Consider the following 55,389-nt stretch of genomic DNA (forward strand, 5'->3'; position numbering starts at 1 on the left):
CCCGCGCCGCCCTCGTCCTCAACGGAATCTGGAAGTGATCACCATTGAGAAAACCTCAGTGATTTGTCATAGTAGTAATGTTCCTCGGTTCCGGGTATTTGGCCATTTCGAGTGTCGTCAAACGGTCTTACGTGGATATGTGCTGGCTGCGGGCCGGGCGGCTGCCCATGGTCCACGAGGACCCCTTCGACCGGCTGCTCATCGCCCAGGCGCAGGCCCACCACCTCGTGGTCGTCACCCGGAGCGACTGGATCCCGCAGTACGACGTGGCAGTTATGCGGGTCTGATCCCAGGGGTCAGACCGCCGGCTCGCCCTCCGCCTTCCGGAGCATGCCCTCCGGTGCCCGCCGCAGCGCCCGGATCGCCGGGACGCTCAGCATCACCGCCAGCAGGGCGCACGACATCACCGACGAGAAGATCAGCACCTCGTTCGCGCCGAACGCGTCCGCCGCCGGGCCCGCCAGGGCGCGGCCCAGGGGGATGACCATGATGGAGCCCGCGACGTCGTACGCCGAGACGCGGCTCAGGACCGTCAGCGGGATGTGCGACTGCACGCTCGTCGCCCACATCACGCCCCAGAACGCGAAGCCGTAACCCGCGATCACGTGCGCGACCGCCGTGGCCGCGAAGGACCATTCCAGGGCCGGGGCCAACGGGTTGAGCGCGAAGCAGAGCATCGCCAGGGCACCCGCCACCAGCGGGCGGCGCGGGCGGACCCGCATGCCGATCAGGCCGCCGATGATCGTGCCCGCGCCGTCCGCCGAGGCGATCCAGCCGTACCCGCTCGCCCCGTGCTGCTCGATCATCAGCGCCGCGCCCAGCGGCAGCGCCGGGCCGAACACGAACAGGCCGTACACGGACCAGACCGCGATCACGCCCCACAGCCACTGTCGGGACCGGAACTCCTGCCAGCCCGTCGCCAGCCTGCGCCACATCGGGGCGTCGCCCTCGTCGCGTTCCGTGTGCAGCTTGCGCAGAGGGAGGAGGACGAGGGCGCTCAGCGCGTACGCCGCCGCGATGACGATGTACGAGCCCGACACCTGCCAGTACGCGACGAGGATGCCCGCCAGGCCCGGGCCCAGCAGGGTGCTCAGCGCCTCCGAGATGCGCAGCAGCGCGTTGGCCTTCTGGATGTCCTCCGCGACCCGGGGGACCATGCTCGCCATCCCTGGCTGGAACATCGCCGTCGCGGCCCCGCTCAGCGCCATCAGCCCCATGATCTGCCACAGGGGGACGCTGTCGGAGGAGAAGAGGAGAGTGGCCAGCGTCAGCATGGCCAGCATGCGGGCCACGTCCGCGCAGATCATCATCAGCTGGGGCGTGAAGCGGTCGGCCAGCACCCCGCCGAACAGCACCAGCAGCACGATCGGGGTCATCCACGCCGCCAGCGCGTACCCGACGCCGCTCGCCCCGTGGCCCGCCCCCAGCACCGCCGTGGTCAGCGAGACCATCAGCATGCCGTCGGCCAGCAGCGACGCGCTGCGGGCCGTGAAGAACAGCCGGAACCGGGTCGACCGCCAGGGGCTCGGCAGCGCGGCCGACGGCTGCGGGAGGGTCGTGTCGTCAACGCTCATGTCACACCTGCCGGCTTCTGCCGGTCCCTTCCTCGATGATCTCCAGCCGACGCCATGCGTCGCTCCGGTCCGGCTCGGTGGGCGGGTTCTCCACGAGTACGTAGCGGTGGGGCGCCAGGACCCCCGAACCGGCGGCCGGGATGAGGGCGGTCAGCGCCCGGTGGGCCCCGGTGGGTGTCAACGGGGTTGCGCCGCAGGCGATGTACGCCGTCAGGTGCGGCTCCGCGCCGGACGCCTCGGTCACCTCCACCCGCACCGGCAGTCCGCCCACCGCCCGGCCGAGGGCCTCGCGCACGGCGTCCGGCGAGACCCAGCAGCCGTCCACCCGCAGCCAGTCGGGCCCCCGTTCGGCGGGACGCACTCCCGTCACCTCGGCCAGCGCCTCCATCCGCACGTCCCCGGCGGCGGCCGCCTCCAGGAGCAGGACCAGGCCGGAGAGGAACCCCTCCGCCTCCCGGGGGGTGAAGAGCGAGGGGGCGGCCCACAGGGAGATGTGCAGCTGGGGCGCCGTCCGGTACGTGAAGGCGAGCAGCCGGGTCGGCAGGGCCTGGGGCGGCCCCCAGGTCAGCTCGTGCTCGGCGTCGTCGCGCTCCTGGGCGTCCGTGCCCAGGAGCGGGGCGGGCAGGGCGCTCACGTCGTTGAACACCACGTCCCGGCCGAAGTGGCTGCCGCGCTCGGCGGTGACCCGGCCGATCATCTCCCACAGCCGTACGGAGTCGAACTGGCTGTGCCGGTAGGCGTTGAGCACCGCGCCCCAGGTCCTGGCGACCAGGGCGTCGAAGGCGGGCGCCCGGACGTCCAGGTGGAGCAGCGCGTCCTGGGACGTGGTGGTCACCGAACGGGCCACGCGGGCGTGGAACCGGTTGGCGCTCGGGACGGCGGTGACACAGCTGTCCTGGCCCGCCCGGTGGGCCACCAGGGCGCACCAGGCGGCCTTCAGCACGGTCGCCTCGGGGTGCCCGGTCCGGCGGGCCGCCCCGGCGAGCGCCCGGCCGCCCCGGCGGGAGCGGAGCGTCAGCTGCCGGGCCTCCTCGTCGGTCCCCGGCCTCCTGCCGCGCGGCTCCGCGAACATCTCCTGCGGTCCGGTGCGGAGGATCCGCTCCCAGTACCGCAGGGACGCCTCCGACTTCCGCAGCCCGGCCGGGGACGCCTCCACGGCGGCCAGGTCGACCGGGGGCAGGGAGGTGAGCTCCGGCAGTTCCTTGCCCGCCAGCAGTTCGGCGAACTCCTCGCGCAGGATGGCCATCGCGCTGCCGTCGGCCACCGCGTGGCTGAACGCCAGTGCCACGTGGACCGGTTGTCCGGCCACGGTGAGCAGGGTGATCCGCAGCGGGAACTCCCGATCCAGCGCGAAGCGCCCGGCCCGGGCCGCCCGTGCCACCGACTCCGCGTACCCCGCAGGGTCGTCGGGGAGTCCGGTGTGGTCGAGGACGGTCACCGTGAACGTGCCCTCGGCCGCCACGACCTGGTCGACCGGTGCGGCCCCCGGCTGGTGCGGGAAGGTGGTGCGCAGCCCCTCGTGCCGTACGGCCAGGGCGTGCAGGGCGTCGGTGACGGCCTCGGAGGTGGTGCCTTCGGGGACCGGCCACACATCGTGGATGTTGATGTGGGTGGGGTCGTCCCGCAGGATGCAGCGGATCATGTTGGCCTGGCCCATGGTGATCGGGCCACGCCGCTCCTCACCGCCCGCGTAGGCGACGGTGACCGTGGTCGTGGTGGTGTGCGGGGGGTTCGGGTGCATGGAGTCCTCGCCGACGGCTGGGGTCATCGGGTCACGGCCAGGCCCGCGTCGGCACTCGCACCGGTCAGGGCCTCCCAGTGGTCCATCAGGTGCGCGAAGTCGGCCATGTCGTCGCGGGCCTCGTCCAGGAGCCGGGAGCGGCGGCCGGCGAGCGTGTCCGCGACCGCCGTGTAGCGGCCGCCGAGCCGGCGGTAGGCGCGGTCGATGAGGTCCAGGCGGCGGGCGTTCTCCGCTCGGTGCGGATCTGCGCTGTCCCGGACAAAACCGGCCACCACGGATGCCTTGATGTGGCCCTCCGCGTCGAGCAGCGCGTCGCCGGCCGCCGCCGTCCTCGCGTACACCGCGTTCAGGTACGTCTTCGACAGCAGGAACTTCGCGAACCGGACCTGGTACGCCAGGAACCCGTCGTCCGTACGCCGCTCCTCCGTGTGGAAGTTCACGATGTGCCGGTTGTGCTGGAGGCCGGGCAACCCGGCGTCGTGGGTGAGGTGGAGCAGGAAGTAGTCCGTGCCGATGGTGTCCGTGGCGGGCGGCAGCGGCACCCGCCGGTAGACCTCGTGGTCCAGTGCCACGTTGCACATGTCCACGCGCATCGGGCTGATCGGGGCGAGCGTGGTGTGGTCGCCGTCGAACGTCCCGTTCCCCGCGCCCCGGAAGGACGCGTCGATCAGGTGGTTGCGCCAGATCTCCGGGGAGCCCTCGGGCAGCGACAGGCCGACCAGTTCGCGGTACGTGTCCGGGTCGAGGTCGCGGATCTCCGCGACGTCCACCGACATCTCGCCCACGAACGAGCCGCCCGCGACCGCCACACGCCGGTCGCCCGAGCCCGGTGGCAGCTTGCTCCTCGCCGCCGACTTCCTTATCCCGTCCGCCCGTTGGCCCAGGTAGGTGAGTTCCTGGTGGAGGGGGAAGACCGGTTCGCCGTCGACGGCCTGGTAGCGGCTGTCGGAGTCGCGGCGGTGGACGGAGGTGCAGCCCAGGGCCTCGGCGATGAGGAACGCCCGGTTGGTGCACGCCCCGTAGGAGACGCGGGAGGGCAGCATCAGGTCCAGCAGCCGGTCCGCCGAAGCCGAACCCGAAGGTATGCCGGTGCGGGCGATCGCCTCGCGGAGGAAAGCCCGCTGCTCGTTCTCGTCGAGGTGGTGGACGGTCACCCCCGGCGACGCGGGCAGCGCGGCCACCGTCTTCCGGTGTTCGGCGAGCACCGGCGCGGGTGAGGAGTCCAGGACCAGGAGGTGTATCTCCGCCCCGAACTCCCTTGCCCCGTACGCCGCTTCCTCGGCGATCGACTCGATCGTCCCGGTGCACGCCCGGTGCGTGGGCAGGGTCAGGCAGACGCGGCGCACGAAGGCTCCCCGCTCCGCGCGGCGGGTGCCGTGGTGTCGGCGTTCCCGGCGTCCCCGACCGGGTCCTGCCAGGAGGCCAGCCCCAGCAGCCGGCTGCCCAGCGGGTTCAGCTCGGCCGTCGGGTAGCGCTTGGACTCGGGCAGCACCGGGTCGCCGACCAGGGTGCGGTTCCAGCGCGGGGTGCGCAGATGGCGCCAGGACTCCACCCGGGACTTCCGCAGCCGCTCGTGCTCCTCCAGTGCGGGCATCATCGACAGGTACTGCACGGCCCGCACCCCGTTCTCGGAGAGGTTCCGCGCCACCCCGTGGGCCAGCAGGCCGTTCCAGATGAGCAGGTCACCGGGGCGCAGATCCGGCCGTACGACGGGGAGTTCGTCCCGGTCGATCGCCGGGCGCAACGGGTCCCGGTCCGCGGGCTGGGCGACCTTCCAGGCGTCGAACTGCCGGAACAGCTCCGGGCAGCACTGGAAACCGCCCGTCTCCGGCCGGGTGTCGTTGAGCGCGATGATGCCCTGCACCCGCTGCGGCGGCACGGCGAGCGTGGTGTCGATGTCCCAGTGCAACTCGATGTCGAAGCCCCGGTCCGTCGGCTCGATCAGCGCGCGGTCGCGGTTGCCCCGGTTGGGCGGGTTGAGGTTGAGCCGGTCCAGGGTGACCCACAGCTCCTCGCAGTCCCACACGTCGACGAAGGCGTCGTACACCCGCTGCGACTGCCGGTTGTCCCACAGGAGTTGGTGGTGGTAGGCCTCCACGAAGCCGTAGATGTGCAGTTGCTGGTCCAGCTCCGAGCGCAGTGGCCGGTCCTCGTACCAGCTTTCCGGGCGATCCGGGTCCAGGCCCTGGAACTTCCAGGTGAAGTCGAGCAGCCGGCGGGCCGTCGCCGCCGGTATCGCCTCGCGGACGATGACGTAGCCGTACGTCTGCCAGTGCGCGAAGTCCTCCTCGGACAGCACGCGCAGCGGACGTGATTTGTCCAGCTCCCGCAGGGCCGTCTGCGCGAGGTAGGCCTCACCGTCCGCGCTGAAGTACGGGATGTCCGACGCCGCCCGGTGCAGGCGGGGCCGGCGGCGGGGGGCGGGGGTCGTCATGAGGTTCATGGCAGGTTCTTCTCCTCGGCCGGCCGCGCGGCGACCCCGGGGGAGCGGGGTCGCCGCGGTCGGCGGGACGGATGGCAGTGCCGTGGTGCGAGGAGCCGTGACCACGTCGATCAGCAGGATTGGTCCAGACCGCCCGGACTGTCAAGTGCCGGTTACATATGGGCATATGGCATGCCGACCTGTGCCCGTTGGCCACGGAACCGATACCTTCCGTTCGGTATCTTTGGTCTAGACAACAGGTGAGCGGTGGGCCTAGTGTCCAAGGGTGTGGTCGGGTTCGTGACGACCCGTCAGTCCGCTTTTCCAGAAAGACGCGGTTCCATGAACACACCCAGCATCACCGCCCTGCCGGACATCGAGCTGAAGAGTCCCGGCGCCGGGCTGATCACGCTGGACCCGGTCCGCACCGCCCTGCTGCGGGGCCTGGACGGCCTGCTGACCGGTCTGGCCGCGCGGCTCTCCGCCCCCGAGGTGGTCGGGCCGCCCCTGCTCTCCGCCGACGGGCTGGCGCGGCTGGACTTCTTCCGCAACTTCCCCCATCTCGGCGTGTCCACGGGCCGGTTCGGCCCGGACGTGCTCGACGGGCTGGCCTCCGGCGGTTCGCCCCGGGATCTCCCGCTCCATCCGACCGGCCATGTGCTGCCGTCCGCGACCTGCTACGGCCTGCTGCTCTCCCTGGAGGGCGCGGACGTCGGCGAGGACGGGCTGCGGCTCTCGGCGGCCGGTCGCTGCTTCCGCAACGAGACCCACTACGACGGCCTGCGCCGGCTGTGGGGGTTCCACATGCGTGAGGTGCTCTACCTCGGGACCAAGGACGGGGCCGCCGAACACCAGGAGCGCGGCGGGGAGTTCATCCAGGAGGTGGCCGGGCGGCTCGGGCTTGCCCTGACCCGGGCGGCGGCCGACGACCCGTTCTACGACAACGGGGGGTCCCGAGCCCGGCTGATGGCGCTGGACCCGGTCAAGTACGAGTACAGCGCCCCCGACGGCACGGCCATCGCCTCCGTCAACCGGCACCGCAACTTCTTCGGTGAGCGGCTCGGCATCCGCGCCGGCTCCCACGGGTCCGCGTACAGCTCCTGCGTCGCCTTCGGTGTCGAGCGCTGGGTGCACGCGATGATCCTCGCCCACGGCACGGCCGAACAGGCCCTGGAGCGGCTCCGGGCCACCGCCGGGGCCTGACCTCCGCCCTGCCCTTCGGCCACCGCAACGGCTCAGTCGCCAGAACAGCAAGAGGAGCGATTTCCCCCATGGACCAGGTCTCCGCGTGGCTCCACGAGAAGAACCCCGGCCTCGACGGCCCGATCGGCGTGGACGAGGACCTCATCGAAGCCCGCCTCATCGACTCGATGGACTTCCTGGAGTTCATCGACCTCCTGGAAGAGATCTCGGGCAGCAGCATCGATCTTCAGGAGGTCACCATCGACGACTTCCGCACCCTCGCCCGCGTCAAGGAGCGCTTCCTCGACCCGGCCGGCCACGCGGAGGTCCCGGCCGGGTGAGCGCAGGCCCCGGCCGGGTGGGCGCCGGCGCCGTCGCGCTCACCGCCACCACCGCCGAGGTGCTGGACCACCCGGAGCTGGACGAGGGCCTGCTCGCCCCGTGGGAGCGGCGCCGGCTCGCGGGCATCCGGGTGCCCTCCCGGCGCGACGACGTGCTGGCGGCCCGGCTGCTGCTCCGGCTGTGCGCATCCCGGGCCACCGGACTGCCGCCCCGGGACGTCGCGCCCGCCCAGCGCTGCCCCGGGTGCGGGCGGGACGGGCACGGCCGGCCGTATCTTCCGGGCCACCCCGGTCTGGGGGCGAGTTTCAGCCACGCCGACGGTCTGACCGCGGCGGTGGTCGGGCCGGGCCCGGTCGGTATCGACGTGGAGCCCCTGACGCGTCGGCCGGGGCCCGTCTCCGTACTGCGGAGGCTGCTGCCGCCCGATGAGGTGGACGCCGCCTGCGCCGAGCCCGATCCCGGTCCGGCGCTGCTGCGGTTGTGGGTCCGGCGGGAGGCGTTGTTCAAGGCGGGGAGGGACGACGTCGGGCTGACCGAGTGGACGGACCGGCGCCGCGCGGCCGTCGTCGCCCTCGCCGGAGCGGACGGAGCGGCCAGGGCACCCGGACCGCCTCTCAGCCCGGCCCCGCTCCTCAGCCCCGCCCCGCCCCTCAGCCCCGCCCCGGCTCCGGCTCCGCCGTCAGGTCGATGAGGCGGCAGACCGTCTCGATGTCGATCTTCACCTGGGCGATCGACGCCCGCCCCGACAGCCAGGTGATCAGCGCCGAGTGCCAGGTGTGCTCGATGACCCGGACCGCCGAGAGCTGCTCCGGCGTCGGGTGCTCCAGGCCCATCGCGTCCAGAATGATCGCCGTGGTGAGCCGGGAGACCGTGTCCACCTCGGGGCTCACGCTGCGGTCCGCGAAGGTGAGGGCGCGGACCATGGCGTCCGCGAGGTGCGGTTCGCGTTGCAGGGCGCGGAAGGCGCGCATCAGGGTCTCCGCCACCCGCTGGGCCGCTTCCTCGCCGGCCGGCGGGCGCTTGCGGAGCGTGGTGTGCAGGTGCTGGAGCTGGTCCTGCATGGTCGCGACCAGCAGATGGATCTTGGACGGGAAGTAGCGGTAGAGCGTGCCCAGCGCGACCCCGGCGGCCTCGGCCACCTCCCGCATCTGCACCGCCTCGAACCCGCCCCGGCTGGCCAGCTGGGCGCTGGCGTGCAGGATGCGGCGGCGACGGGCCTCCTGGCGCTCGGTCAGCGCAGGCGCTGCCGGTCTGGCGTCCGCGGTCATGCTGTCCCCGTTCCACGATCCACGATCCATGGCTTGATCCACCCGGACAGGCGAAGCGGGCCGTCCGGGCGCGCACAGCATGCCAGGGCGTCCGTCGTGGCGCGAATCACCTGATCCGGCCGTTCCGCAGACGCTACCTGCCGGTAGATTCGACGCACGTCGAGCGATCAAGTATGAAACTTGTTCAGCTGAGTCTGAAACTTGTTCTAGATTAGCGCGACCGGTTACGCTCCGGCGAACACGCAGTCAGAAGGGGGCCGAGTGTGACCGCTGAGGCCATAGAGACAGGCCCCCGCACGGGCGACGGCAGCACCACCGGGACCGGCGACCGGCCGTTGCGCATCGCACTCCTCACGTACAAGGGCAATCCTTTCTGCGGCGGCCAGGGTGTGTACGTACGCCACCTCGGGCGGGAGCTCGCGCGGCTCGGGCACAGCGTCGAGGTCATCGGCGCCCAGCCCTACCCGGTGCTCGACGAGGGCGTCCCGCTGACCGAGCTGCCCAGCCTGGACCTCTACCGGCAGCCCGACCCGTTCCGTACGCCGAGGCGCGGCGAGTACCGCGACTGGATCGACCTCGCCGAGGTCGCCACCATGTGGACCGGCGGCTTCCCCGAACCGCTCACCTTCAGTCTGCGCGCCCGCCGCCACCTGCTCTCCCGGCGCGGCGAGTTCGACGTCGTCCACGACAACCAGACCCTCGGGTACGGGCTCCTCGGCGACCTCGGGGCCCCGCTGGTGACGACGATCCACCACCCGATCACCGTGGACCGCAGGCTCGACCTGGCCGCCGCGGCGAGCCGCCGCCGACGCGCCTCCGTACGCCGCTGGTACGCCTTCACCCGGATGCAGAAGCGGGTCGCCCGCAAGCTGGACACCGTCCTCACCGTCTCCGGCTCCTCCCGCGACGAGATCGTCGAGGACCTCGGCGTGCGCAAGGACCGGATCAGCGTCGTCCACATCGGGGCCGACACCGACCTGTGGTCGCCCGACCCCTCCGTCCCCGAGGTCCCGGGCCGCATCGTCACGACCTCCAGCGCCGACGTCCCCCTCAAGGGCCTCGTCCACCTCGTCGACGCGCTCGCCAAACTCCGCACCGAGAACCCGGCCGCCCACCTCGTGGTCGTCGGCAAGCGCGCCGAGGACGGGCCGGTCGCCCGCGCGATCGAGCGGCACGGGCTCGCGGACGCCGTCGAGTTCGTCAAGGGCATCAGCGACGCCGAGCTGGTCGACCTGGTGCGCGGCGCCCAGGTCTCCTGCGTGCCCTCGCTGTACGAGGGTTTCTCGCTGCCCGCCGCCGAGGCCATGGCCACCGGCACCCCGCTCGTCGCCACCACCGGCGGCGCGATCCCCGAGGTCTCCGGCCGCGACGGGGAGACCTGTCTCGCCGTCCCGCCCGGCGACGCGGACGCGCTGGCCGGGGCGCTGGCCCGGCTGCTGGGCGACCCGGAGCTGCGCGCCCGGCTCGGCGCTGCGGGCCGGGCACGGGTGCTGGCCAACTTCACCTGGGCCCGCGCCGCCGCCGGAACGGCCGAGCTGTACCGTCAGGCGATCGCCGCCCGCGGAGTCCGCAGGTGACCGCCGACCTCCGGGCGGCCGCGCGCCCCCGGGCGACCGCGGACCCGCTCGTCACCACCCGTACCTCCGACCTCGAAGGCAGGCCCTCGTGCTGACCGTCGACTTCACCCGCTTCCCGCTCGCCGCCGGCGACCGAGTGCTCGACCTGGGCTGCGGTGCCGGCCGGCATGCCTTCGAGTGTTATCGGCGCGGGGCGCAGGTCGTCGCCCTCGACCGGAACGGCGAGGAGATCCGCGAGGTCGCCAAGTGGTTCGCCGCGATGAAGGAGGCCGGCGAGGCCCCCGAGGGCGCCACCGCCACCGCGATGGAGGGCGACGCCCTCAACCTGCCTTTCCCCGACGACTCCTTCGACGTCGTGATCATCTCCGAGGTCATGGAGCACATCCCGGACGACAAGGGCGTCCTCGCCGAGATGGTCCGGGTGCTCAAGCCGGGCGGCCGGATAGCCATCACCGTGCCCCGTTACGGCCCCGAGAAGGTCTGCTGGACGCTCTCCGACGCGTACCACGAGGTCGAGGGCGGTCACATCCGCATCTACAAGGCCGACCAGCTCCTCGCCCGGATCCGCGAGGCCGGACTCAAGCCGTACGGCACGCACCACGCGCACGCCCTGCACTCGCCGTACTGGTGGCTCAAGTGCGCCTTCGGCGTCGACAACGACAAGGCCCTGCCGGTGCGGGCGTACCACAAGCTGCTGGTCTGGGACATCATGAAGAAGCCGCTCGCGACCCGGGTCGTCGAGCAGCTCCTCAACCCGGTCGTCGGCAAGAGTTTCGTCGCGTACGCCACCAAGCCGCACCTTCCGAAGGCCGAGGCGTGAGCACCCCCGAACGGACCGAGCACCTCGTTCTTCCCGGTGTCCTGACGGCATCCCAGGCCGCCGAGACGGTCGCCGCGATCGCCGCCGTACAGCGGGAGGACGGGGCGCTGCCCTGGTTCCGGGGGCACCACCTCGACCCGTGGGACCACACCGAGGCCGCGATGGCCCTGGACGCGTCCGGCGAACACGAGGCCGCGGCCCGCGCCTACGAGTGGCTCGCCCGCAACCAGAACGCCGACGGCTCCTGGTACGCCGCCTACCACGACGGCGATCCGCAGCAGCCGACGGACCGGAGCCTGGAGAGCAACTTCTGCGCCTACGTGGCCGTCGGCGTCTGGCACCACTACCTCGCCACCGGCGACGACGCGTTCGTCGACCGGATGTGGCCCACGGTCTACGCGGCGGTCGAGTTCGTGCTCCGGCTCCAGCAGCCCGGCGGCCAGATCGGCTGGAAGCGGGAGCCCGACGGCACCCCGGTGAACGACGCCCTGCTGACCGGATCCTCCTCGATCCACCAGGCGCTGCGCTGTGCGCTCGCCATCGCCGAGCGCCGCGAGGAGGCGCAGCCCGACTGGGAGTTGGCGACCGGGGCGCTGGCGCACGCGATCCGCAGCCACCCCGAGCGCTTCCTCGACAAGAACCGCTACTCGATGGACTGGTACTACCCGGTCCTCGGCGGCGCGCTCACCGGCGCCGAGGCCACCGCCCGTATCCAGGAGGGCTGGGACCGCTTCGTCGTTCCCGGACTCGGGGTGCGCTGCGTGCTGCCCAACCCCTGGGTGACCGGCGGCGAGAGCTGTGAACTCGCCCTGGCCCTCTGGGCGACGGGCGAGTCGGACCGGGCCCTGGAGATCCTCCAGTCCATCCAGCACCTGCGCGCCGAGGGCGGGCTGTACTGGACGGGGTACGTCTTCGAGGGCAGCAAGGCCGTCTGGCCCCAGGAGCTGACCACCTGGACGGCGGGCTCCCTGCTGCTCGCGGTGGCCGCGCTCGGAGGGGACGAGGCGACCACCGCGGTCTTCGGGGGCGAGCGGCTGCCGGTCGGCCTGGAGCCGGGCTGCTGCTGAACACCGCCCGGGGCGGGGCCGGTTCAGCGACGGAGCCGGCCCGCCACGGCGTGCCCGATGAAGAGGTAGACCGCGGCCGCGAGACCGTAACCGGCGACGACGTTCGCCCACGTCCGGTCGAACGTGAACAGGTCGTACGACCAGCCGGCCAGCCAGCGGGCCGAGTCGTGCACCCACTGCACGAAGTCGTTGCCCCGGTTGGCGTCCAGCAGGTACATCAGGATCCAGAGGATGATGATGAAGGCCAGGACGTCGGCCACGACGGCGATGACGCGGGCCGCTGAGCTGCTTCCTGAACGGGTTCTGGGAGACATGGAACTCTGGTTGCCGCTTTACGCAGGGTGAAACCCGGGCGGACCGCACCGAGTGGCGACCCTTGGGGCAGCGGGCGAGCGCGAGCGGGAGTGCCGAGGTTCGTCACTCTCGGTCAGGAGGCTCCGTCGTGCACCGTTCCGTACCGCTCCGCCGCACCCTGGCCGCGCTGCTGCTGTCCTGCAACCGGCTCGGGGCCGCGGCGGAGAACGCCAAGGGCGACCCGCTGCTGTCGAAGGCCGTCGCGCCGCTCACCGCCGGGGCCGGACGGCACCCGCCGGATATCGAAATGATCACCCCGGGTTCCGCCGGTTAGGGTGCCGCATGACGTCTCTGACCCACGACCGCTACTGCGACGAGATCCTGGCCCAGACCGACGCCCTGCGCGCGGTGCTGACCGGTGCCGATCTCGGCGTGACCGTACCCACCTGCCCCGACTGGACGCTCCGCGAGCTCGCGGTGCATGTCGGCGGCGCCCACCGCTGGGTCGGCGAAATAGTCCGCACCCGGGCCACCGAGGAGGTCCCGGAGGACAAGGTGCCCGGCCTGGAGGGGCCGGACGGCACGGACCCGGCCGCGCTGGACGCCTGGCTCGCCGAAGGCGCGGCCGCCACCGTCGCCGCGCTGCGGGAGGCCGGGCCGGACGCCGAGGTGTGGACCTGGGTGACGGAGCGGCGCACGGCCTTCTGGGCGCGCCGCATGACGCACGAGACGGCCGTGCACCGGGCCGACGCGGCGCTTGCCGCCCGCGCCCCGTACGAGGTCGACGCGGAGGTGGCCGCCGACACCATCGAGGAATGGCTCGGCATCGTCGCCCTGGCCCAGGAGGGAGGCGACCCGGAGGCGGCCGAACTCCGGGGCGGTGGACGCTCGTTGCACCTGCACGCCACCGACGTGCCCGGTGCGGAGTGGCTGATCGAGTTCGGCGAGGACCGCTTCACCTGGCGGCACGCGCACGAGAAGGCCACGGTCGCGCTGCGCGGCACGCTCACCGATCTGATGCTCGTCTTCAACCGCCGCCTGAAGCCCACCGACCCACGCGTGGAGGTACTGGGCGACGCGGCGCTGCTGGACTTCTGGCTGGACCGGTCCTCGTTCGGCTGAGCACCCTGACGACAGCGCCTAGGAGTTGAGCTCCGCCAGGACCCGTAGCGTGTGCGGGTCCGGGGCGGTGACCAGCAGATCCGTCACCGGGCCCGCGCGCCACAGCTCCAGCCGCTCCGCGATCCGGGCGCGCGGCCCGATCAGCGCGATCTCATCGGCGAACGCGTCCGGCACCGCCCGCACCGCCTCCTCCTTGCGGCCCCGGAGGAACAGTTCCTGGATCCGCCGGGCCTCTTCCTCGAACCCCATGCGGGCCATCAGATCGGCGTGGAAGTTGCGGGCCGCGTGCCCCATCCCGCCGATGTAGAAGCCCAGCATCGCCTTCACCGGCCACAGCCCCTCGGCCACGTCGTCGCAGACGTGCGCGCGGGCCATCGGCGCGACCATGAAACCGTCCCGGAGCCCGGCCAGGGAGGCTCCGTAGACGTCGGCGCGCAGCGGCGACCAGTACAGCGGCAGCCAGCCGTCCGCGATCTCCACCGTCTGCGCGATGTTCTTCGGGCCCTCCGCCCCCAGCAGCACCGGGAGCGAGGCGCGCAGCGGATGCGTGATCGGCTTCAGCGGCTTGCCGAGCCCGGTGGCGTCCGGGCCGTCGTAGGGATGGGGGTGGAAGCGGCCCGCCAGCTCGACCGGCCCCTGCCGCGCCAGCACCTGCCGGATCACCGCGACGTACTCCCGGGTCGCCGTCAGCGGGCTCCTCGGGAACGGCCGTCCGTACCACCCCTCCACCACCTGCGGCCCCGACAGGCCGAGCCCCAGCAGCATCCGGCCGCCGGAGAGATGGTCCAGGGTCAGCGCGTGCATGGCCGTCGCGGTGGGGGTGCGGGCGGCCATCTGGACGATGCCGGTCCCCAGCCGGATCCGCGCGGTGTGGGCGGCGATCCAGGTCAGCGGTGTGAAGGCGTCCGAGCCCCAGGCCTCCGCCGTCCACACCGAGTCGTAGCCGAGCCGCTCCGCCTCCTGGACCAGGGCGAGCTGGCCGGGATCCGGGCCGCGACCCCAGTACCCGAGCGCGAGTCCGAGCCGCATACCGTTCCCTCCAGCGATTGCTGACGAAGTGTCACATCGGGTCGGTGCGGGTTGGACTGTACGACAACGGCCCCCCGCCCGGAAGGGCGAGGGGCCGCGGTGTGTGCGTCGGGATCAGCCGCGCTGGATGCCCGTGGTGTCCTGGAGGACACCACGACGGCCGTCCTGCGTCTGGGCGATCAGGCTCTGGCCGCGCTGCTCCACCGCGAGGTACCAGGTGCCCGGCGCCAGCTCGGCGATCGGGTTCGGCGAACCGTCCTCGCCGTACAGCGGGCGCGCCACCGGAACGGCGAACCAGAACGGGGCGAAGTCACCCGCCGGGGCCGCGCCGCCCGGCGCGGGCTGCTGGGCCTGGGCCTGCGGCGCCTGGTCGGCCGGGGCGGGCTGGCCCTGCTGGGGCGCGCCCGGGTAGCCGTATCCCTGGCTCGGCTGGGCACCGTACGGCGCCTGCTGCTGGCCGCCCGGGTAGCCGTAGCCCTGGCTCGGCTGGGCACCGTACGGCGGCTGGCCGCCCTGCACGCCCTGCGCCGGGCCGGCCGGGCTGAGGAGCGGGGCCTTGAGGAAGGGCACCAGCGGTCCGGCGATCGCGGCGCCGGCGAGCACGATGGTGGCGAGCAGGCCGAGAATCAGGCCCGCCCCGGCGCTGCTGATGTCGAGGATCGTCCAGAAGGCGGTCCACAGCGCGAAGACGGCGAGCGCCGCACCGAACTGGCCGAGATCCAGTCCGGCGACCTTGCGGCCCGGCATCGCGCGGCTCACGATCACCAGCGCCGCCGCGATGACGCCGGCGAGGAAGATGCTCATCAGGATGCCGAGCGCGTCCCACGCGTTCGGGTTGTCGATCCGGGAGCAGTCGATGCCCGTCGGGCAGTAGCTGGAGTAGTCGAGGAAAGAGGCGATGAACAGCACGACCGCTGCTCCGATCACCACGCCGTCGCCTCGTGTGAGGGATCGGATATTCACGTGAAGGTCCTTAGTCGGTCGTCTCGTCGGGGCGGTCGTCGCTGCCGCCGGTGCGGCTCGAAGCTCGGGAGCGGCTCCCCATCGTACGGATGAATCTATCGTCTGCCCGGGCGGGTTGCTCCCGAGCCCGGGTCATGAGCGGGTATCCCCCCAATATCACCGCAGAACTACCCCTTCAGGTAGCTGGTAATGCCGTCGGCCAATCCCTGGGCCGCCTTCTGCCGCCAGCTCGCACGGGTGAGCAGTGCGGCATCCTTCGGATCACGCATATTGCCGCATTCGACGAACACTTTGGGCACGGTCGACAGATTCAGTCCGCCGAGATCATCCCGGGTGTCCAGGCCGGTATTTCCGCCGACGTAATTGGAAGGCGCGCTTCCGGTCGTGCGGGCGAAGTGTCCCGCGATCCTCGCGCCGAGATCGGCGGAACTCTTCACGATCTTCGAGGTGTCCGATCCGCCGCCCCTGACCGCGGCGGGCAGGATCACATGGAAGCCCCGGTTGCCCACCGCGGATCCGTCGGCGTGCACCGAGACCACCGCGTCGGCCTGCGCCTCGTTGCCGATCCGGGCCCGCTCGTCGATGCACGGCCCGAACGGCCGGTCCGCGTCGTGCGTCAGCCGGACCCGGGCTCCCTCGGCCTCCAGCAGCGCCCGCAGCCGGTGGGAGACGTCGAGGGTGAACCGGGCCTCCGCGTAACCGTCGTTCGTGGCCGTACCGGTCGTATCGCACTCCTTGCGACCGGTGCCGATGTCGACCTGCTGGTTGATCTCCCGGGTGTGGTCGCGGTTTCCCGGATTGTGCCCCGGGTCGATCACCACGGTCCGGCCGGTCAGCGCACCCTTCGGCAGCGGCTTCGCGGAAGCGGAGGCGGAGGCGGACGGCTCGGCAGGAGTGGGGGAGGCGGCGTCCGCGCCGGGCCGGGGCGAGGCCGCGCCGGTCCCGCCGGGTTCCGGACTGCCGCCGCACCCGGCGGCGGTCAGGCATACGGCGGCCAGCGCGGCGGCCACGGGCAGAGGCCGGGCACGGCGGGTGGGGGGAGGGCTGTCGTCGTACGGCACGCGGCGATGCTACCCATCCGGCCGTCCCGGGCGGCTCAGATCCCGGTGCCCGTGCGGCGCAGCACGCGCAGCGAGTCCGTCACCGAAACCTCCGTGAACGCGCCCGAGGCCAGCGCCCGCCCATGGATCCGGTACGGGGCCTGCCCGCCGTCGGCCGGGTCGGGGAACACGTCGTGGATCACCAGCAGCCCGCCCTCGACGACATGCGGGGCCCAGCCCTCGTAGTCGGCGTTCGCGTGCTCGTCGGTGTGCCCGCCGTCGATGAAGACGAGCCCGAGCGGTCCGCTCCACACGGCGGCGACCTGCGGGGAGCGCCCGACCAGCGCCACCACGTGGTCCTCCAGGCCGGCCCGGCGCAGGGTGCGGCGGAAGGTCGGGAGCGTGTCCATCAGCCCGACCTCCGGGTCCACCACGCTCGGGTCGTGGTACTCCCAGCCCGGCTGCTGCTCCTCGCTGCCCCGGTGGTGGTCGACGGTGAGCGCGGTCACCCCGGCACCTCGCGCCGCGTCCGCGAGAAGGATGGCGGAGCGCCCGCAGTACGTGCCCACCTCCAGCAGCGGCAGTCCGAGCGCGCCGGCCTCGGTGGCGGCGGCGTACAGCGCGAGGCCCTCGTGGACCGGCATGAAGCCCTTGGCGGCCTCGAACGCGGCGAGCGTGTCCGGGGACGGGGAGGGGGTGGCGGTCACGGGGTTCCTCCAGGTGGGGGCGGTTCTGCTGACGACGGCGCCCCATCGTGCCGTACGGTCCGGCCGGCCGTCGCAGCGGGGGCCCGCCGGACCGGGGCGACTGGAGCGGGCCCGGTGTCCGCGCTGCTCGCCAGGAGCACCGGGTGGGCGGAGGGCCGCTGCGCGGGCAGGAACGCCGCCAGCACCAGGCCGATCAGGACCGCGCCCGCGGCGATCAGGAACGAGATCCGGAACCCCTCCATGGACGGCACCTCGACCGAGCCCGTCGTCACGGAGGTGTTGGCCAGCACCATGCCGATGACGGCGCTCGACACCGAGGTGCCGATGGACCGCATCAGGGTGTTGAGGCCGTTGGCCGCGCCGGTCTCCGACGGGTCGACGGCGCCGATGATCAGGGCGGGCAGCGAGGAGTAGGCCAGGCCGATGCCCGCGCCGAGCACCACCGCGATCAGCACGGTCTGCCAGGCGGCGGAGAGCAGGCCGAGCCCGGCCCCGTAACCGACCGCGATGACCAGCATGCCGAGCATCAGCGTGGTCTTGGGGCCCCGGCGGGCCGAGATCCGGGCGTACAGCGGGGCGACGAACATCATCGTCACGCCCAGCGGGGCAACGCAGAGCCCGGCGACCACCATGGACTGCCCGAGGCCGTAACCGGTCGACGTGGGCAGTTGGAGCAGTTGCGGCAGGACCAGGGAGACCGCGTAGAAGGCGACCCCGACCATGATCGAGGCGAGGTTGGTGAGCAGCACCTCGCGGCGGGCGGTGGTGCGCAGATCGACCAGCGGCGCCGGGGTGCGCAGTTCGAACAGGCCCCACAGCACCAGGGTGACCACGGACGCGGCGAGCAGCCCCAGGGTCGGCGCCGAGGTCCAGCCCCAGTCGCTCCCCTTGGTGACCGGCAGGAGAAGGAGGACCAGGCCGAGCGAGAGTCCGAGGGCGCCGACGAGGTCGAAGGAGCCGGGCGCGCGCAGCGGAGGTTCGGGGACGAACCTGTACGTCAGCACCATCGCGAGCAGACCGAGCCCGGCCGACCCGAGGAACAGGGCGTGCCAGTCGGCGTGCTGGGCGACCAGTGCGGCGACGGGCAGCGCGAGCCCGCCGCCCACGCCGATGGAGGAGCTCATCAGGGCCATCGCCGAGCCGAGCCGCTCGCGCGGCAGCTCGTCGCGCATGATGCCGATGCCGAGCGGGATGGCGCCCATGGCGAAGCCCTGGAGCGCGCGGCCGGTGATCATCACGATCAGGTCGTCGGTGGAGGCGCAGATCAGCGAGCCGATCACCATCACGGCCAGCGAGGCGAGCAGCATCCGGCGCTTGCCGTGGAGATCGCCGAGGCGGCCCATGATCGGGGTCGAGACGGCGCCCGCGAGCAGGGTCGCGGTCATCACCCAGGTGGCATCGGCCGGAGCGGCGTCCAGCAGGACCGGCAGGTCCTTGATGACCGGGACGAGCAGGGTCTGCATGACCGCGACGGTGATGCCCGCGAACGCGAGGACGGGCACGATGCCGCCGGAGCGCCGCGCTTTCGGCGGCTCGGGAAGCTCCTGTGCGTGCCGTATCCGTCGCGTCCGTCGCATGCGTGGGGCCTCCCGGGCAGCCTTCGGTCACCCGGGCTCCCCCCAAGTGCGTGCAGGGTGAACGCTTCTGGGTGGCGCTGCTATTCCGGCTGTTCCCGCACGGATCCCGCAGTCTTCTGACCTTCCGTCAGATTGAAACGTGTTCTACTCTTGCGCCGTTCCCGTGGCTGCGACCGGTGGAGGCTCGCAAGGGCAAGGGCAAGGGCAAGGGCAAGGGCAGGGGCAGGGGCAGGGGCAGGGGCAGGGGCAGGGGCAGGGGCAGGGGCACGGCGATCGGTACCGGCACGGGGCTGAACGCCCCTTCCACCACGACGAGCAGGAGTCGGAAAGATGAAGGCCTACATCGTCGGCGTCGGCATGACGAAGTTCGAGAAGCCCGAATCCCGCGACTGGCAGTACTGGGACATGGTCCGCGAGGCGGGCGCCGCCGCCCTGACGGATGCCGGGATCCGCTACGACCAGGTCGAGCAGATCCCCGTCGGCTACTGCTTCCAGGCTTCCACGGCCGGGCAGCGAGCCGTCTACGAGCTGGGGCTGACCGGCGTCCCCGTCTACAACGTCAACAACAACTGCGCCACCGGGGCCACCGCCCTGATGCTGGCCCGGCAGTTCGTCGAGGGCGGCGGCAGCGACTGCGTCCTCGCCGTCGGCTTCGAGAAGATGGCCCGGGGCGCGCTCGGCGGGGGCTCCGGTGGGGGCTCCGGTGGGGGTTCCGGCGGGGGTCCCGGCGGGGGCGACTTCGCGACGTCGCCCGTCGCCCGGCACTACGGCGTCATGGCGGCCGGCCACGGCTTCGCGACGTCCCCGCCCACCGCCCAGATCTTCGGCAACGCGGCCCGCGAGCACATGGCGCGGTACGGGACGACGCCCGCGCAGCTCGCGGCCGTCGGGGTCAAGAACCACCGGCACTCGGTCGACAATCCGTACGCCCAGTTCCAGGACCCGTACACGGTCGAGGAGGTCCTCGCCGCCCGTACCGTCCACCGCCCCCTCACCAAGCTCCAGTGCTCGCCCACCTCCGACGGTGCGGCGGCGGCCGTCGTGGTCTCGGAACGGTTCGTCGAGCGGCACGGTCTGGGGGAGCGGGCCGTGGAGATCGCCGCCCAGGCCATGACCACCGACACCGAGGCGTCGTTCGCCTCCGGCAGCTGTATCGACGCGGTCGGCGTCCCGATGTCGAAGGCCGCCGCCGAGCAGGTGTACTCCGCTTCGGGGCTGGGCCCCGACGACCTCGACGTCATCGAGCTGCACGACTGCTTCTCCGTCAACGAACTCCTCACCTACGAGGCGCTGGGTCTTTGCGGCGAGGGGGAGTCCGGTGAGCTCGTCGAGTCCGGGGCCACGACCTACGGCGGCCGGTGGGTGGTGAACCCGTCCGGCGGGCTGATCTCCAAGGGGCACCCACTGGGCGCCACCGGCATCGCCCAGGCCGCCGAGCTGACCTGGCATCTGCGCGGCGAGGCCGGAGCCCGCCAGGTCCCCGGCGCCCGGACCGCCCTTGCCCACAACATCGGCCTGGGAGGGGCGGCGGTGGTCACGCTCCTGCGACGCGGGGCCTAGGACCTCAGGACCTAGGGGGTGCTGCCTCTCCGGTCATCGGATCGTTGGTCCGATGACCGGAAAGGCGCCCCCTGGGTGTTCGGTCCTGCTGCCTGCTGCCTGCTGCCTGCTGCCTGCTGCCCGCTGCCTGCTGCCCGCTATTCGCGGCCGGGCCCCGCCCGTGCGGGACGTTCCGGGGGCCGGGCCGGAGTAGGACCTCCGTCCCGGTGGCCGGGGCCCGGGACCTGGATCCGATACCCGATGTACGGGCCACGCGACGCCTGCGACCATGGCCGACATGCCCGATGTCTCCGCGCCCGCCGCCTCCCCCGCCTCCTCCCGCATACGCCCCAGCACCTGGGCCGTCGTGCTCGCCGCCTGCACCGGCCAGTTCCTGGTCGTCCTCGACGTCTCCGTCGTCAACGTGGCGCTGCCCTCCATGCGGGCCGACCTGGGGCTGAGCACGGTGGGCCTCCAGTGGGTCGTGAACGCCTACTCGATCGCGTTCGCCGGGTTCATGCTGCTGGGCGGGCGGGCCGCCGACATATACGGGCGCAAGCTGATGTTCCTCGTCGGGCTCGGCCTCTTCACCGCCGCCTCCCTCGCGGGCGGCCTCGCCCAGGAGGGCTGGCAGCTCCTCGCCGCCCGCGCCGCACAGGGGCTCGGGGCCGCCGTCCTCGCGCCCGCCACCCTCACGATCCTCACCGCCGCTGTGCCCGAGGGGCCGGCCAGGACGAAGGCGATCGGGACCTGGATGGCGGTCGGGGCGGGCGGCGGCGCGGCCGGCGGGCTCATCGGCGGGGTCCTCACCGACGCCCTCTCCTGGCGCTGGGTCCTCCTGATCAACGTGCCCATCGGCGCGCTCGTCCTGATCGGCGCCGCCCTGCGTGTCACCGAGGGCCGCGCGGGCGACCGCCGCCGCATCGACCTGCTGGGCGCGGTGCTGGTCACCGCGGGCCTCGCCGCCGTCGCGTACGGCATCGTCCAGACCGAGGCCGAAGGCTGGACGGCCCCCGCCACGCTCGTGCCACTGCTCTTCGGACTCGCGCTGCTGGCCGCCTTCGTGCTGGTGGAGGCGCGGACCGCCGTTCCGCTGATCCCGCTGCGCGTCTTCTCCGTACGGGCCGTCTCCTCGGCCAACGTATCGATGCTGCTCATGGGGTCGGCGACCTTCTCCATGTGGTACTTCATGACCGTGTACGCCCAGAACGTCCTGGGGTACACACCGTTGCAGGCCGGCCTCGCGCTGATCCCGACCTCGGCCGCCGTCGTCATCGGCTCCAAGCTGGCCCCGCGCCTCATGATCCGCACCGGGGCGAAGCGCCTCGCCGTCGCCGGCGTCCTGATCACCGCCGCGGGCTTCGGCTGGCAGTCCACGATGGGCGTGGACGGCTCCTACCTCACCGCGATCTGCCTGCCCGGCGTCCTGATGATGGCCGGTGCCGGTCTCGCCTCCACCCCGCTCGCCACCCTCGCCACCTCCGGCGCGGAGCCGGGCGACGCCGGACTGGTCTCGGGCCTGGTCAACACCTCCCGCACCATGGGCGGCGCGCTGGGCCTCGCGGTGCTCTCCACCGTCGCCGCCGCGCGCACCGCGGGCTCCGGCGACACGGCCGAGATCACCGCCGGATACGCCATGGCGTTCCGCACCGCGAGCGGCGTGCTGCTGGCCGGGGTGATCGTGATGCTGCTCTGGCTGCCGAACCACCGCACGCCCCGGCCCACGGCGTAAGCCCCCGCGATCTGACGCAGCGTCAGCACTCTTCCCAACTTCCGGGACCTGCGTTATACATGGGCCATCGGCATCGGCTAGAACGCGTTCTAGAAGGAGTGTGCCTGCTCCCGAAGGGGCGTGCCCTGCCGGTCTCCGCGCGACCTCGGCGCGGCCGACGGTGCGGACGTCCGCGCCGAGGTCTCTCCACCGCCACGGACCACCCAGGACACCCAGGACACTCAGGACCATCAAGGAGCTGCTTCGTCATGCCCATTGATGCCTCAGCGGCCCTCGCCGCCGAACCCCGCCGGGCCGAGATCGGCTGGGACCACAAGGACGTCCAGCTCTACCACCTCGGTCTGGGCGCGGGCACCCCCGCCACCGACCCGGACGAACTGCGCTACACCCTGGAGTCCCGGCTCCAGGTGCTGCCCAGCTTCGCCACCGTCGCGGGCGCGGGCACCGCCGCCTTCGGCGGGATGGGGGTGCGGGGGATCGACGTGGACCTCACCGCGGTCCTGCACGGCGGCCAGACCGTACGCGTCCACCGCCCGATCCCGGTGACCGCACGGGCCGTCCAGACCTCGAAGGTCGCGGCGGTGTACGACAAGGGCAAGGCCGCCGTCATCGTGCTGCGTACCGAGGCGAGCGACGACGACGGACCGCTGTGGACCAACGACGCCCAGATCTTCGTACGCGGAGAGGGCGGCTTCGGCGGGGAGCGCGGGCCGTCCGACCGGCTCACCGTGCCCGAGCGGGCCGCCGACCGTACGGTGGAGCGCCCGATCCGCGACGACCAGGCGCTGCTCTACCGGCTCTCCGGTGACTGGAACCCGCTCCACGCCGACCCCGCCTTCGCCAAGCTCGCCGGGTTCGACCGGCCGATCCTGCACGGGCTGTGCACGTACGGCATGACCCTGAAGGCGGTCACCGACACCCTCCTGGACGGTGACGTCTCCCGGATCACCGCCTACCGCACCCGGTTCGCCGGAGTGGTCTTCCCCGGCGAGACCCTCCGTATCCGGATGTGGGCGGAGGACGGCCGCGTCCAGGTCACGGTCACCGCCGCCGAGCGCGACGACGCCCCGGTGCTCGCCGACACACGCGTCGAGCACTCCTGAATCCCGTCGAACCCCTCCGAATCCCGTCGAACCCTTCTGAATCCCGCGACCACTCTTTCTTGGCAGCCGATCCGAGGGAGCCCCACCCATGCGCGCAGCCGTACTGCACGAGACAGGCCAGGAGAAGCTCGAAGTCCTCGACGACGTCGAGGCGGTGGGCTTCGGCCCGGGAAAGGTCAGGCTCCGCATCCGGGCCACCGGGCTCTGCCACTCCGACGTCTCCGCGATGAGCGGCGTCCTGCCGCAGCCCGCCCCCTTCATCCCCGGTCACGAGGGCGCGGGCGAGGTCGTGGACGTCGGCGACGGGGTGAGTGGGCTGAGCGCCGGCGACCGGGTCCTCGTCTGCTGGCTGCCCGCCTGCGGGGACTGCCCGTCCTGCAAGCGCGGCCAGACCCACCTGTGTCTGGCGGGCTTCATGAACGCGGGCACCCCCAACTTCAGGCGCCCCGGCGGGGACGTCTTCGGCTTCGCCGGCACCGGCACCTTCACCGAGGAGGTCGTCGTCGGCGCGGGCTGCGCGGTGCCGATCCCCGACGACGTACCGTTCGAGATCGCCGCCCTGATCGGCTGCGGGGTCACCACCGGACTCGGCGCGGCCATCAACACGGCCCAGGTGGAGGCCGGTTCGTCGGTCGCGGTGATCGGCTGCGGCGGTGTCGGCATCTCCACGATCCAGGGTGCCCGGGTGCGGGGCGCGGCCCAGATCGTCGCCGTCGACCCGGTCGCCTCCCGGCGTGAGGCCGCCCTCCGCTTCGGCGCCACCGAGGCCGTGGCCCCCGACGAGCTGGCCGACGCCAAGCAGCGCGTCACCGGCGGCGAGGGCTTCGACTACGTCTTCGAGGTCGTCGGCAGGTCCGCGACCGCCCGCACCGCCTACGAGACCACCCGCCGCGGCGGCACCCTGTGCGTCGTCGGGGCCGGGGCCATGGACGACACCTTCCAGGTCAACATGTTCGAGCTGTTCTTCGACGAGAAGCGCATCCTGCCCTCCATGTACGGCGGCGGGGACGTCCTGCGCTCCTACGAGCGGGCCGTCGCGCTCTGGCGGGCGGGCCGCATCGACCTGGAGTCGATGATCACCCACCGGGTCCGGCTGGACGGGATCAACGACGCCCTGGACCAGATGCGCACGGGTGAGGCGCTGCGTACCTGCGTCGAGCTCTGAACCCCGCCCGCACCCGAGGAAGCCGAGGACCGTGATGTCACTTCCCCTCCCGCTGGACGGGCTGTCCGCGATCGTCACCGGCGCGGGCCGCGGCCTCGGCCGCGCCGAAGCCCTCGAACTGGCCCGGCTCGGCGCGGCCGTCGTCGTCAACGACTACGGGCAGCCCGGCCGCGACGGCTCCGGCGAGGCGTCCGCCGCGCCCGCCGAGGAGGTCGCCGCCGAGATCCGCGCGGCCGGCGGCCGGGCCGTCGCCCACCTCGGCGACGTCTCCGACCACGAACAGGCCCGCGAACTGGTCGAGTCGGCGATCTCGGCCCACGGGCGTCTCGACATCCTGGTCAACAACGCGGGGATCCTGCGCGACCGGATGGTCTTCTCGATGACCGAGGAGGAATGGGACTCGGTCATCCGCGTCCACCTGAAAGGCCACTTCAACACCACGCACTTCGCCGCCGCCCACTGGCGCGCCCGTTCCAAGGCCACCGGCGGGCCGGTCTACGGGCGGATCGTCAACACCTCGTCGGAGGCGTTCCTCGCGGGCTCCGTCGGGCAGCCCAACTACGCGGCGGCCAAGGGCGGCATCGTCGGCCTCACCACCTCCACCGCCCTCGCCCTGGCCAAGTACGGCGTCACCGCCAACGCGATCTGCCCGCGCGCCCGGACCCGGATGACCGAGGACGTCTTCGCGGGCTTCCAGGAACCGGCGGACGGCACTCTCGATCCGCTGGCGCCCGAACACGTCTCCCCGCTCGTCGGCTATCTCGCCTCACCGGCGGCGGCCGCGGTCAACGGGCAACTGCTGGTCGTCCACGGGGGAATGGTCGCCGTCGTCGAACGGCCGCGGGTGGCGGCCCGGTTCGACGCGGCGAAGGAGACGTTCACCTTCGCGGAGCTGGACGAACTGCTCACCCCGTACTACGCGGACCGGCCGCCGAACGAGACCTTCGCCGCCGCCGAAGTGCTGGGGCTGAAGCGGCGGTAGCCGTACCCCCCGTACGCACGGGAGGCCCGGATGCACGTACGGAAGGGCCCGGATGTACGCAGGGGAGGCCCGGATGTACGCACGGGAGGCCCGGACCGGCGGTCGTCCGCCGGTCCGGGCCTCCCGTACCGCGCTGCTCGGCTGCTCAGGCCGCCGCGGATTCCGCTTCCGCGGGCCGGCGGTGCCGGCCGTGCGGCCGCACCGACGTGTTCTCCGTCGACGCACCCCCGCGGTGCTTTCCGGAACCGCCAGTTCCGGTACCCTCGTCCGCCCCCGTCGGGCGCTGCTGGGTCGTGTCGGTCCGTGCTTCGGACATGTGGGAAGTCACCCCGTTGTCATCGCTTGCCTGTGTCGCACCTACGTGTGTCGCCGGCCCCGCCACCGTCGCCCGACCCGGTCACCGTCGGTACCCGCCCGGAACGGTCGCGTAGCCCAGGCCCCGAATTCAATCAGGTCGGGCGGCTCTGTGCAGAGGCGCCTGCCCCAACGGAACGGGCTTACACACAGCAGGAGCGGCGTCGGCGGCGGATGGTTCCCCTCCGCCTTTCCCGCCACTCGTACGGCCGGTCACCGAGGAGGGTTCCACGTCCTCGGGGGCGTCCAGCAGCGCCACGCCGCAGGGCGTCGCCCCGTTCGCGTACGGCAGGCGCAGCACGCCGTCCCGGCTCCAGTATCCGGCCCCCGGCACCCAGCCCAACGGGGCCGCGAACTGGTGCAGTTGCCGGCCCGCCGGACGCCAGACGCCCACCCAGCTGCCAGGTGCCCCGTCGATCCGCAGCGCCACCGCGCAGCTCTCCGGCATGAGCATCTGGCCCGGCTGCACCGCGAACGGCGTCACGGCCACGTCCGGGAGGCGCAGGCACTCGGGGAACCTGACGGGCAGGCAGCTTCCCAGCACTCCCCAGCCGAGCCGGTCGTGGCCCGGGGCGTCGGAGCGGATCAGCAGCAGCCCGCTGTCGGCGTCCGCGAGCAGCAGCCGGTCGTTGCTCTCCGGTGCGATCTGGAGCAGCGGTGTCACCTCGCCCTGCCGCCCGAGGTCCACGGCGACCGCCTTGACCGGCCCGCCGCCCGGCTCCCGTCGGTCCAGCGCCAGCATCCGGCCCGCCCGGTCCAGCCACACCCCGCCCGAGCAGTGGCCGGGAATCCGCGCGACCTCCTCGGGCCCGAACGCGCCGCCCGCCACCCGCCACAGCGAGGCGTGGTCCTCACCGGCCGCCAGGGCGTACGCGCACCGGCCGTCCGGCGACGGCGGCAGCAGCGTCATCTCCGCGCACCCGACCGCGCCCAGCAGGAGTTCGCCGGTCCCGGGCCCGGTCGGGTAGAGCAGCGAGAACATCTGCCGGTCCGCCACCCGCCGCCGGATCAGCACCCGCCCGTCGGCGAGCGGGGCCACCTCGGAGTCCGGCTCCTCGGGCTGGTCGAGGGGGAGGGGTACGGCGTACGGCTCGGGCCCGTCCAGCGTCCACCGCTCGGGATACCAGGCGCGCTCGCCCGGCGGCCCGGGGGCGGCGGTGAGCCGGGCGGCATAGGCGCCGTCCGTGGTGAGCGTGAAGCGGCCGGGGGGCGGTGCGGCGTCGGCGAACGGCCGGGCGCCGGCCCCCGTGGGTGATGCTTCCGCTTCCTCGATTTCCCCGGCTCCCGTGTACTCCTCCGCGTCTTCCCAGTCCTCCCCGTCTTCCCGGTCAGCCCCGGCAGGCGCTTCGGGCCTTCCGGGCTCCCCGGGCTCTTCCGGTTCGGGTTCCGCTTCCGGGTCCGCCGTCGCGGCGGCCCCGGCGGTTCCCCCCTCGATGGCACAGGCAGTCATGGACTCGTCACCTCCGGCTACGCAAGCTAGTTTTCGCACTTCCAGCCGAACAACACGAGCCACCGCACTTCACACATAAGGGTGGCGATGCCCGGATTCTCCTGAGGTGTCAGGGGTGAGTGTGCTGTCGGAGAGGGGCGTGTCTATGGTTAGGCAGCCCTAATCAAACGCCCGTGCCCCCCACGCACGCACGCGGACAACTGGAGTAAGTGATGTCCCTTCGCCCCCGCGGTACCGCCGCAGTCGCCCTGGCCGTGGCGGCCGCTCTCTCCCTGTCGGCCTGCGGGGGCGGTGACGGCGGCGACGCGGACGCGGCGAAGTCCGACGCGAGCGGCGGCAAGAAGGCCGCCGTCGCCACGGGCGGCAAGGACTTCGCGGACGCGGCCAGGAAGACCGCGTCGTACGGCACGGACGCGAAGGCCGGCGAGTTCCCCCGTACGGTCACCCACGCCATGGGGAAGACCGAGATCAAGGCCGCGCCCAAGCGTGTGGTGGTGCTGGACGTCGGCGAGTTCGACAACGTCGTGTCGCTGGGCGTGAAGCCGGTCGGCTACGCGCCCAGCGAGGGCGACGCGGCCATCCCCTCGTACCTGGAGAAGGACGCGGGCGAGCCGAAGAGCGTCGGCACCATCAACAGCCTCAACCTCGAAGCCATCGCGGGCCTCCAGCCGGACCTGATCCTCGGCAGCCAGCTCCGCGCCGCGGACAAGTACGACGAGCTGTCCAAGATCGCCCCCACCGTGTTCTCCATCCGCCCGGGCTTCACCTGGAAGGAGAACTACCTCCTCAACGCCCAGGCGCTGGACCGCACGAAGCAGGCCCGGTCCGCGCTCGCCGCGTACGAGAAGAAGGCCGAGAAGCTCGGCGAGGACATCGGGCCCGGCAAGCCGACCGTGTCCATGGTCCGCTACATGCCCGACCGCCTCCGGCTCTACGCCAAGGCCTCGTTCATCGGCACGATCCTCGAAGACGTCGGCCTGCCGCGTCCGAAGAACCAGCAGATCAACGACCTCGCCGCCGAGATCAGCCCGGAGAAGATCGACGAGGCGGACGCCGACTGGATCTTCACCGGCGTCTACGGCGACCCGAAGGCCACCCAGCGCGACACCGCCCGGTCCAACCCGCTGTGGAAGAACCTGAAGGCCGTGAAGGAGGGCCGGGCCAAGGACGTCTCCGACGAGACCTGGTACCTGGGCCTCGGCGTCACCTCGGCCGATCTGGTCCTCGACGACCTCCGCGCGGACCTGGTGAAGTAGCGCCTTCTGTACGGGCCCGGCGAGGGAGTCGACGTAACGATTCGTGTCCGGCCGCCGGTCCCGGCGTACAGGGTCCGGCGGCCGGGGGCGGCGGACCACCCCGGACAGGTAGCCTTTCCCCCGTGCCCCGTCTGTCTGAAGTCATCGCCGCCCTCGACGCCCTCTGGCCCCCCGAGCGGGCCGAGGGATGGGACGCTGTCGGGACGGTCTGCGGCGATCCGGACGCGGAGATCGACCGGGTGCTGTTCGCCGTCGACCCGGTCCGTGAGATCGCCGACGAGGCCCTGAAGCTCGGCGCCCAGCTGATCGTCACCCACCACCCGCTCTATCTGCGCGGGACGACGACGGTCGCCGCCGACACCTTCAAGGGCAAGGTCGTCCACACCCTCATCAAGCACGACATCGCCCTCCACGTCGCGCACACCAACGCCGACACCGCCGACCCCGGCGTCTCCGACGCCCTCGCCGGCGCCCTCGACCTGCGCGTCACCAGGCCGCTCGTACCCGACCCCACCGACCCCGCCGGGCGGCGCGGACTCGGCCGGATCTGCGAGCCGGCCCGCCCCGAGACCCTGGCCGACTTCGCCGCCCGGGCCGCCGCCCGGCTCCCCGCCACCGCGCAGGGCATCCGGTTGGCCGGCGACCCGGAGGCCATGGTGCGCACCGTCGCCGTCAGCGGCGGCTCCGGCGACAGCCTCTTCGACGCCGTGCGCGCCGCGGGCGTCGACGCCTTCCTCACCGCCGACCTGCGCCACCATCCGGCGTCCGAGGCCGTGCAGCACTCGCCGCTCGGCCTCGTCGACGCCGCGCACTGGGCCACCGAGTGGCCCTGGTGCGAGCAGGCGGCGGCCCAGCTCGACGCGCTTTCCGACCGCCACGGATGGGACCTGCGGGTCCATGTCTCGAAGCAGGTCACCGACCCCTGGACCACCCACCATTCCTCTGGAGCCCCCAACTGAACGCCGCGCCCGCCGACCAGATCCGACTTCTCGACGTCCAGGCCCTCGACACGCGTCTCGCCCAGCTCTCCCACAAGCGTTCCTCGCTCCCGGAGCACGCCGAGATCGAGCAGCTCAGCAGCGACCTCGCGCAGCTGCGCGACCTGCTGGTCGCCTCCACCACCGAGGAGAGCGACACCGCCCGCGAGCAGACCAAGGCCGAGCAGGACGTCGACCAGGTGCGTCAGCGCGCCGTCCGCGACCAGCAGCGCCTGGACTCCGGCGCGGTCTCCTCGCCCAAGGACCTGGAGAGCCTCCAGCGCGAGATCACCTCGCTCGCCAAGCGCCAGGGCGACCTGGAGGACGTCGTCCTGGAGATCATGGAGCGCCGCGAGGCCGCCCAGGAGCGGGTCGCCGAGCTGACCGAGCGGGTCTCCGCCGTCCAGGCCAAGGTCGACGACGCCACCGCCCGCCGTGACGCGGCCACCGCCGAGCTGGACGCCGAGGCCGCCACGGTGACCAAGGACCGCCAGGTCGTCGCCGAGGTCATCCCCGCCGACCTGATGAAGCTGTACGACAAGCTCCGCGCCCAGCAGGGCGGGGTCGGCGCCGCCCGGCTCTACCAGCGCCGCTGCGAGGGCTGCCGGCTCGAACTGAACATGGCCGAGGTCAACGACGTGAAGGCCGCCTCCCCGGAGACGGTCCTGCGCTGCGAGAACTGCCACCGCATCCTGGTCCGCACCGCGGAGTCGGGCCTGTAATGAGCGTCGCCCGCCAGGTGGTGGTCGAGGCCGACGGCGGCTCCCGGGGCAACCCGGGGCCCGCCGGTTACGGCGCGGTCGTCATCGACCCCGCCACCGGGGAGCCCCTCGCCGAGGCCGCCGAGTACATCGGCGTCGCGACGAACAACGTCGCCGAGTACCGGGGCCTGATCGCCGGCCTGACGGCCGCGAAGGCGCTGTTCCCGGACGCGGGGGACGCGCTGCGGGTCCACGTCCGGATGGACTCCAAGCTGGTCGTCGAGCAGATGTCGGGGCGCTGGAAGATCAAGCACCCCGACATGAAGCCGCTGGCGGCCCGGGCCGCCGCGATCCTGCCGTCGTCCTCGGTGACGTACGAGTGGATTCCGCGCGCGCAGAACAAGCACGCGGACCGGCTCGCCAACGAGGCGATGGACGCGGGCCGCGACGGCCGGCAGTGGGAGGCGTCCACCTCGACGGCCGCCCTGGACGCCCCGTCCGCCCGCACCCCGAGTGCCCCGCCGCCACCGGTGCAGGGCCCGCCCGGCGACCAGGCCGCGGGCGCCGCCAAGGCCCGCGCGGCACTGGCGGCGGCCCGCGGTACGGCTGCCCCGGCCGACGCGCTCTTCGCCCTGCCCGGGGAGACGGCGGAAGCGCCGCTGCCTGACGGGACGACGGAACCGGGCGGGGTGCCGACGGGACCGGGCGGGGAGCCGACGGACGCCCACCCCGCCCCGCGGCAGCCCGCCGGGACCCCGCAGACCGGCTGGGGTTCGGCCCCCGACCTGGGCGCGCCCGCGACCCTCGTCCTGCTCCGGCACGGCGAGACCGCCCTCACGCCCGAGAAGCGGTTCTCCGGCAGCGGTGGCACCGACCCCGAACTCTCCGCCGTCGGCCGCGGCCAGGCCGAGCGGGCCGCCGAGCACTTCGCCGCCCTCGGCACGGTCCAGGAGATCGTCAGCTCGCCGCTGCGCCGCTGCCGCGAGACCGCCGCCGCCGTCGCCGCCCGCCTCGGCCTCGACGTCCGGATCGACGAGGGCCTGCGCGAGACGGACTTCGGCGCCTGGGAGGGCCTGACCTTCGCAGAGGTGCGGGAGCGGTACGGCGACGACCTCACCGCCTGGCTGGCCTCCCCGGACATCGCCCCGACCGGCGGCGGCGAGAGCTTCGCTCAGGTGGCCGAGCGGGTCGCCGCCGCCCGGGACCGGCTCGTCGCCCGGTACGCGGGCCGCACGGTCCTGCTCGTCACGCACGTGACGCCGATCAAGACGTTCGTCCGGCTCGCCCTCGGGGCCCCGCCCGAGGCGCTGTTCCGGATGGAGCTGTCGGCGGCCTCGGTCTCCACCGTCGCGTACTACGGGGACGGCAACGCCTCCGTACGCCTGCTCAACGACACCTCGCACCTGACCTAGCGGCGGGACCGGGCGGGGGAGAGGCGCCGACGGGGGAGCGGGTTACGCGGCGAGCGCCGCCGCCTCCGCCGCCAGGCGGGCCACCCGGTCCCAGTCCTTCGCCGCCACCGCATCCCCTGGGATCATCCAACTGCCGCCCACGCAGCCGACGTTGGGCAGGGCGAGATACGAGGGCGCGGAGGCGAGCGAGATGCCACCGGTCGGGCAGAAACGGGCCTGGGGGAGCGGTGCGGACAGAGCCTTGAGATAGGCCGTGCCGCCCGCCGCCTCGGCCGGGAAGAACTTCATCTCCCGCACCCCGCGCTCCAGCAGGGCCACCACCTCCGAGGTGGTCGAGACACCGGGCAGGAACGGCAGCCCGGACGCCTTCATCGCCTCCAGCAGCGCGTCCGTCCATCCCGGGCTGACCAGGAACCGGGCCCCGGCGGCCACCGTCTCGCGGACGTGCTCCGGTGAGATCACCGTGCCCGCGCCGACCACCGCACCCGGCACCTCGGCGGCCATGGCCCGGATCGACTCCAGCGCGGCGGGCGTCCGCAGCGTCACCTCGATCGCCGGGAGCCCGCCCGCCACCAGTGCCCGCGCCAGCGGCACCGCGTCGGCGGCGTCGTGCAGGACGACGACGGGGACGACGGGCGCGAGATCGAGCACGGAGGCGTCGGGGGCGGCTGCGGCGGAGGGCACGGCGGACGGCACGGAGGAGGTCATGGGTCCATCCTGCCGCGCTGCCACCAATATCTGCAACGAACGTTGCGTCCTGCGCAACGGATGGTCATCGGGTGCACGCCGGGAGCTTGTGCCGCCCGCTCAGTGGATCTCCGTCACCACCACGTCCAGCGACCACGGCCGCCCGGCCCGCGCGGGGGCCTCGGCCTCCACCACGTATCCGAGGTCCCGCAACACCTCCACCAGCTGCGCCGGGTCCTTGGGCCGCGCACCGGCCACCAGCAGGTCGCGCACCAGCCGGCCCTTGGTGGCCTTGTTGAAGTGGCTCACCACGGAACGCTTCTCCACCCCGTCCACGATCTGCGCGTGGAGCACCCGCACGCTCGCCGTCCGCGAGGCCACCTCGCCCTTCGGCTTCCACGCCGCCGTGTACGCGGAGGACCGCAGGTCCAGGACGAGCCCGCCGCCCGCGGCCTCGGGCAGCACGGTTTCCATCGGGGTGCGCCAGTACGTGCCGAGGGCGCCGAGACCGGGCAGCTTCACCCCCATCGAGCAGCGGTACGGCGGAATCCGGTCACCGATCCGGACCGCGCCCCACAGCCCCGAGAAGACCAGCAGCGAGGCGGCCGCCCGGCGCCGCGCGGCCGTCTCCAGCGTGGCCAGGCCGAGGGCGTCGTACAGCACGCCGGTGTACAGCTCCCCGGCCGGGCGGGTCCCGGCGGTGCGCAGCTCGGCGTTCTTGCCGACCTCGCCCGCCAGACCCACACTCAGCCCGAGCACCTCACGGGCCTTCTCCTCGTCCGCCCGGCACAGCTCGACCAGCTCGTCCAGCACCGCCGCACGGGCCGGGGCGAGCCCCGGCAGCGAAAGCGACTCCGGCTTGAGACAGGCCCCGCGCCCCGAGGCGGCCTTTCCTTCGGAGGGCGGCAACAGCACGAGCACGGCGGTTCTCCTTCGTACGTACGGCGAGCGCGGATCCGGTGGGCGTGCGGGCTCGCCGGGTCCTCGGCAAGGGTACGGGGACGGGGCGGCGGTCCCGTACGCCGACGGAATCCGGGGACCCCGGGACCCCGTCGGCGTACGGGACCCCCGCCCCGCGAGGCCCCGGGCACCGCAGGGCCCCGGGCTCCGCCCCGGATGCCGCCCGCCCCCTCCCGGCCTACGCTCGGGCCATGCCCCGCCGCCACCTGCGTATGACCGGCGCAGCCGACTGCTCGCTCGGGGCCGCCCTGCGGGCCCTGCGCACCGAACTCGACCTGCCCGGCGCCTTCCCGCCCGAGGTGCTCGCGGAGGCGGAACAGGCGGCGCGGGCCCCGGATGTGCCGGCCCACCTGGACGCCACCGACATCCCCTTCCTCACCATCGACCCACCCGCCTCCACCGACCTGGACCAGGCGATGCACCTGGAGCGCCGCCGGGACGGGCGCGGCTACCGGGTGCTCTACGCCATCGCGGACGTCGCCGCGTATCTCCGGCCGGGCGGCGCGCTCGACGCCGAGGCCCACCGCCGGGTCACCACCCTCTACCTGCCCGACGACCGGATCCCGCTCCACCCCCCAGTCCTCTCCGAGGGCGCCGCCAGCCTCCTGCCCGGCGAGACCCGCCCGGCCGCGCTGTGGCGGATCGACCTGGACGGCGACGGGGTGGCCGTCGCCACCGACGTCCGCAGGGCCCTGGTCCGCAGCCGCGCGAAGCTCGACTACGCGGGCGTCCAGCGGCAGATCGACACGGGCGCCGCCGAGGAACCCCTCGCCCTGCTCCGGGACATCGGACGGCTGCGCGCCGAACAGGAAGTGGCCCGGGGCGGCATCTCGCTCGACGTCCCCGAGCAGGAGATCGTCGAGCACGGCGGCACCTACGACCTCGCCTACCGCGCCACACTCCCCGCCGAGGCATGGAACGCGCAGATCTCGCTCCTCACCGGGATGGCCGCCGCCCGCCTCATGGCCGACACGGGCACCGGCATCCTGCGCACCCTGCCGCTCGCGCCCGACGGGGCCGTCGCCCGGCTGCGGCGCTCCGCCCACGCCCTGCGCGTCGACTGGCCGCACCACGTCCCGTACGCCGAGGTCGTCCGCTCCCTCGACCCGGGGAAGAGCAACCACGCGGCGTTCCTCCAGGAGTGCACCACCCTGCTGCGCGGCGCGGGCTACACCGTCTTCGAGGGCGGCGAACTCCCCGACCCCGCCGTGCACGCCGCCGTCGCCGACCTCTACACGCACTGCACCGCACCGCTGCGGCGTCTGGTCGACCGGTACGCGTCCGAGCTCTGCCTCGCCGCGACGGCGGGCAAGGCCCCGCCGGAGTGGGTACGGGAGGCACTCCCCGCCCTCCCGAAGGAGATGGCCGAGGGGACGCGCCGCGCGGGCACCGTGGAGCGGGCCTGCGTCGACCTGGTCGAGGCGGCGCTGCTGGAGGGGCGTGAGGGCGAACTCTTCGACGCGTACGTCGTCGACGTCCAGGACCGGGACCCGGCCGTCGGCACGGTCCACCTCCGGGACCCGGCGATCGTCGGCCGGATCGAGGGCGGCACGGCCCCGTTGCCGCTGGGGGAGCGGCTGCGGGTCCGGCTCACGCGGGCGGGGCCGGCGGCGAGGACGGTGCTGTTCGCTCCGGCGTGAGCGGGGGCGGAGGCGGCCCCGGGGTCCGGAGCGCGGCAGGGAGCGGTGCGGCGCGCTCCGGCGTGCGCGCGGGCGCCACCGGCCTCCCGGGAGCGGTGAGCGCGGCCACGGCCGCCCGCGGATCGTCCGCGTGGAACCGGAGCGTCCGCGCGCTCCCGCGCCGCCCCAGCGGCCGTACGAACTCCAGCGGCCCCGTCAGCTCCACGGTCACCGTCGTCCGGCTCCCCACCGCCAGATCCAGTGACCCGTCCTCGCCGGCCCGGACCAGCCCCCCGCCCGGGAAGCGCCGCTCGGCCCGGGCGGAGGCGATGGACGCGGCGGGCACCCGGAGGTCGAACAACGCCCCGTACCGCAGCCGCAGCGAACCGTCGGCGCCCACCAGATGCGGCCGGGTCACCGAGGCGGCGTGCAGGGCGAGGACGATGACGATCCCGTACACGTCCACCACGAGCACGATCGCGTGGACCAGCGGCCAGGGGATCACCAGGGCCAGCACCACGGTCTCGACGACGGAGACGAAGAGGAACGCCCACATGATCCCCGTCTGCGGTCCGGTGTACGAGAACGGCCTGGTCCCCTCCGGAACCCGGTGGCGGCGTCGTACGGTCCACAGCCCGAGGCTGTGCAGCGCCCGGAACTCGTGGACGATCAGCCGCCGCAGGGCGACCGGCACCGCCGCACGCACCACGGCGAGCCCGGCCTCCCGCCGGGTGCCGCCCGCCCGCCGACGGGCCGCGTACAGGGGCCACATCACGTACGCCTCCAGCGCGAGCAGCCCCACCACCAGCGCCTCGGCCCCCAGCAGAACGGCCCCCGGTACCCGCACCCCGGCCACCAGGCAGACCACCAGGGCCGGCTCCCCGGGCAGCACCGCCCACATCGCGACCCGCAGGCCCCTCGCCACGCGTCCCCTCATGACGTTCCCCTCCTCCGTACCCGCTCGGCCAGCTCCTCCATCACCCGGCGCACCACCGCGCGCTGCGCGGGCGGGTAGTCGTCGAGCAGCACCCGCCCGAACCCCGTCGCCGACGGCTCCCCCGCGGGGATGACCGCCAGGACCTCGTCGGGGACGGCGTCCACCAGCTCGGCCGCCAGGGGCGCGATCCGGGGATCGTCCACCCCGGCCCCCTCCAGTTCGTCGAGCCGCTCGTACAGCGCGAGCACACCCGGGTCCTCGGCCAGCGGCCCCAGCGCCGCGAACACCGCGGCCCCGGCCGGGTCGCCCGCCGCGTCCAGCAACGCCAGATGCTCGCGGTCCTTCGCGGCGGCCGGAGAGGCGGTGGCGGGCGCGCGATCCAGGAGCGCGGCGAGGGCGGGCGAGAGCGGCCCGTCCGAGGTGGGCGGCGCCTCCAGCAGCACGGCCAGCACCTGCCGCCGCTCCTGGATCTCCCGCTCCTGCCGCGCCAGATCGGCGTCCAGCTCCGTGAGCACCTCCGCCAGCTCCCGCCCCGCGTCATCGGCGAGCACGTCCCGCACCTCGTCCAGCGAGAGCCCGATCTCCGTCAGCCGCCGGATCCGGGCCAGCAGCACGGCATCCCGGACGGTGTACGCCCGATAGCCGTTGGCCTGCCGGGCGGGCTCGGGCAGCAGGCCGATGTGGTGGTAGTGCCGGACGGCCCGGGAGGTGACTCCCACGAGCGCGGCGATCTCTCCGATACGCATGCGGCCAGTAGAAACGTTGCCGCTGCGACAAGGTCAAGCGGCGCGTTCCTTCCCGAGCTTTCGTTGTGAGGGCGTCGCCCTGGTGGTCGAGGTCACCTCCACCAAGCCGCAGGCCGACCGCGAGGCCAAGCGTCGCTGCTACGCCCGTGGCGGTATCCCGCTCCATCTGCTCATCGACCGCGACGACAGCTCGGTGACGCTCTTCAGCGACCCGGAGCGCGACGACTACCGGCAGCTCCTCACGATCCCGTACGGCAAGCCGCTCCCGCTCCCCGAGCCCTTCGCCTTCGACCTGGAGACCGGCGACTTCGGCTGAGGGACACCGACAGGGCGGTCGGTCGGTACGGCCCGGTAGGATGGCGATCACGGCAGACGAGCCGTGCGGACGGCCGCGTGGGGATCCCCCGGATCCTCCCGAGGAACGTCCGGGCTCCACAGAGCAGGGTGGTGGCTAACGGCCACCCGGGGTGACCCGCGGGACAGTGCCACAGAAAACAGACCGCCCGGGACTTCGGTCGCGGGTAAGGGTGAAACGGTGGTGTAAGAGACCACCAGCGCCTGAGGTGACTCAGGCGGCTAGGTAAACCCCACCCGGAGCAAGGTCAAGAGGGGGCGTACCGGAGACGGAACGGCCCTGCGCGGACGTTCGAGGGCTGCTCGCCCGAGTTCGCGGGTAGACCGCACGAGGCCGGCAGCAATGCCGGTCCTAGATGGATGGCCGTCTCCCCGGCCGCCGCGAGGCGACCGGGAGACAGAACCCGGCGTACAGCACGACTCGTCTGCCGCCAGGAGCCCCTGACCGGTTCAACGCCGGTCAGGGGCTCTTGGCTGTTTTCCCCGCTTCCTTCGCCGGCCCTCAGTACTTCGTGTACGTGATCCGGTCGTAGCGGGCCGTCAGAGGCGTGCCCGGATACGTGAAGCGGCCGAGCCAGTCGTCGACCCCGATGCCCGGCCACAGGTTGGTCATGATGCGCATCGGACGGGTGGGGAGCGGGCCGCGGGAGCCGTTCTCCTGGTGGACGAGCCTGCCGTCCACGAACCAGTTGATCGTGCCCTGGTTCCACCACTCGATGGCGTAGTCGTGGTATCCGGCGGCGGCGTCGAACCCGAGGTCGATCACGGTCTCGTGGCCGCCGACGCCGTCGGTGAAGTAGTTGGTCTGCATCTGGGTGGTGTTCTTGCCGAGGATCTCGACGTCGATCTCGTCCCAGGGCTGACCGTCGCTCGGCCCTGTGTACGTGAAGAACCCGGTGACGACGCCTTCCCGTTTGACCGCCTGGAGCCGGGCCTCGAAGCGGCCGTACGAGTACAGGTCGTTGGTGCGGTACTCACCGGAGGCGTAGGGCTTGCCCGAGCAGCCGGAGGGGCAGGTCGCGACGTCGAGGTTCTGGCCCATGACGCCGCCGTTGAACCAGGTGTGGTCGGCGCGCCAGCCGACGTTGAACATGTCTCCGTTGGACCAGCCGTCGGCCTTGCTCCAGCGGCCGGTGTCGTGGGAGTCGAAAGGGTCGGTGAAGCTGCCGCCGACGGCGTGCGCGGGGGCGGCCATCGGCTGGAAGACCAGCGCGAGGGCGGCGAGCGGTGCGAGCAGCCAGCGCGGTGCGGGGAATCGGCGTGATGTCGTGGGGGAGTGCATCTCGGCCTCCTCGGGCGGAGAAACTGGGAGCGCTTCCGGAAACTAGCAGCGGCCTGTGGAGGCGACAAGAGGTCGGGCAAGCCTTGGTAAGTCTGGAAGCGCTACCGGAGTCGAGGTGTCAGGCCCGCCGTTGGGATCGGCCCGCTCACCAGTCGTGGATGCTGCCGTCCTGCAACCGGTTCACCGGGAGGTACGCCGCCTCGTACGGGTGCGCCGCCGCCAGTTCCTCGTCGAACTCCACGCCGAGACCGGGCTCCTCGCCCGGATGCAGGTGGCCGTCGGCGAAGGTGTAGGCGTGCGGGAAGACCTCCTCGGTGAGGGGGGTGTGGCCCGAGTACTCCTGGATGCCGAAGTTGTGGATCGCCAGGTCGAGGTGGACGGCCGCCGCCATTCCCACCGGTGAGATGTCCTCAGGGCCGTGCACGGCGCTCTTGATCTGGTACTGCGCGGCGAAGTCGAAGAGCCGGCGCAGCGGTGTGACCCCGCCGAAGTGCGTGACCGCGGAGCGGACGTAGTCGATCAGCTGCTCGGTGATCAGCGTCTGGTAGTCGTGCAGGGTGTTGAACACCTCGCCGATCGCCAGCGGCGTCGTCGAGTGCCGGCGGACGAGCCTCAGCCCTTCCTGGTTCTCCGCGGGCGTGCAGTCCTCCAGCCAGAAGGGCCGGTAGGGCTCCAGGTCCTTGGCGAGGCGCGCGGCCTGCACCGGGGTGAGCCGGTGGTGCGCGTCGTGCAGAAGCGGCAGCTCGGGCCCGAACTCCGCCCGTACCGCCTCGAACACGGCCGGCGTGTGCCGCAGATAGGCGTCGGTGTCCCAGTCCTCCACCAGCGGGCGGGCCTGCTGGTGGAGGACCGGGGAGCCGTCGACGCTCGTACCGTGCACGCCGTACACGGCCTTCAGGCCCGGGACGCCGGACTGGATGCGCACCGCCGGATAGCCCTCGGCGAGGCGGGCGCGCACCGAATCGAGCAGCTCCGGCAGGTCGCGGCCGTTGGCGTGACCGTAGGTGCGCACCCGCTCCCGGCTCGCGCCGCCGAGGAGCTGATACAGCGGGAGCCCCGCGACCTTGGCCTTGATGTCCCACAACGCGGTGTCCACGGCGGCGATCGCGGCCATCGTCACCGGGCCGCGCCGCCAGTAGGCGCCACGGTAGAGGTACTGCCACGTGTCCTCGATACGGTGCGGATCGCGGCCGAGAAGCAACGGGGCCACGTGATCGTCGAGATAGCTGACGACGGCCAGCTCCCGGCCGTTGAGGGTGGCGTCGCCCAGGCCGGTGACGCCCTCGTCGGTCGTCAGCCTGAGCGTGACGAAGTTGCGGCCGGGGCTGGTGACGACGACCTTCGCGTCGATGATCTTCACAGGGGCTGCTCTCTCCGGATGTGTCGGCCCGTCAGGTACTGGAGCGCTCCACCAGGTGCGTGGGCAGGATCAGCGGGCCGACGGCACGGCCCGCGACGATCCCGACGAGCATCCGGGCCATCTCACGCCCGAGATCCCGGATGGGCTGGTGGACCGTGGTCAGCGCGGGCTCGGTGAGCTGCGCGACGGCGAGGTCGTCGAACCCCACCACGGCCACGTCCTCGGGCACCGACCGGCCGGCTCCGCGCAGCGCGCGCAGCGCGCCCGCGGCCATGTTGTCATTGGCCGCGAACACCCCGTCCAGATCCGGATGCGCCTCCAGCAACCGGGCCATGGCGGCGGCCCCGGCGGCTTCGGAGAAGTCCCCGATCTCGGGCGGACGCGGTGTCAGACCGGCGAGCGTCATGGCTTCCCGGTAGCCGCGCTGCCGGGCTCTGGCCACCTCGGTGTCCAGCGGCCCGCCGATCGTGACCACCCGGGTCCGCCCGCGCGCGAGCAGGTGCTCGGTGGCGTCCCGCGCGCCGCCGACGTTGTCGATGTCCACGTACCAGCGCGGTTCGAAGTCCACCGGGCGCCCGCCGAAGACGACCGGCAGCGGGCCCTCCTTGGCGATCCGGGCCAGCGGGTCGTCCTCGTGCGAAGCCGCCAGCATCACCCCGTCGACGGCCCGGGAGCGCACGAGCCGTTCCACCCGCTCCCGGCCGCGCGGGGTGGCGGCCACGCACAGCATCATGTGCAGGTCGGCCTCCTCCAGGGCGCCGGCCACTCCGGCGACGAGCTGCCCGAAGAACGGGTCCGCCAGCACCTCCGGGTCGTCCCGCGAGATGACCAGTGCGGCCGCACCCGCCTGACGCGTGGCCAGGGCGCGCGCCTTCGGGTCGGGTACGTAGCCGAGTTTCCTGATCGCCTTCTCGACGGACTCCCGCTTGGCCCGGCTGACATGGGGAGCGTTGTTGATCACCCGGGAGGCCACCGACCGCGACACACCGGCCAGCGCGGCCACCTCGTCGAGCGTGGCGTGCCGGTGCGGCAGTTCCTCGGCCATGGACGCGGGCCTTCCCTCGCAACGGATCTGGAAGCCCTTCCATTGTGGCCTGCCCGGGGTTCTTCCGGTGTGGCTCGACCCCATGATCTGATCATCGGCATGACGGAGCATGAGACCGGGCGCCGGCCCGCACCCGACGGAGTACGGCTGCGCCTGGCGACGGCCGCGGACGCGGAAGCCGTCACGCGGGTCTTCCTGGACTCCCGGGCCGCCGCCATGCCGTATCTGCCGCGGATCCACAGCGACGAGGACACCCTCGCCTGGATGACCCATGTCGTGCTGCCCACCAGCACCGCGGTGTGGGTGGCCGAACAGTCCGGGCGGGCAGGGCAGAACAGGGAGGGCGGAGAGGGCGGAGAGGGCGGAGAGGGCGGGGAACTGCTCGGGTTCGCCGCGCTCGCCGGCGGCGACGAGCTCGATCATCTCTATCTGCGGCCCGACGCGGTGCGGCGGGGGATCGGGAGCCGCCTGCTGGCCGAGGTGCGCGGGGCCGTGGACGGGCCCATCGGCCTGTACGTGTTCCAGCGCAACACCGCCGCCCGCGCCTTCTACGAGCGGCACGGCTTCACCGCCGTCGCCTTCGACGACGGCGGCCGCAACGAGGAGAACGAGCCGGACGTCCTGTACCGCTGGACGCCGTAGCGGCGGGTCCGGTGGTCGGTCAGATGACCGGCGGGCGGCCCAGCAGCGTCATCTGCCACACCGTGGACCAGCGCATCGGGCGCCGCTCCCCGCACGGGGTGCGGACGCCCTCGGCGAAGCCGCCCGCCCAGGCGCGCAGGCCCTTCGGGTCACGGGTGCGGGCGAGGGTGAGCAGGGTCCAGGTGCCGAGGTAGGCGGGGACCAGGGGGAGGGGCAGGTTGCGGCGGGCGAGCCAGACGCGGTTGCGGGCCGTCATCCGGTAGTAGACCGCGTGCCGGGCCGGGGACGTCTTCGGGTGCTGGAGCAGCAGCTCGGGGTCGTACTCGACCTTCCAGCCGGCATCCAGCGCCCGCCAGGCCAGGTCTGTCTCCTCGTGGGTGAAGAAGAACTCCGCGGGCCACAGACCGGTCTGCGCCAGCATTTTCATCGAGAACGCGTGGCCTCCGCCCAGGAACGCCGTGACCGGGCCGCCGCGCATCGGGTCGCCCGCCCGCAGGCGCGGCACATGGCGGCGCTGCGTCTCGCCGGTCTCGTCGGCGATCCGGAAGCCGATGATGCCGAGCCGGTCGTCGGCCGCGAAGCGGTCCCGCACGCGGCGGAAGACGTCCTTGTCGACCAGCAGTCCGTCGTCGTCCAGCTCGATCACCACGTCCACGTCGCCGATCTCGGCGAGCCTGCGCAGCCCCTCGTTCCGGCCGCCCGGGCAGCCGAGGTTCTCCGGCAGCTCGATGGTGGTCACCCCGCCGTCGAGATCCTCCAGGCCGGGCGTGGAGGAGTAGTCCGGAAGGGCCGTACCGTTGCCGATGATCACGAGCCGGGTGGGCCGGACGTCCTGCATGGCCACCGACGCCAGCAGCGCCTCGACCGCCTGCGGGCGGTCTCCCATGGTCACGATGGATACGCCGATGCGCGGTGCGGACACGGTCGGTACTCCTGGAACTCGGCTGCCGGTGGCCGGCTGCTGGTCGGCAGCGGTGCCCGCGATCGTAACGCCTCGGTGTTCAGCGTGCGGTTACCGCCCGGCCATTCACCGGTCCGTCGCTGTTCAGCAGCGCGTACACGGCCATGTCCCGCGGCTCGTCGCCCACCTGCTGCCGGCCGCGCAGGAGTCCCTCCCGCCGGAACCCGACGTCCTCGGCGATCCGGGCGGAGGCGGTGTTCCACGGCTCGATGGAGAGCTGGAGGCGCGGGACGCCGAGGTCGCGCAGGGCCCACGTCGTCACCCGTCCTTCGGCGTCCGGGCCCCGCCCGCCAGGAAGTAGCCGGCCAGCACGGCGCCTGCCAGGACCAGGGCGGAGTTGACCAGGATCGCGGTGGAGACGCCGGACAGTACCGCGTCGGGCCCGTTCGCGGCCCCCGTCCGGGCGGTGACGACCGCGCTCATCACCGGAATGCCCAGGGCGATGCCCACCTGCTGCGTCATCGTCGCCAACCCGGTGGCCCGCCCCTGCTCCTCGTCCGGCAGGCCCGAGGTCGCCGTGACCATGAAGCCGACGATCATCAGCATGTTGCCGACGCCGCCGACGAAGGTGGCCGTCAGCAGGAGCCAGACCCAGGCACCGGACGTGCCGAGCGCCACGAGGGAGAGGGTGGCGGCGGCCTGGACGGTGCCGCCGAGGACGATGGCGCGGCGGTTGCCGAAGCGGCCCACCGCCCGTCCGCCGAGCACCCCGCCGAGGACCGTGCCCGCGCCGAGCACGCCGAACGCGAGGCCGGTGGCGAGTGCGGAGTAGCCCAGGACCTCCTGGAGGTAGAGGGTCAGCAGGAACACCAGCGAGGTCTCGGTGGCGAAGGCGATCAGCCCGGCGGTGTTGCCCCAGACGACGCTGCGCCGCTTCAGGACGCGGATCGGGACGAGCGGGGCCGCTGCTCGCTGCTCGATGCGGACGAACGCGACGAGGAGGACGGCTCCGGCGGCCAGCGCGGCCAGCGTGGCCGGCCTGGTCCAGCCGGTCTCGCCGGCCCGGGTGAGCCCCAGGACGAGCAGCAGCAGCCCGCCGGTGACGGCGACGGCTCCGGGCACGTCGAGTCTCGGGCGTTCCTCCGGCCTGGAGTCGGTGATCACGGTCGGGGCCAGGATCACGACGAGGGCGGCCACGGGGACGTTGATGAAGAAGGCCCAGCGCCAGGAGAGCAGGTCCGTCAGCAGCCCGCCGAGAATCGCCCCGGCGGTGAAGCCGGCCGACATCAGGGCCCCGTTGAGCCCCAGCGCCCGTTCGCGCAGCGGCCCTTCCCTGAACGCGGTGGTCAGCAGCGCGAGTCCGGCCGGGGTGACGGCCGCGGTGGCCAGGCCCTGGAGCACGCGAGCGGAGAGCAGCACCTCGGGCGAGGTGGCGAGGCCGCCGAGTACGGAGGAGAGGCCGAGGACGGCCATGCCGCCGACGAACAGGTTCTTGCGGCCCACGAGGTCGGCGACCCGGCCGAAGAGCAGGGTGAACCCGGCGGCGGCGAGCGCGAAGGAGGTGGCGATCCACTGGAGACCGGCGAGGGAGAAGCCGAGCCCCTCCCCGACGACGGGCAGCGCCACGTTCAGGATCGAGAAGTCCACCGCGATCATGAACTGGGAGCCGAGCAGCAGGGCCAGGACGAGTTTCTGGCGGCCGGACATGCGCGGGGAGGAGGCGGGCGGGTCGGCCGTGGGGCCCGCCGCGTGGTCGATGCCGGAGGATGCGGAGGATGCGGAGGACGAGGACGCGGTACTGGATGTGGGCATGGCAGGGCGCCTTCCTGGAGACGGGAAGCCCTTAACGGTCCCGTGGTTCCGTTAGGGTGGCGTCACCGTAGCAGGGGGAGTGTTGTTAATGGAACTGGAGGCCCGTTATGGCTCGGGAAGGTACTGATCGCGAGGAGCCCGGGAACGTCGGGGCCGGGAGCGTCGGGGCGGGAGGTGCGCGGGTCGAAGGCATGGGGGCCGGGGGTGTGGAGCCCGGCACCGTGCGCCCCGGCGGCCGCACCGCCCGGGTGCGGGAGGCGGTGCTGCGGGCGGCCGGTGACGCGCTGGTCGAGCACGGTTTCGACGGGCTCGACCTGGCCGACGTCGCCCGGCGGGCGGAGGTCGGCAAGACGACCGTCTACCGTCGCTGGTCCACCCCGGCCGGGCTGGTCGCCGATCTGCTCACGGACATGGCGGAGCAGTCCCTGCCGCGTACCGACACCGGATCCCTGGCCGAGGATCTCCGGGCCAACGCCCGCCTCGTGGTCCGCACGCTGACCGATCCCCGCCAGGGCCTCCTCTTCGTGGCCGTCATCGCGGCCGCCGCCTGCGATCCACGGACCGCCGAGGCCCTCCACCGCTTCTACGCGGTGCGGATCGGGGAGTGGTCCGGCTGCGTCGAAGCGGCGGTCGAGCGCGGTGAACTGCCCGTGGGGACGGACCCGGGCGAGGTGATCGCGGCGGTGTCGGCGCCGCTGTACTACCGGCTGCTCGCCAGTGGCGCCCCGCTGGACGAGGAGGCCGCCGACCGGTCGGCGGCCGCAGCCGTCGCCGCCGCGCGGGCGGGCGCGTTCGTACGGTGAGGGGCACGGGAGCCCGTGGAGAAGGCCGGGTTTCTGCCGGGCGGGACCGGCTTCGTGGCATCGAACGGGCCGTCGATAAAGTGGTGGAATGATATTCGGTAGAACCGGGTTCGGGGGGGCCGTCGCCGACTTCGAGGCGGCGGTGTCGGCGCACGACGCCAAGCGGTCCGGCAAGGCGTTCGTCCGGTTGCAGGAGACCTTCGGGCAGGCCCGGGAGCCGGAGCTGCTGGACGGCGGGCCGCGGCTCGCGGCCGTGCTGGAGCAGGTGCCGCCCGCCCCGCGTGCCGTCGTCGCCGTGCTCGTGGGGGCCTGCGTCGAGCGTGGCGCGGACGCCGAGCGCTGCGCCCCGGCGGTGCTCGCCGGGCTGCGGTGGGCCCTGGAACAGGCCGTGGCGTTCGCCGACGCCTGGACCGCGACCGGGGGCGGCGCGTTCCCCGCCCCGGACGGCGGCGAACCGGGCCCGGAGCTCGTGGAGCGGGCGGGCTTCGAGGCGGCCGTCGGCTGGGGGACGCTTCCCCAGTGGGAGATGGCCGCCGTCGCCATGCTGAACCACCCCGGCGTACGGCGCGAGGCCGGCTCCCGGGGCGACGCGCTGCGGCTGCTCGGTGCGGTGGAGCGGGCCTCCGGCCTGGAGCTGAAGTCCCTCGCCCACGCCCTCCTGGTGCTGGACGACGAACCGCTCGTCGCCCTCCACCGGTCGAGCGGCAGCGGCTACCTCCTGCGGATCTCCGGCATCGGGGACAACTTCCAGCTGCACACCCTGCTCGCCGACGCGCTCATCGGCGGCGGCCATGTGGAGGGCCGCGCGCCGTCGTCGCAGGAGGCGGCCGTCTGCCGGGAGACCCCCGGCCAGGTGGACACGGTGGGCTCCTTCGACCTGGTGGCCCCGGACGGCGGACTGATCTGGAACGAGGGCGCCCCCGCCGACATACCCGTCGTCGACGGCGTCCGGCTGCTGGTCCTGGACGAGCCGTCCTACCGGCGGACCTGGCCCGCGGGCCGCTTCTTCCCCGGCATGCGCGGTGACGTCCTGCTGGAGCGCGCCCTCGGCCCGGAGGAGACGGAGCGCTGGTACGCCCATGTCTCCCCGGCCAGGAACGCCACCGGCTGAGCCCGGCTTCCGGCCCGGACCGGGCCCGTACGCCGGAGGCCCCGGCCCCGTACGCCGGAATCCCCGGCCGTACGCCGGAGGCCCCGGCCCCGTACACCGGAGGCCACGGCCCCTACGCCGGAAGCCCCGTACGCCGGAGGCCCCCGGCCACGAACACGGCCCGCTGGGGCCGACCGGTGTCAGCCGATCCGGGTGCCCGTTCCGCTGACCCGGATCCGGGCGTCGCCCGCGCGCAGTTCGACGGTGAGGGTGCCCGGGCGGCCCATGTCCGCCCCCTGGTGCAGGGTCAGCACGGCCGCCTCCGGTACGAGTCCGAGCTCCCGTGCGTACGCGCCGAAGGCCGCCGCCGCCGCGCCCGTCGCCGGGTCCTCGACGACCCCGCCCACCGGGAACGGATCCCGGACGTGGAAGACCTCGGGCCCCTCGCGCCACACCAGTTGCAGGGTGGTCAGGTCGAGCCGGCGCATCAGCGCCTCCAGCCGCGCGAAGTCGTAGTCCAGGTCCGCCAGCCGTTCCCGGGTGGCGGCGGCCAGCACCAGGTGCCGGGCCCCGGCGTAGCCGATCCGGGGCGGCAGGGCCGGATCGAGGTCGGCGGCCGGCCAGTCCAGGGCCGCCAGCGCCTCCGCCAGGTCGGCCTCCGCGACCTCCTCGACGTGCGGCGCCACGCTGGTCAGGGTGGCTCGGAGCTCGTCGCCCTCCCGGACGACGGAGACCGGGACCGGACCCGCGGGCGTCGCGAACTCCAGCGCGCCCGGTCCGTCCCGTTCGGCCAGTGCCAGGGCCGTGGCGACCGTGGCGTGGCCGCAGAACGGCACCTCGGCCTTCGGGCTGAAGTACCGGATGGTGTACGCGCCTTCGCCGGTCCGCTCCGTCAGGAACGCCGACTCGCTGTAGCCCAGCTCCGCCGCGATCGTGAGCATCCGCTCCTCGTCGAGCCCGGTCGCGTCCAGGACGACCCCGGCGGGGTTCCCGCCCGCGGGATCGGCGGAGAAGGCGGTGTAGCGCAGGACCTCGGTCCGGTGATCAGGTGTCATGCAGCAGACAACCGGGCCGCCGCCTCTGTCATTCCCCCGTGGGAGAGGACGGGTTGCCCCCCCGGGCAGTCCTGCCCGCCCCGACGGTGGAGCTGCCGAAGGTGTAATCCCCCATGACTCCTCGTGCCCCCCGGCCGTCCCCTGGCTCCCCGCCTCAGCCCCGTCCGACGTACGGCATGTTCGTCGCCATGACCGTCGCGAACTGGACGTTCGCCTCCAGCGGCAGCTCCGCCATGTGCAGCACCGTCCGTGCCACGTCCGCCGCCGCCATCACCGGCTCCACCGCCAGCTCCCCGTTGGCCTGGAGGATCCCGGTCCGCATCCGCTCGGTCATCTCCGTCGCCGCGTTGCCGATGTCGATCTGGCCGCAGGCGATCCGGTAGGGGCGGCCGTCCAGCGACAGCGACTTCGTCAGTCCGGTGATCGCGTGCTTGGTCGCGGTGTACGCGATCGAGTGCGGGCGCGGCGCGTGGGCGGAGATCGAGCCGTTGTTGATGATGCGGCCGCCCTGCGGATCCTGCTCCTTCATCTGCCGGTACGCCGCCTGCGCGCACAGGAACGAGCCCGTCAGGTTCACGTCGACGACCGCCCGCCAGTCCGCGGCGGCCAGGTCCTCCAGCGGTACGCCGCCGGGGCCGAACGTGCCCGCGTTGTTGAACAGCAGGTCCAGCCGGCCGAACCGCTCCCGTACGGCGGTGAAGAGCGCGGCCACCTCTTCGGCGTCCGTGACGTCCGTCGTGACGCACAGCGCCTCGGCGTCCCCGGCGGCGGCCGCCGTCTCCGCCAGCGGCTCGGCCCGCCGGCCCGCGAGCGCGAGCGACCAGCCCGCGCTCGCGAGGGCGAGCGCGACGGCCCGTCCGATCCCCGACCCCGCCCCCGTGAGGACGGCGACCTTCCGCCCCGGCCGCCCTCCGTCCCCGCCGCGCGCCACCCGTTCGGTCTGCTCTGTCTGCTCCGTCTGCTCTGTGTTCATGGCCCGGCAGCGTACGGGACAGATCCGTGCACAGGGCACGCGGTGCTCATCGACCCGCCATGCGGATGTTGTGCACGCGACAACGGTGCGTCGTCCCCTCTCGCTGCCATGAATCCCGACAGCATCCGGGCCGAGGAGGGCATATGACCGCCGCACAGACCATCATGACGCCCGATCAGAGCACCCGAGCCATCGAACTCAGCACCGCCGCCCGCGTACGGGAACCGGGAGTGGGCCGCCGGCGCTTCCTGACCTCCACCGGAGCCGCCGCCGCGCTCGCCTTCGCGGTCAACCTGCCCGCCGCCGGCACGGCGAGCGCCGCCGAGGCCGACGCCCGCCGGATCACCGAGGACCCCTTCACCCTGGGCGTCGCCTCCGGCGATCCGCACCCCACGTCCGTCCTGATCTGGACCAAGCTCGCGCCCCGCCCCTTCGAACCGGGCGGCGGACTGCCGCCCGGCCGCATCGAGGTGCGCTGGGAGATCGCCCGCGACGAGCGCTTCCGCCGTATCGAGCGGCGCGGATCGGTCACCGCCCACCCCGAGTTCGCCCACAGCGTCCGCGCCGAGGTCCAGGGGCTCGACTCCGGCCGCCTCTACCACTACCGCTTCCGCACCGGCAGCTGGACCAGCCCGGTCGGCCGCACCCGCACCGCCCCCGCCCCCGGCGCCCGCAACAGCTCCCTCACCCTGGCCGCCGTCTCCTGCCAGGCGTACCACGACGGGTACTTCACCGCCCACCGCCACCTCGCGGCCGAGGACGTCGACGTCGTCTTCCACCTCGGCGACTACCTCTACGAGTACGCCGTCAACGCCACCGGCGGGGCCCGCGACTACACCGACCGCCGCCTCCCGGACCTCTTCAACCGCGAGACGACGACGCTGGAGGACTACCGGCTGCGCTACGCCCTCTACAAGTCCGACCCGGACCTGCGCGCCGCCCACGCCGCCCACCCCTTCGTCGTCACCTGGGACGACCACGAGACCGAGAACAACTACGCCGGCGAGATCCCCGAGAACGACGTCACCCCCGAGGAGTTCCTGCTCCGCCGGGCCGCCGCGTACCGCGCGTACTGGGAGAACCAGCCGCTGCGCACTTCCCAGCGCCCCACCGGACCCGACATGACCCTCTACCGCCGCCTCCGCTTCGGCCGGCTCGCCCAGTTCGACATCCTCGACACCCGCCAGTACCGCAGCGACCAGGCGTACGGCGACGGCTGGCGCACCCCCGGCCCCGAGTCCGAGGACCCCGCCCGCACCATGACCGGGGCCACCCAGGAACGCTGGCTGATCAACGGCTGGCGGGCCTCGAACGCCACCTGGAACGTCGTCCCGCAGCAGGTCACCTTCGCCCGGCGGCGCAATGTGCCCGCCGACGCCTACAAGCTCTCCATGGACTCCTGGGACGGCTACCCCGCCTCCCGGCAGCGGGTGCTGGCCGGGGCCGAGGCCGCCGGGGTGGACAACCTGATGGTCCTCACCGGCGACGTCCACGTCTCCTACGCCTTCGACCTGAAGAAGGACTTCGACGACCCCGCGTCGCGCACCGTCGGCACGGAGATCGTCACCACCTCCATCGCCAGCGGCAAGGACGGCGCGGACCGGCCCGCCAACTGGGAGAACCAGACCCGCGCCAACCCGCACCTCAAGCACTACAACGGGCGGCGCGGCTACGCGCTCGTCACCCTCGGCACGGAGGAGGCCCGCGCCGACTTCCGTACGGTCGCGGCCGTCACGACCCCCGGCGCGCCCGTCACCACCGCGGCCTCGTTCGTCACGGAGGCCGGGAACCCGGGGCTCACACCCGCGTAACAGGGCTCAGAGATCCGCCGGGTAGCGGACGCCGATGCGGTCCCGGACCGCGTCGAGCGTCCGCATCACCGCCAGCGAACCCTCCAACGGCACGAGCGGCGACTCCGGCTCGCCCGCCCGCACCGCGCGTGCCACCTCCACCGCCTCGTACTGCATGCCGGAGAGCCCCTGCGGTCCCGGCCCCGACGTGATCGTCTCCGGCTCCGCGCCCGCCCGCCGCAGCACGAAGTGGTCCGGGTGGAAGAAGTCGCGCGGGAGGTCTATCCGGCCCGCCGTGCCGATCACGGTGGCCGCCGTCGGATGGTGGCCGACGATCGAGCAGGACAGCAGCGCGGTCGCACCGGAGTCCCAGCCGAGCAGCATGCCCGTGTTCAGGTCCACGCCCTCGGGGGAGAGCAGCGCGTCGGCCTGGATCCGGTCCGGCTCGCCCAGCAGCAGGTGGGCGAAGGAGACCGGGTAGACCCCGAGGTCCAGCAGGGCCCCGCCGCCGAGGGCCGGGTCGCGCAGCCGGTGGCCCGGGGCGAAGTCGCCCGCGAAGCCGAAGTCCGCCTGGACGGTACGGATCTCGCCGATCGCCCCGTCCCGGACCAGCTCGGTCAGCCGGCGCACCACCGGGTTGAGGTAGGTCCACATGGCCTCCATCAGGAACAGACCGCGTTCCCGGGCGAGCGCGACCAGCTCCTTCGCCTCCCGGCTGTTGAGCGTGAACGCCTTCTCGCACAGCACGTGCTTCCCGGCCTTCAGCGCGAGCGAGGCCGCCGCGTGGTGCGCCGAGTGCGGGGTGGCCACGTAGACCACGTCCACCGTGTCGTCGGCGACCAGCTCCGCCCAGCTCCCGTAGGCCCGGGCGATCCCGTGCCGGTCGGCGAAGGCCCGCGCCGAGGCCTCCGTCCGCGAGGCGACGGCCACCACCTCGGCGTCCGGCAGTCCCTGTACGTCCGCCGTGAAGGTCGCGGCTATGCCGCCCGTCGCCAGAACACCCCAGCGCACCCTGTCACTCATGCCCGCCACCCCAGCCCACCCGAAAAAGGTATCGACCACTCCGGTCGAGCTGAGAGCATAGATGCGGATTCAACGATGTGGAGATGAGAATGCCGGAGAGCGGCGGCGGCCGGGCCCAGCAAGAGCACATACCCTCCTCCGGGACCGGCCCCGGAGTCCCCGGCCTTCCGGCCCCGGCGGCGAAGGCCGCCCGGCGCACCGGACTCCTGGTCACCCTGGTCCTCGGCGGGCTCACCGCCCTGCCGCCGCTGTCGATGGACATGTACCTCCCGGCCCTCCCCGCCGTCACCGACTCCCTGAGCGCCCCCGCCGCCACCATCCAGCTCACGCTGACCGCGTGCCTGGCCGGAATGGCGCTCGGCCAGCTCGTCGTCGGACCGATGAGCGACCGCTGGGGCCGCCGCACGCCGCTGCTCCTCGGCATGGTCGTCTACGTCCTCGCCACCGCGATCTGCGCCCTGGCCCCCACCGCCGGACTCCTCATCGGCTTCCGCCTCCTCCAGGGGCTCGCGGGCGCGGCCGGGATCGTCATCGCGCGGGCCGTGGTGCGCGACCTCTACGACGGCGTGGAGATGGCCCGCTTCTTCTCCACCCTGATGCTGATCTCCGGGGCCGCCCCGATCGTCGCGCCGCTGATCGGCGGGCAGGTCCTGCGGGTCACCGACTGGCGGGGCATCTTCGTCGTGCTGACCGCCGTCGGCATCGTGCTCACCCTCGTGGTGTGGAGGTGGCTGCACGAGACGCTGCCGCCCGCGGCCCGTCACACCGGCGGGGTCACCGACGCCCTGCGCACCATGCGCGGGCTGCTCGCCGACCGGGTCTTCACCGGCTACATGGTCGCGGGCGGGCTCGCCTTCGCCGTCCTGTTCGCGTACATCTCCGCCTCCCCGTTCGTCGTCCAGGAGATCTACGGTGCATCGCCGCAGACCTTCAGCCTGCTCTTCGGGCTCAACTCCATCGGCCTGATCGTCGTCGGGCAGATCAACGGCAAGCTCCTCGTGGGCCGGTTCCGCCTCGACAAGGTGCTCGGCCTCGGCCTCGCCGTGATCGTGCTGGCCGCCGTCGCGCTGCTCCTCATGACGACCGGCGTCTTCGGCGAGGTCGGGCTCGTCCCCGTAGCGGCCGGGCTGTTCGTGCTGATGTCGGCGATGGGCCTCGCGATGCCGAACACCAACGCCCAGGCCCTCATGCGGACCAAGCACGCGGCGGGCTCCGCCTCCGCGCTGCTCGGCACGTCCTCGTTCCTCATCGGGGCCGTCGCCTCCCCGCTGGTCGGCATCGCGGGGGAGGACACGGCCGTCCCGATGGCCGTCGTCCAGGTGAGCTGCGCGGTGGCGGCGGTGGGCTGCTTCCTGCTCCTGTGCCGCCCCTGGCAGCGCGCGGGACGCGAGGCCGGCGGCCTCTGAGCCCTTGAGGAGCCGGCCGGGGACGGGCCGGCCGGCGGGGGGTCAGCCCGTGCGCGGGTAGCCGATCAGATGCGTACGGTCCTGCCGGTCGGTCCAGCGGAACACCCCGACCCCCGTCGTCTCCGTCCCCGGCAGCCGGGCGTTGCGCGACAGCCGCTCGGTGCTCCAGGTCGCGAAGTCCATCGCGACCGGGAGCCCGCCGCCGGACAGCGCCTCCGAGGCGTCGCGCGCGTTCTCGGCCCCGTACGCGATGCCGTCGTCCGTCACCGTGGCCAGCGTCAGATGCGCGGTGCCGCCCTCGTCCTCGAAGCAGCGGCCCTGCTTCGCCGCCAGGTCGAAGGCGAGGTTCCCGGCGATCAGGTAGTCGCCCGAGGGGGAGAGGACCGCCTGCGGGTAGCGCCCCGGCTTTATGGCCGGCTTGTGGCACTCCACCGAGGTGAGCACCTCCCCGGTCGCCGCGTCGTGCACCGCCCACAGCTCATGGGTCGCCGCCCGCTTGGTCTTCTTGGCGGGCTGCCACTTCGCCAGTACGTGGTCCGGGGTCATCGACGTCACCACCCCGCTGTCCTTCTCGGTCCCCTTGGGCGCGACGTTCCGGCTGAACCAGCCGCCACGCACCCAGAACTCCCGCGCCCCGCCCACCAGCAGGCCGTCGGCGGTCCGGCCGTGCACCTCGGTGAGCTGCTTGCAGGCCGGGCAGCCCTTGGGATACCCGAGCTTCTCCGCGCCCAGCTCGGACACCTCACCGGTGACCGGGTCCACCAGGGTGCTGTTCGCCTTCGCGTCGCTGATCACGATGCCCGGCCCGGTCGTGGTCACCTTCGGGGCCCCGGACCACGGCACCTCGACGCGCTGCCGGTTCCCGTTCGTCACGTCGTACAGATCCAGGGCGAGGACGGTGTCCTCCGGCGAAAGGCCGTCGCCGACCTTCCCGTAGGACCAGGTCACGAAGTACTGCCGGTCGCCCTTGGCCACCGTGGCGAGCTTCGGGTAGTGCAGCGGGTCCGGCGGCCGCCAGGCCCGGCCGCGCCAGCCCAGCTCGCCGGTGGCCGTGTCGACCGTGCGCAACCGGTAGCGGTTCCCCTCGGACCGCTCCAGATAGGCCAGCAGCCCCGTGGAGTGGGAGACGGCGACATCGGGGGAGGAGCCGATGATCTCCCAGCCCCGGTCCGTCGTGTACTGGGGCGGAACGGTCAGCCGGGTCACCGGACCCGCGCTCGGCAGCACCGGCTTCGCCGTGGCGGTGGCCGCGCCGTCGTCCTTCTTCTTCCCCTCGGGGTCGCCGCCGCAGGTGGCCAGCAGCAGGAGCAGGGCGAGAAAGACCACCCCGCCGACCAGCGTCAGCCGCACGATCTTCTGCCTCATGGCTCCCCCGCTGGACCATCTTGATCTGGTGCCGTGCACGCGCGGGTCAGCGTAGCAACAGCCCTCCGGCCACGTGGAGTTCGCCGGATTCCTGTTCCGTACCGGTTACGTGAACCCCGGGTGCGGGCCCGCCCGGCCCCCGTCCCGCCCGCGTACGTCCCCGCGTACCCCCTCCGGCGACGGCGAAGCGGAATGCGGCCGACGGGCCGCCTCCGCCTACAATTCGCCGGTGAACGCCACCCTCCCCACCGCACAGTCCCTGCGCGCGGCGCTGGCCGGGCTGCTCGACGGGCTGCCGCCCAAGCAGGCCGCGCAGGCCGTCGACCGGCTGATCGCCAGCTACCGCGGGGAGACCCCGACGAACGCCCCGATCCTGCGGGACCGCTCCGACGTCGTCGCGTACGCCGCGTACCGGATGCCCGCCACCTTCGAAGCCGTACGGTCGGCCCTCGACGCCCTCGTCGAGGCCGCGCCCGGCTGGGCCCCCGCCACCCACACCGACATCGGCGGCGGCACGGGCGCGGCGAGCTGGGCGGTCGCCGGGGCCTGGGAGGGCCCGGCCACCACCGTCCTGGACTGGGCCGAACCGGCCCTCGCGCTCGGCCGGGAACTGGCCGAGGCCTCCGGTGTGCCGTCGCTCCGCGCCGCGCGCTGGGAGCGGGCCCGGATCGGGGCGGCCCTGGAGCTCGCCCCGGCCGACCTGATCACCGTCAGCTACGTCCTCAAGGAACTCCCGGCCGCCGCCAGGACCGAACTGGTCGACGCGGCCGCCGGGGCCGGGCAGGCCGTGGTGATCGTCGAGCCCGGCACCCCCGACGGCTACGCCCGGATCATCGAGGCCCGCGACCGGTTGACCGCCGCCGGGCTGCGGATCGCCGCCCCCTGCCCGCACAGCGACGCCTGCCCGATCGCGCCCGGGACCGACTGGTGCCACTTCTCGGCCCGGGTCAGCCGCTCCTCGCTGCACCGGCAGGTCAAGGGCGGCTCGCTGAGCCACGAGGACGAGAAGTTCAGTTACGTCGTCGGCACCCGCTTCCCCGCCGCCCCGGCGCCCGCCCGGATCACCCGCAAGCCGCAGATCCGCAAGGGCCTGGTCCAGCTGGAGCTGTGCACCCGGGACGAGGGGCTGGCCCGCGCCACGGTGAGCAAGCGCCACGGCGCGCTGTACCGGGCGGCCAGGGACGTCGCCTGGGGCGATCCCTGGCCGCCGGAAGGCACCGGAGGAGCCGAAAAAGCCGAAGGCTAGCCGCGCAGCTCCTGCGTACAGCACTTCACGCTGCCGCCGCCCTTGAGCAGTTCGCCCAGGTCCATCGGGACCGGCTCGTAGCCCCGGTCCCGCAGGGGACCGAGCAGCCCGGTCGCGCCCTGCGGCAGCAGCACGTGCCGCCCGTCGCTCACCGAGTTGAGCCCGAACGCCGCCGCGTCCGCCTCCCGCGCCAGCAGCGCGTCCGGGAACAGCCGGCGCAGCACCGCCCGGCTGCCCGCGGAGAACGCGTCCGGGTAGTACATGATCTCGTCGGCCGCCGCGTCCAGCACACAGAGCGCGGTGTCCAGGTGGTAGTAGCGCGGGTCCACCAGATCGAGGCCGATGACCGGCGCCCCGAAGAACTCCTGGGCCTCCATGTGTGAGAGCGGGCTGGACCGGAATCCCCGCCCGGCCAGCAGGTAGGAGGCGGTGACGGCGAAGTCCCCCTCGCCCTCGTTGACGTGTTCCGGCTCATGCACCTCGGCGAAGCCGTTCTCCCGGAACCAGTCCCGGTGGGCCCCGGCCTCCTCGAACCGCTCCCGGTACGCGAACAGCGCGCCGAGCACCCGGCCGCCGATCACCGTGGCGCCGTTGGCGGCGAAGACCATGTCGGGCAGGTCGGGGCGGGGGGTGAGCAGCTCGACGGTGTGGCCGAGGCTCCGGTAGCGGTCGCGCAGATCCTCCCACTGGGTCTGGGCGAGCGGCAGGTCGACGGGTTTGGACGGGTCCATCCACGGGTTGATGGAGTAGGTGACCCGGAAGTGCGTCGGCGCGCACATCAGGTAACGACGAGGGGTGGCCTCACGGTTCACATCCGGCTCCTCGCGATCGGCGGCCGGGGCCGCGGAACGGTGGGATGCGCACGGTCTGTGCGTGAGCCCATGGTGCGCTGCGCGC

General features: G+C 73.0%; 53 protein-coding genes, 1 other RNA gene and 1 pseudogene (1 of these 55 only partly in view). 27 read left to right on the top strand and 28 right to left on the bottom strand.

The genetic code is table 11. The annotated features are described in order from the left end of the window. Positions 1–38: 38 nt before the first annotated feature. Positions 39–176: an HNH/endonuclease VII fold putative polymorphic toxin gene (locus IE145_RS34020; RefSeq protein ID WP_189527911.1), complete on the bottom strand. Its 138-nt coding sequence runs from the start codon at positions 174–176 to the stop codon at positions 39–41. Here IE145_RS34020 and IE145_RS26140 point away from each other — a divergent pair. After that, on the top strand, positions 132–287 hold the full coding sequence (locus IE145_RS26140) for a PIN domain-containing protein (protein WP_189527996.1): 156 nt from the start codon (positions 132–134) through the stop codon (positions 285–287). The genes IE145_RS34020 and IE145_RS26140 overlap by 45 nt on opposite strands. A gap of 9 nt (positions 288–296) precedes the next feature. Here the strand turns inward: IE145_RS26140 and IE145_RS26145 are convergent, their stop codons facing one another. Genes IE145_RS26145 through IE145_RS26160 form a run of 4 tightly spaced genes read right to left on the bottom strand, consistent with a single transcriptional unit; the run spans position 297 to position 5,758 of the window. After that, the gene (locus tag IE145_RS26145; RefSeq protein ID WP_189527912.1) at positions 297–1,574 is read right to left on the bottom strand and encodes an MFS transporter; all 1,278 of its coding nucleotides are present in this window, start codon (positions 1,572–1,574) and stop codon (positions 297–299) included. A gap of 1 nt (position 1,575) precedes the next feature. Continuing rightward, a complete protein-coding gene (locus IE145_RS26150) occupies positions 1,576–3,342 on the bottom strand; it encodes a condensation domain-containing protein (protein WP_189527913.1) in 1,767 nt (588 codons plus the stop codon). Continuing rightward, positions 3,339–4,661, bottom strand: a complete 1,323-nt coding sequence (locus IE145_RS26155; RefSeq protein WP_189527914.1) for a DUF6271 family protein — start codon at positions 4,659–4,661, stop codon at positions 3,339–3,341. Before IE145_RS26155 ends, IE145_RS26150 begins: the two co-directional genes overlap by 4 nt. Beyond that, positions 4,643–5,758 (bottom strand): phytanoyl-CoA dioxygenase family protein, encoded by a 1,116-nt coding sequence (locus IE145_RS26160; RefSeq protein WP_373296637.1) that lies wholly within the window; start codon positions 5,756–5,758, stop codon positions 4,643–4,645. The genes IE145_RS26155 and IE145_RS26160 overlap by 19 nt, the downstream gene beginning before the upstream one ends. A gap of 321 nt (positions 5,759–6,079) precedes the next feature. Here IE145_RS26160 and IE145_RS26165 point away from each other — a divergent pair, with 321 nt between their 5' ends. The 3 genes from IE145_RS26165 to IE145_RS26175 all read left to right on the top strand — a co-directional run bounded on the left by IE145_RS26165 (position 6,080) and on the right by IE145_RS26175 (position 7,952). Beyond that, complete coding sequence (locus tag IE145_RS26165) at positions 6,080–6,940, top strand: class-II aminoacyl-tRNA synthetase family protein (RefSeq protein WP_189527915.1); 861 nt, start codon at positions 6,080–6,082, stop codon at positions 6,938–6,940. A 68-nt stretch (positions 6,941–7,008) separates the two neighbouring features. Next, positions 7,009–7,260 (top strand): hypothetical protein, encoded by a 252-nt coding sequence (locus IE145_RS26170; RefSeq protein ID WP_030584042.1) that lies wholly within the window; start codon positions 7,009–7,011, stop codon positions 7,258–7,260. Then, entirely contained in the window at positions 7,257–7,952 is a 696-nt protein-coding gene (locus tag IE145_RS26175; protein ID WP_189527916.1) for a 4'-phosphopantetheinyl transferase family protein, read from the top strand. The genes IE145_RS26170 and IE145_RS26175 overlap by 4 nt, the downstream gene beginning before the upstream one ends. Here the strand turns inward: IE145_RS26175 and IE145_RS26180 are convergent. Next, positions 7,912–8,529 (bottom strand): TetR family transcriptional regulator, encoded by a 618-nt coding sequence (locus tag IE145_RS26180; RefSeq protein WP_189527984.1) that lies wholly within the window; start codon positions 8,527–8,529, stop codon positions 7,912–7,914. The two genes, IE145_RS26175 and IE145_RS26180, sit on opposite strands and share 41 nt — an antisense overlap. Positions 8,530–8,792: 263 nt before the next feature. On the opposite strand from IE145_RS26180, the gene IE145_RS26185 reads away from it, so the two are divergent. The 3 genes from IE145_RS26185 to IE145_RS26195 all read left to right on the top strand — a co-directional run bounded on the left by IE145_RS26185 (position 8,793) and on the right by IE145_RS26195 (position 11,993). Next, positions 8,793–10,106, top strand: a complete 1,314-nt coding sequence (locus tag IE145_RS26185; RefSeq protein ID WP_189527917.1) for a glycosyltransferase family 4 protein — start codon at positions 8,793–8,795, stop codon at positions 10,104–10,106. An 88-nt stretch (positions 10,107–10,194) separates the two neighbouring features. Beyond that, positions 10,195–10,926, top strand: a complete 732-nt coding sequence (locus tag IE145_RS26190; RefSeq protein WP_189527918.1) for a class I SAM-dependent methyltransferase — start codon at positions 10,195–10,197, stop codon at positions 10,924–10,926. After that, on the top strand, positions 10,923–11,993 hold the full coding sequence (locus IE145_RS26195) for a prenyltransferase/squalene oxidase repeat-containing protein (RefSeq protein ID WP_189527919.1): 1,071 nt from the start codon (positions 10,923–10,925) through the stop codon (positions 11,991–11,993). Before IE145_RS26190 ends, IE145_RS26195 begins: the two co-directional genes overlap by 4 nt. A gap of 23 nt (positions 11,994–12,016) precedes the next feature. Here IE145_RS26195 and IE145_RS26200 read toward each other — a convergent pair whose 3' ends face one another. After that, the gene (locus tag IE145_RS26200; protein WP_079149745.1) at positions 12,017–12,307 is read right to left on the bottom strand and encodes a hypothetical protein; all 291 of its coding nucleotides are present in this window, start codon (positions 12,305–12,307) and stop codon (positions 12,017–12,019) included. A gap of 128 nt (positions 12,308–12,435) precedes the next feature. On the opposite strand from IE145_RS26200, the gene IE145_RS26205 reads away from it, so the two are divergent. Together IE145_RS26205 and IE145_RS26210 are read left to right on the top strand one after the other, a co-directional pair. After that, on the top strand, positions 12,436–12,621 hold the full coding sequence (locus IE145_RS26205; protein WP_189527997.1) for a hypothetical protein: 186 nt from the start codon (positions 12,436–12,438) through the stop codon (positions 12,619–12,621). 8 nt (positions 12,622–12,629) lie between these two features. Next, a complete protein-coding gene (locus tag IE145_RS26210) occupies positions 12,630–13,409 on the top strand; it encodes a maleylpyruvate isomerase family mycothiol-dependent enzyme (RefSeq protein ID WP_189527920.1) in 780 nt (259 codons plus the stop codon). 18 nt (positions 13,410–13,427) lie between these two features. Here the strand turns inward: IE145_RS26210 and IE145_RS26215 are convergent, their stop codons facing one another. The 5 genes from IE145_RS26215 to IE145_RS26235 all read right to left on the bottom strand — a co-directional run bounded on the left by IE145_RS26215 (position 13,428) and on the right by IE145_RS26235 (position 18,725). Beyond that, positions 13,428–14,438, bottom strand: coding sequence for an LLM class F420-dependent oxidoreductase (locus IE145_RS26215; protein ID WP_189527921.1), 1,011 nt, complete (start codon positions 14,436–14,438; stop codon positions 13,428–13,430). A gap of 114 nt (positions 14,439–14,552) precedes the next feature. Next, positions 14,553–15,401 (bottom strand): DUF5336 domain-containing protein, encoded by an 849-nt coding sequence (locus IE145_RS26220; protein WP_189527922.1) that lies wholly within the window; start codon positions 15,399–15,401, stop codon positions 14,553–14,555. Between the two features lie 167 nt (positions 15,402–15,568). Further along, positions 15,569–16,462 carry an N-acetylmuramoyl-L-alanine amidase gene (locus IE145_RS26225; protein ID WP_189527923.1) on the bottom strand — a complete coding sequence of 298 codons (894 nt, stop codon included), beginning with the start codon at positions 16,460–16,462 and terminating at the stop codon, positions 15,569–15,571. Between the two features lie 35 nt (positions 16,463–16,497). Then, positions 16,498–17,085 (bottom strand): class I SAM-dependent methyltransferase, encoded by a 588-nt coding sequence (locus IE145_RS26230; protein WP_373296639.1) that lies wholly within the window; start codon positions 17,083–17,085, stop codon positions 16,498–16,500. Between the two features lie 59 nt (positions 17,086–17,144). Beyond that, positions 17,145–18,725, bottom strand: coding sequence for an MFS transporter (locus tag IE145_RS26235; RefSeq protein ID WP_189527925.1), 1,581 nt, complete (start codon positions 18,723–18,725; stop codon positions 17,145–17,147). Between the two features lie 330 nt (positions 18,726–19,055). Between IE145_RS26235 and IE145_RS26240 the strand changes: the two genes are divergently transcribed. From IE145_RS26240 to IE145_RS26260, 5 genes are all read left to right on the top strand, one after another. Then, entirely contained in the window at positions 19,056–20,285 is a 1,230-nt protein-coding gene (locus tag IE145_RS26240) for a lipid-transfer protein (RefSeq protein WP_189527926.1), read from the top strand. A 268-nt stretch (positions 20,286–20,553) separates the two neighbouring features. Next, on the top strand, positions 20,554–21,996 hold the full coding sequence (locus IE145_RS26245; RefSeq protein ID WP_189527927.1) for an MFS transporter: 1,443 nt from the start codon (positions 20,554–20,556) through the stop codon (positions 21,994–21,996). A 248-nt stretch (positions 21,997–22,244) separates the two neighbouring features. Further along, positions 22,245–23,099 carry an enoyl-CoA hydratase ChsH3 gene (gene chsH3 / locus IE145_RS26250; protein WP_189527928.1) on the top strand — a complete coding sequence of 285 codons (855 nt, stop codon included), beginning with the start codon at positions 22,245–22,247 and terminating at the stop codon, positions 23,097–23,099. Positions 23,100–23,187: 88 nt separating this feature from the next. After that, positions 23,188–24,264, top strand: a complete 1,077-nt coding sequence (locus IE145_RS26255; protein WP_189527929.1) for a Zn-dependent alcohol dehydrogenase — start codon at positions 23,188–23,190, stop codon at positions 24,262–24,264. Between the two features lie 34 nt (positions 24,265–24,298). Further along, complete coding sequence (locus IE145_RS26260; protein ID WP_189527930.1) at positions 24,299–25,246, top strand: 3-oxoacyl-ACP reductase; 948 nt, start codon at positions 24,299–24,301, stop codon at positions 25,244–25,246. A 445-nt stretch (positions 25,247–25,691) separates the two neighbouring features. On the opposite strand, the gene IE145_RS26265 is transcribed toward IE145_RS26260, so the two are convergent. Beyond that, positions 25,692–27,050 (bottom strand): hypothetical protein, encoded by a 1,359-nt coding sequence (locus IE145_RS26265; protein ID WP_189527931.1) that lies wholly within the window; start codon positions 27,048–27,050, stop codon positions 25,692–25,694. A 212-nt stretch (positions 27,051–27,262) separates the two neighbouring features. On the opposite strand from IE145_RS26265, the gene IE145_RS26270 reads away from it, so the two are divergent. From IE145_RS26270 to IE145_RS26285, 4 genes are all read left to right on the top strand, one after another. Next, positions 27,263–28,306 (top strand): ABC transporter substrate-binding protein, encoded by a 1,044-nt coding sequence (locus tag IE145_RS26270; protein WP_189527932.1) that lies wholly within the window; start codon positions 27,263–27,265, stop codon positions 28,304–28,306. Between the two features lie 122 nt (positions 28,307–28,428). Then, entirely contained in the window at positions 28,429–29,265 is an 837-nt protein-coding gene (locus tag IE145_RS26275) for a Nif3-like dinuclear metal center hexameric protein (RefSeq protein WP_189527933.1), read from the top strand. Beyond that, positions 29,262–30,005 carry a zinc ribbon domain-containing protein gene (locus IE145_RS26280; protein WP_189527985.1) on the top strand — a complete coding sequence of 248 codons (744 nt, stop codon included), beginning with the start codon at positions 29,262–29,264 and terminating at the stop codon, positions 30,003–30,005. Before IE145_RS26275 ends, IE145_RS26280 begins: the two co-directional genes overlap by 4 nt. Then, positions 30,005–31,396, top strand: a complete 1,392-nt coding sequence (locus tag IE145_RS26285; RefSeq protein WP_189527934.1) for a bifunctional RNase H/acid phosphatase — start codon at positions 30,005–30,007, stop codon at positions 31,394–31,396. The genes IE145_RS26280 and IE145_RS26285 overlap by 1 nt, the downstream gene beginning before the upstream one ends. A gap of 42 nt (positions 31,397–31,438) precedes the next feature. Here IE145_RS26285 and eda read toward each other — a convergent pair whose 3' ends face one another. Next, positions 31,439–32,104 carry a bifunctional 4-hydroxy-2-oxoglutarate aldolase/2-dehydro-3-deoxy-phosphogluconate aldolase gene (gene eda / locus IE145_RS26290; RefSeq protein WP_189527935.1) on the bottom strand — a complete coding sequence of 222 codons (666 nt, stop codon included), beginning with the start codon at positions 32,102–32,104 and terminating at the stop codon, positions 31,439–31,441. 99 nt (positions 32,105–32,203) lie between these two features. Next, positions 32,204–33,004, bottom strand: coding sequence for a peroxide stress protein YaaA (gene yaaA, locus IE145_RS26295; RefSeq protein ID WP_189527936.1), 801 nt, complete (start codon positions 33,002–33,004; stop codon positions 32,204–32,206). 251 nt (positions 33,005–33,255) lie between these two features. Between yaaA and IE145_RS26300 the strand changes: the two genes are divergently transcribed. Beyond that, positions 33,256–34,683, top strand: coding sequence for an RNB domain-containing ribonuclease (locus tag IE145_RS26300; protein WP_189527986.1), 1,428 nt, complete (start codon positions 33,256–33,258; stop codon positions 34,681–34,683). Here IE145_RS26300 and IE145_RS26305 read toward each other — a convergent pair. Continuing rightward, positions 34,634–35,599, bottom strand: a complete 966-nt coding sequence (locus IE145_RS26305; protein ID WP_189527937.1) for a hypothetical protein — start codon at positions 35,597–35,599, stop codon at positions 34,634–34,636. The genes IE145_RS26300 and IE145_RS26305 overlap by 50 nt on opposite strands. Further along, the gene (locus IE145_RS26310; protein WP_189527938.1) at positions 35,596–36,345 is read right to left on the bottom strand and encodes a MerR family transcriptional regulator; all 750 of its coding nucleotides are present in this window, start codon (positions 36,343–36,345) and stop codon (positions 35,596–35,598) included. The genes IE145_RS26305 and IE145_RS26310 overlap by 4 nt, the downstream gene beginning before the upstream one ends. 67 nt (positions 36,346–36,412) lie before the next feature. Here IE145_RS26310 and IE145_RS26315 point away from each other — a divergent pair. Then, positions 36,413–36,661 (top strand): annotated as a pseudogene (locus IE145_RS26315) (Uma2 family endonuclease); the annotation flags it as partial. 57 nt (positions 36,662–36,718) lie between these two features. Further along, an RNA gene (rnpB, locus tag IE145_RS26320) (RNase P RNA component class A) lies at positions 36,719–37,127 on the top strand. A 74-nt stretch (positions 37,128–37,201) separates the two neighbouring features. On the opposite strand, the gene bglS is transcribed toward rnpB, so the two are convergent. The 3 genes from bglS to IE145_RS26335 all read right to left on the bottom strand — a co-directional run bounded on the left by bglS (position 37,202) and on the right by IE145_RS26335 (position 40,386). After that, entirely contained in the window at positions 37,202–37,981 is a 780-nt protein-coding gene (gene bglS, locus IE145_RS26325; RefSeq protein ID WP_189527939.1) for a beta-glucanase, read from the bottom strand. A 145-nt stretch (positions 37,982–38,126) separates the two neighbouring features. Beyond that, complete coding sequence (gene manD, locus IE145_RS26330) at positions 38,127–39,341, bottom strand: D-mannonate dehydratase ManD (protein ID WP_189527940.1); 1,215 nt, start codon at positions 39,339–39,341, stop codon at positions 38,127–38,129. A 31-nt stretch (positions 39,342–39,372) separates the two neighbouring features. Beyond that, entirely contained in the window at positions 39,373–40,386 is a 1,014-nt protein-coding gene (locus IE145_RS26335; RefSeq protein WP_189527941.1) for a LacI family DNA-binding transcriptional regulator, read from the bottom strand. Between the two features lie 99 nt (positions 40,387–40,485). Here IE145_RS26335 and IE145_RS26340 point away from each other — a divergent pair, with 99 nt between their 5' ends. Further along, positions 40,486–41,028 carry a GNAT family N-acetyltransferase gene (locus tag IE145_RS26340; RefSeq protein WP_189527942.1) on the top strand — a complete coding sequence of 181 codons (543 nt, stop codon included), beginning with the start codon at positions 40,486–40,488 and terminating at the stop codon, positions 41,026–41,028. A gap of 19 nt (positions 41,029–41,047) precedes the next feature. Here IE145_RS26340 and IE145_RS26345 read toward each other — a convergent pair whose 3' ends face one another. From IE145_RS26345 to IE145_RS26355, 3 genes are all read right to left on the bottom strand, one after another. Beyond that, complete coding sequence (locus IE145_RS26345) at positions 41,048–41,950, bottom strand: glycosyltransferase family 2 protein (protein WP_189527943.1); 903 nt, start codon at positions 41,948–41,950, stop codon at positions 41,048–41,050. Between the two features lie 79 nt (positions 41,951–42,029). Then, a complete protein-coding gene (locus tag IE145_RS26350) occupies positions 42,030–42,251 on the bottom strand; it encodes a GNAT family N-acetyltransferase (protein WP_229825816.1) in 222 nt (73 codons plus the stop codon). Then, a complete protein-coding gene (locus tag IE145_RS26355; RefSeq protein ID WP_189527987.1) occupies positions 42,248–43,636 on the bottom strand; it encodes an MFS transporter in 1,389 nt (462 codons plus the stop codon). Before IE145_RS26355 ends, IE145_RS26350 begins: the two co-directional genes overlap by 4 nt. 296 nt (positions 43,637–43,932) lie before the next feature. On the opposite strand from IE145_RS26355, the gene IE145_RS26360 reads away from it, so the two are divergent. Then, positions 43,933–44,544, top strand: a complete 612-nt coding sequence (locus tag IE145_RS26360) for a TetR/AcrR family transcriptional regulator (protein WP_189527944.1) — start codon at positions 43,933–43,935, stop codon at positions 44,542–44,544. An 88-nt stretch (positions 44,545–44,632) separates the two neighbouring features. Further along, positions 44,633–45,655: a hypothetical protein gene (locus tag IE145_RS26365; protein WP_189527945.1), complete on the top strand. Its 1,023-nt coding sequence runs from the start codon at positions 44,633–44,635 to the stop codon at positions 45,653–45,655. Between the two features lie 179 nt (positions 45,656–45,834). Here IE145_RS26365 and IE145_RS26370 read toward each other — a convergent pair whose 3' ends face one another. Further along, a complete protein-coding gene (locus IE145_RS26370; RefSeq protein WP_189527946.1) occupies positions 45,835–46,689 on the bottom strand; it encodes a PhzF family phenazine biosynthesis protein in 855 nt (284 codons plus the stop codon). Positions 46,690–46,843: 154 nt separating this feature from the next. Beyond that, on the bottom strand, positions 46,844–47,662 hold the full coding sequence (locus tag IE145_RS26375) for an SDR family oxidoreductase (RefSeq protein WP_229825817.1): 819 nt from the start codon (positions 47,660–47,662) through the stop codon (positions 46,844–46,846). A 143-nt stretch (positions 47,663–47,805) separates the two neighbouring features. Here IE145_RS26375 and IE145_RS26380 point away from each other — a divergent pair, with 143 nt between their 5' ends. Then, positions 47,806–49,473: an alkaline phosphatase D family protein gene (locus tag IE145_RS26380; protein WP_189527947.1), complete on the top strand. Its 1,668-nt coding sequence runs from the start codon at positions 47,806–47,808 to the stop codon at positions 49,471–49,473. A 6-nt stretch (positions 49,474–49,479) separates the two neighbouring features. Here the strand turns inward: IE145_RS26380 and IE145_RS26385 are convergent, their stop codons facing one another. Beyond that, a complete protein-coding gene (locus IE145_RS26385; RefSeq protein WP_189527948.1) occupies positions 49,480–50,475 on the bottom strand; it encodes a Gfo/Idh/MocA family protein in 996 nt (331 codons plus the stop codon). Positions 50,476–50,564: 89 nt separating this feature from the next. Here IE145_RS26385 and IE145_RS26390 point away from each other — a divergent pair, with 89 nt between their 5' ends. After that, on the top strand, positions 50,565–51,881 hold the full coding sequence (locus IE145_RS26390; protein ID WP_189527989.1) for a multidrug effflux MFS transporter: 1,317 nt from the start codon (positions 50,565–50,567) through the stop codon (positions 51,879–51,881). 42 nt (positions 51,882–51,923) lie between these two features. On the opposite strand, the gene IE145_RS26395 is transcribed toward IE145_RS26390, so the two are convergent. Beyond that, a complete protein-coding gene (locus IE145_RS26395) occupies positions 51,924–53,246 on the bottom strand; it encodes a hypothetical protein (RefSeq protein WP_189527949.1) in 1,323 nt (440 codons plus the stop codon). A 229-nt stretch (positions 53,247–53,475) separates the two neighbouring features. Here IE145_RS26395 and IE145_RS26400 point away from each other — a divergent pair, with 229 nt between their 5' ends. Continuing rightward, a complete protein-coding gene (locus IE145_RS26400; protein WP_189527950.1) occupies positions 53,476–54,492 on the top strand; it encodes a small ribosomal subunit Rsm22 family protein in 1,017 nt (338 codons plus the stop codon). Here the strand turns inward: IE145_RS26400 and ddaH are convergent. Then, positions 54,489–55,389, bottom strand: the 3' portion of a protein-coding gene (gene ddaH, locus IE145_RS26405) for a dimethylargininase (RefSeq protein ID WP_373296640.1). It continues 17 nt past the right edge of the window; the window shows 901 of its 918 coding nt (coding positions 18–918); its start codon lies off the right edge, out of view — the gene reads right to left on this strand; it ends in the stop codon at positions 54,489–54,491. The two genes, IE145_RS26400 and ddaH, sit on opposite strands and share 4 nt — an antisense overlap.

The sequence above is a fragment of the Streptomyces sindenensis genome (genome assembly GCF_014649035.1).
In the GTDB taxonomy this organism is placed as follows: domain Bacteria; phylum Actinomycetota; class Actinomycetes; order Streptomycetales; family Streptomycetaceae; genus Streptomyces; species Streptomyces sindenensis.

What these genes read in the sequence shown, in the direction of transcription:
- IE145_RS26385 (WP_189527948.1), bottom strand. Translation starts at nt 50,475, where the DNA reads ATGAGTGACAGGGTGCGCTGGGGTGTTCTGGCGACGGGCGGCATAGCC.
- IE145_RS26365 (WP_189527945.1), top strand. Translation starts at nt 44,633, where the DNA reads ATGATATTCGGTAGAACCGGGTTCGGGGGGGCCGTCGCCGACTTCGAG.
- eda (WP_189527935.1), bottom strand. Translation starts at nt 32,104, where the DNA reads ATGACCTCCTCCGTGCCGTCCGCCGTGCCCTCCGCCGCAGCCGCCCCC.
- IE145_RS26340 (WP_189527942.1), top strand. Translation starts at nt 40,486, where the DNA reads ATGACGGAGCATGAGACCGGGCGCCGGCCCGCACCCGACGGAGTACGG.
- IE145_RS26210 (WP_189527920.1), top strand. Translation starts at nt 12,630, where the DNA reads ATGACGTCTCTGACCCACGACCGCTACTGCGACGAGATCCTGGCCCAG.
- IE145_RS26380 (WP_189527947.1), top strand. Translation starts at nt 47,806, where the DNA reads ATGACCGCCGCACAGACCATCATGACGCCCGATCAGAGCACCCGAGCC.
- IE145_RS26305 (WP_189527937.1), bottom strand. Translation starts at nt 35,599, where the DNA reads ATGAGGGGACGCGTGGCGAGGGGCCTGCGGGTCGCGATGTGGGCGGTG.
- IE145_RS26300 (WP_189527986.1), top strand. Translation starts at nt 33,256, where the DNA reads ATGACCGGCGCAGCCGACTGCTCGCTCGGGGCCGCCCTGCGGGCCCTG.
- bglS (WP_189527939.1), bottom strand. Translation starts at nt 37,981, where the DNA reads ATGCACTCCCCCACGACATCACGCCGATTCCCCGCACCGCGCTGGCTG.
- IE145_RS26180 (WP_189527984.1), bottom strand. Translation starts at nt 8,529, where the DNA reads ATGACCGCGGACGCCAGACCGGCAGCGCCTGCGCTGACCGAGCGCCAG.
- IE145_RS26260 (WP_189527930.1), top strand. Translation starts at nt 24,299, where the DNA reads ATGTCACTTCCCCTCCCGCTGGACGGGCTGTCCGCGATCGTCACCGGC.
- IE145_RS26160 (WP_373296637.1), bottom strand. Translation starts at nt 5,758, where the DNA reads ATGAACCTCATGACGACCCCCGCCCCCCGCCGCCGGCCCCGCCTGCAC.
- IE145_RS26240 (WP_189527926.1), top strand. Translation starts at nt 19,056, where the DNA reads ATGAAGGCCTACATCGTCGGCGTCGGCATGACGAAGTTCGAGAAGCCC.
- IE145_RS26170 (WP_030584042.1), top strand. Translation starts at nt 7,009, where the DNA reads ATGGACCAGGTCTCCGCGTGGCTCCACGAGAAGAACCCCGGCCTCGAC.
- IE145_RS26165 (WP_189527915.1), top strand. Translation starts at nt 6,080, where the DNA reads ATGAACACACCCAGCATCACCGCCCTGCCGGACATCGAGCTGAAGAGT.
- IE145_RS26360 (WP_189527944.1), top strand. Translation starts at nt 43,933, where the DNA reads ATGGGGGCCGGGGGTGTGGAGCCCGGCACCGTGCGCCCCGGCGGCCGC.
- IE145_RS26245 (WP_189527927.1), top strand. Translation starts at nt 20,554, where the DNA reads ATGGCCGACATGCCCGATGTCTCCGCGCCCGCCGCCTCCCCCGCCTCC.
- IE145_RS26285 (WP_189527934.1), top strand. Translation starts at nt 30,005, where the DNA reads ATGAGCGTCGCCCGCCAGGTGGTGGTCGAGGCCGACGGCGGCTCCCGG.
- IE145_RS26335 (WP_189527941.1), bottom strand. Translation starts at nt 40,386, where the DNA reads ATGGCCGAGGAACTGCCGCACCGGCACGCCACGCTCGACGAGGTGGCC.
- IE145_RS26265 (WP_189527931.1), bottom strand. Translation starts at nt 27,050, where the DNA reads ATGACTGCCTGTGCCATCGAGGGGGGAACCGCCGGGGCCGCCGCGACG.
- IE145_RS26200 (WP_079149745.1), bottom strand. Translation starts at nt 12,307, where the DNA reads ATGTCTCCCAGAACCCGTTCAGGAAGCAGCTCAGCGGCCCGCGTCATC.
- IE145_RS26390 (WP_189527989.1), top strand. Translation starts at nt 50,565, where the DNA reads ATGCCGGAGAGCGGCGGCGGCCGGGCCCAGCAAGAGCACATACCCTCC.
- IE145_RS26215 (WP_189527921.1), bottom strand. Translation starts at nt 14,438, where the DNA reads ATGCGGCTCGGACTCGCGCTCGGGTACTGGGGTCGCGGCCCGGATCCC.
- chsH3 (WP_189527928.1), top strand. Translation starts at nt 22,245, where the DNA reads ATGCCCATTGATGCCTCAGCGGCCCTCGCCGCCGAACCCCGCCGGGCC.
- IE145_RS26355 (WP_189527987.1), bottom strand. Translation starts at nt 43,636, where the DNA reads ATGTCCGGCCGCCAGAAACTCGTCCTGGCCCTGCTGCTCGGCTCCCAG.
- IE145_RS26370 (WP_189527946.1), bottom strand. Translation starts at nt 46,689, where the DNA reads ATGACACCTGATCACCGGACCGAGGTCCTGCGCTACACCGCCTTCTCC.
- IE145_RS26395 (WP_189527949.1), bottom strand. Translation starts at nt 53,246, where the DNA reads ATGAGGCAGAAGATCGTGCGGCTGACGCTGGTCGGCGGGGTGGTCTTT.
- IE145_RS26375 (WP_229825817.1), bottom strand. Translation starts at nt 47,662, where the DNA reads ATGAACACAGAGCAGACGGAGCAGACAGAGCAGACCGAACGGGTGGCG.
- IE145_RS26255 (WP_189527929.1), top strand. Translation starts at nt 23,188, where the DNA reads ATGCGCGCAGCCGTACTGCACGAGACAGGCCAGGAGAAGCTCGAAGTC.
- IE145_RS26150 (WP_189527913.1), bottom strand. Translation starts at nt 3,342, where the DNA reads ATGACCCCAGCCGTCGGCGAGGACTCCATGCACCCGAACCCCCCGCAC.
- IE145_RS26235 (WP_189527925.1), bottom strand. Translation starts at nt 18,725, where the DNA reads ATGCGACGGACGCGACGGATACGGCACGCACAGGAGCTTCCCGAGCCG.
- IE145_RS26145 (WP_189527912.1), bottom strand. Translation starts at nt 1,574, where the DNA reads ATGAGCGTTGACGACACGACCCTCCCGCAGCCGTCGGCCGCGCTGCCG.
- IE145_RS26230 (WP_373296639.1), bottom strand. Translation starts at nt 17,085, where the DNA reads ATGCCGGTCCACGAGGGCCTCGCGCTGTACGCCGCCGCCACCGAGGCC.
- IE145_RS26270 (WP_189527932.1), top strand. Translation starts at nt 27,263, where the DNA reads ATGTCCCTTCGCCCCCGCGGTACCGCCGCAGTCGCCCTGGCCGTGGCG.
- IE145_RS26310 (WP_189527938.1), bottom strand. Translation starts at nt 36,345, where the DNA reads ATGCGTATCGGAGAGATCGCCGCGCTCGTGGGAGTCACCTCCCGGGCC.